Annotated in this window: 41 protein-coding genes (1 of these 41 only partly in view); 35 read left to right on the forward strand and 6 right to left on the reverse strand. The window is 68.4% G+C overall.

Annotated features, from left to right (window positions below):
- From M0G41_RS05545 to M0G41_RS05565, 5 genes are all read left to right on the forward strand, one after another.
- A protein-coding gene (locus M0G41_RS05545) for a hydroxymethylglutaryl-CoA lyase (protein WP_248206247.1) crosses the window boundary here: on the forward strand, positions 1–798 show its 3' portion. It extends 117 nt beyond the left edge of the window; only the last 798 of its 915 coding nucleotides appear in the window; its start codon lies beyond the left edge, outside the window; its stop codon occupies positions 796–798.
- A 55-nt stretch (positions 799–853) separates the two neighbouring features.
- Positions 854–3,370 carry a sensor domain-containing protein gene (locus M0G41_RS05550; RefSeq protein ID WP_248206250.1) on the forward strand — a complete coding sequence of 839 codons (2,517 nt, stop codon included), beginning with the start codon at positions 854–856 and terminating at the stop codon, positions 3,368–3,370.
- 64 nt (positions 3,371–3,434) lie between these two features.
- Positions 3,435–4,202, forward strand: coding sequence for an SDR family NAD(P)-dependent oxidoreductase (locus M0G41_RS05555; protein WP_248206252.1), 768 nt, complete (start codon positions 3,435–3,437; stop codon positions 4,200–4,202).
- Positions 4,203–4,348: 146 nt separating this feature from the next.
- Positions 4,349–4,912: an elongation factor P-like protein EfpL gene (gene efpL, locus M0G41_RS05560; RefSeq protein ID WP_248206254.1), complete on the forward strand. Its 564-nt coding sequence runs from the start codon at positions 4,349–4,351 to the stop codon at positions 4,910–4,912.
- Between the two features lie 124 nt (positions 4,913–5,036).
- Positions 5,037–5,495, forward strand: a complete 459-nt coding sequence (locus tag M0G41_RS05565) for a DUF456 domain-containing protein (protein WP_248206345.1) — start codon at positions 5,037–5,039, stop codon at positions 5,493–5,495.
- A gap of 526 nt (positions 5,496–6,021) precedes the next feature.
- Here M0G41_RS05565 and M0G41_RS05570 read toward each other — a convergent pair.
- Complete coding sequence (locus M0G41_RS05570) at positions 6,022–6,636, reverse strand: hypothetical protein (protein WP_248206255.1); 615 nt, start codon at positions 6,634–6,636, stop codon at positions 6,022–6,024.
- Between the two features lie 19 nt (positions 6,637–6,655).
- Positions 6,656–7,138 carry an FKBP-type peptidyl-prolyl cis-trans isomerase gene (locus M0G41_RS05575; RefSeq protein ID WP_248206259.1) on the reverse strand — a complete coding sequence of 161 codons (483 nt, stop codon included), beginning with the start codon at positions 7,136–7,138 and terminating at the stop codon, positions 6,656–6,658.
- Between the two features lie 171 nt (positions 7,139–7,309).
- On the opposite strand from M0G41_RS05575, the gene amaB reads away from it, so the two are divergent.
- The 5 genes from amaB (at position 7,310) to M0G41_RS05600 (ending at position 12,225) form a co-directional block, all read left to right on the forward strand.
- A complete protein-coding gene (gene amaB / locus M0G41_RS05580; RefSeq protein WP_248206261.1) occupies positions 7,310–8,845 on the forward strand; it encodes an L-piperidine-6-carboxylate dehydrogenase in 1,536 nt (511 codons plus the stop codon).
- Between the two features lie 8 nt (positions 8,846–8,853).
- Positions 8,854–9,135, forward strand: a complete 282-nt coding sequence (locus M0G41_RS05585; protein ID WP_248206264.1) for a DUF4190 domain-containing protein — start codon at positions 8,854–8,856, stop codon at positions 9,133–9,135.
- A 15-nt stretch (positions 9,136–9,150) separates the two neighbouring features.
- A complete protein-coding gene (locus M0G41_RS05590) occupies positions 9,151–10,191 on the forward strand; it encodes a quinone-dependent dihydroorotate dehydrogenase (protein ID WP_248206267.1) in 1,041 nt (346 codons plus the stop codon).
- 70 nt (positions 10,192–10,261) lie between these two features.
- A complete protein-coding gene (gene murB / locus M0G41_RS05595) occupies positions 10,262–11,314 on the forward strand; it encodes a UDP-N-acetylmuramate dehydrogenase (RefSeq protein ID WP_248206269.1) in 1,053 nt (350 codons plus the stop codon).
- Between the two features lie 47 nt (positions 11,315–11,361).
- A complete protein-coding gene (locus M0G41_RS05600) occupies positions 11,362–12,225 on the forward strand; it encodes a DMT family transporter (protein ID WP_248206348.1) in 864 nt (287 codons plus the stop codon).
- A gap of 420 nt (positions 12,226–12,645) precedes the next feature.
- On the opposite strand, the gene ispG is transcribed toward M0G41_RS05600, so the two are convergent.
- Positions 12,646–13,896 carry a flavodoxin-dependent (E)-4-hydroxy-3-methylbut-2-enyl-diphosphate synthase gene (gene ispG / locus M0G41_RS05605; RefSeq protein WP_248206271.1) on the reverse strand — a complete coding sequence of 417 codons (1,251 nt, stop codon included), beginning with the start codon at positions 13,894–13,896 and terminating at the stop codon, positions 12,646–12,648.
- Positions 13,893–15,566, reverse strand: coding sequence for a hypothetical protein (locus M0G41_RS05610; RefSeq protein WP_248206273.1), 1,674 nt, complete (start codon positions 15,564–15,566; stop codon positions 13,893–13,895). The genes ispG and M0G41_RS05610 overlap by 4 nt, the downstream gene beginning before the upstream one ends.
- A 144-nt stretch (positions 15,567–15,710) precedes the next feature.
- On the opposite strand from M0G41_RS05610, the gene M0G41_RS05615 reads away from it, so the two are divergent.
- The 10 genes from M0G41_RS05615 (at position 15,711) to M0G41_RS05660 (ending at position 33,880) form a co-directional block, all read left to right on the forward strand.
- Positions 15,711–18,113 carry a cyclic nucleotide-binding domain-containing protein gene (locus tag M0G41_RS05615; RefSeq protein WP_248206277.1) on the forward strand — a complete coding sequence of 801 codons (2,403 nt, stop codon included), beginning with the start codon at positions 15,711–15,713 and terminating at the stop codon, positions 18,111–18,113.
- Positions 18,114–18,175: 62 nt separating this feature from the next.
- Positions 18,176–19,081: a cytochrome b family protein gene (locus M0G41_RS05620; RefSeq protein ID WP_248206280.1), complete on the forward strand. Its 906-nt coding sequence runs from the start codon at positions 18,176–18,178 to the stop codon at positions 19,079–19,081.
- A gap of 8 nt (positions 19,082–19,089) precedes the next feature.
- Positions 19,090–20,766 carry a hypothetical protein gene (locus M0G41_RS05625; protein ID WP_248206282.1) on the forward strand — a complete coding sequence of 559 codons (1,677 nt, stop codon included), beginning with the start codon at positions 19,090–19,092 and terminating at the stop codon, positions 20,764–20,766.
- A gap of 92 nt (positions 20,767–20,858) precedes the next feature.
- Entirely contained in the window at positions 20,859–22,904 is a 2,046-nt protein-coding gene (locus tag M0G41_RS05630; protein WP_248206284.1) for a heme-binding protein, read from the forward strand.
- 1 nt (position 22,905) lies between these two features.
- Positions 22,906–24,750, forward strand: coding sequence for a hypothetical protein (locus tag M0G41_RS05635; RefSeq protein WP_248206286.1), 1,845 nt, complete (start codon positions 22,906–22,908; stop codon positions 24,748–24,750).
- A gap of 11 nt (positions 24,751–24,761) precedes the next feature.
- The gene (locus M0G41_RS05640) at positions 24,762–28,784 is read left to right on the forward strand and encodes a hypothetical protein (protein WP_248206288.1); all 4,023 of its coding nucleotides are present in this window, start codon (positions 24,762–24,764) and stop codon (positions 28,782–28,784) included.
- A gap of 52 nt (positions 28,785–28,836) precedes the next feature.
- Complete coding sequence (gene xseA / locus M0G41_RS05645) at positions 28,837–30,162, forward strand: exodeoxyribonuclease VII large subunit (RefSeq protein WP_248206290.1); 1,326 nt, start codon at positions 28,837–28,839, stop codon at positions 30,160–30,162.
- A 73-nt stretch (positions 30,163–30,235) separates the two neighbouring features.
- On the forward strand, positions 30,236–31,879 hold the full coding sequence (locus M0G41_RS05650) for an acetolactate synthase large subunit (protein WP_248206351.1): 1,644 nt from the start codon (positions 30,236–30,238) through the stop codon (positions 31,877–31,879).
- A 166-nt stretch (positions 31,880–32,045) separates the two neighbouring features.
- The gene (locus M0G41_RS05655; RefSeq protein ID WP_248206292.1) at positions 32,046–32,414 is read left to right on the forward strand and encodes a four helix bundle protein; all 369 of its coding nucleotides are present in this window, start codon (positions 32,046–32,048) and stop codon (positions 32,412–32,414) included.
- Between the two features lie 35 nt (positions 32,415–32,449).
- Positions 32,450–33,880 carry an aldehyde dehydrogenase family protein gene (locus M0G41_RS05660; protein WP_248206294.1) on the forward strand — a complete coding sequence of 477 codons (1,431 nt, stop codon included), beginning with the start codon at positions 32,450–32,452 and terminating at the stop codon, positions 33,878–33,880.
- Between the two features lie 24 nt (positions 33,881–33,904).
- On the opposite strand, the gene M0G41_RS05665 is transcribed toward M0G41_RS05660, so the two are convergent.
- A complete protein-coding gene (locus tag M0G41_RS05665) occupies positions 33,905–37,321 on the reverse strand; it encodes a sensor histidine kinase (protein ID WP_248206297.1) in 3,417 nt (1,138 codons plus the stop codon).
- A 286-nt stretch (positions 37,322–37,607) separates the two neighbouring features.
- Here M0G41_RS05665 and M0G41_RS05670 point away from each other — a divergent pair, with 286 nt between their 5' ends.
- The 7 genes from M0G41_RS05670 to M0G41_RS05700 all read left to right on the forward strand — a co-directional run bounded on the left by M0G41_RS05670 (position 37,608) and on the right by M0G41_RS05700 (position 45,886).
- Positions 37,608–38,168, forward strand: a complete 561-nt coding sequence (locus M0G41_RS05670) for an RNA polymerase sigma factor (RefSeq protein WP_343226464.1) — start codon at positions 37,608–37,610, stop codon at positions 38,166–38,168.
- Positions 38,165–38,938, forward strand: coding sequence for a hypothetical protein (locus tag M0G41_RS05675; RefSeq protein ID WP_248206300.1), 774 nt, complete (start codon positions 38,165–38,167; stop codon positions 38,936–38,938). Before M0G41_RS05670 ends, M0G41_RS05675 begins: the two co-directional genes overlap by 4 nt.
- Positions 38,935–39,522 carry an IMPACT family protein gene (locus tag M0G41_RS05680; protein WP_248206357.1) on the forward strand — a complete coding sequence of 196 codons (588 nt, stop codon included), beginning with the start codon at positions 38,935–38,937 and terminating at the stop codon, positions 39,520–39,522. The genes M0G41_RS05675 and M0G41_RS05680 overlap by 4 nt, the downstream gene beginning before the upstream one ends.
- Entirely contained in the window at positions 39,512–41,293 is a 1,782-nt protein-coding gene (locus M0G41_RS05685; protein WP_248206303.1) for an ABC transporter transmembrane domain-containing protein, read from the forward strand. Before M0G41_RS05680 ends, M0G41_RS05685 begins: the two co-directional genes overlap by 11 nt.
- A 104-nt stretch (positions 41,294–41,397) precedes the next feature.
- Positions 41,398–41,868: a type 2 periplasmic-binding domain-containing protein gene (locus tag M0G41_RS05690; RefSeq protein WP_248206304.1), complete on the forward strand. Its 471-nt coding sequence runs from the start codon at positions 41,398–41,400 to the stop codon at positions 41,866–41,868.
- Positions 41,865–43,046: a hypothetical protein gene (locus tag M0G41_RS05695; RefSeq protein WP_248206306.1), complete on the forward strand. Its 1,182-nt coding sequence runs from the start codon at positions 41,865–41,867 to the stop codon at positions 43,044–43,046. The genes M0G41_RS05690 and M0G41_RS05695 overlap by 4 nt, the downstream gene beginning before the upstream one ends.
- 20 nt (positions 43,047–43,066) lie before the next feature.
- Positions 43,067–45,886: a putative bifunctional diguanylate cyclase/phosphodiesterase gene (locus M0G41_RS05700; RefSeq protein WP_248206308.1), complete on the forward strand. Its 2,820-nt coding sequence runs from the start codon at positions 43,067–43,069 to the stop codon at positions 45,884–45,886.
- On the opposite strand, the gene M0G41_RS05705 is transcribed toward M0G41_RS05700, so the two are convergent.
- Positions 45,883–47,769, reverse strand: a complete 1,887-nt coding sequence (locus tag M0G41_RS05705; RefSeq protein WP_248206310.1) for a bifunctional serine/threonine-protein kinase/formylglycine-generating enzyme family protein — start codon at positions 47,767–47,769, stop codon at positions 45,883–45,885. The two genes, M0G41_RS05700 and M0G41_RS05705, sit on opposite strands and share 4 nt — an antisense overlap.
- Before the next feature lie 177 nt (positions 47,770–47,946).
- Between M0G41_RS05705 and ykgO the strand changes: the two genes are divergently transcribed.
- From ykgO to M0G41_RS05745, 8 genes are all read left to right on the forward strand, one after another.
- Positions 47,947–48,072, forward strand: coding sequence for a type B 50S ribosomal protein L36 (ykgO, locus tag M0G41_RS05710; protein WP_029213509.1), 126 nt, complete (start codon positions 47,947–47,949; stop codon positions 48,070–48,072).
- 222 nt (positions 48,073–48,294) lie between these two features.
- On the forward strand, positions 48,295–48,630 hold the full coding sequence (locus M0G41_RS05715) for a hypothetical protein (protein ID WP_248206312.1): 336 nt from the start codon (positions 48,295–48,297) through the stop codon (positions 48,628–48,630).
- Complete coding sequence (locus tag M0G41_RS05720; RefSeq protein WP_248206316.1) at positions 48,627–49,667, forward strand: agmatine deiminase family protein; 1,041 nt, start codon at positions 48,627–48,629, stop codon at positions 49,665–49,667. The genes M0G41_RS05715 and M0G41_RS05720 overlap by 4 nt, the downstream gene beginning before the upstream one ends.
- Before the next feature lie 11 nt (positions 49,668–49,678).
- Positions 49,679–50,566 (forward strand): carbon-nitrogen hydrolase, encoded by an 888-nt coding sequence (locus M0G41_RS05725; protein ID WP_248206318.1) that lies wholly within the window; start codon positions 49,679–49,681, stop codon positions 50,564–50,566.
- 102 nt (positions 50,567–50,668) lie between these two features.
- A complete protein-coding gene (locus M0G41_RS05730) occupies positions 50,669–51,907 on the forward strand; it encodes a TraB/GumN family protein (RefSeq protein ID WP_248206321.1) in 1,239 nt (412 codons plus the stop codon).
- A gap of 77 nt (positions 51,908–51,984) precedes the next feature.
- Positions 51,985–54,600, forward strand: coding sequence for a GGDEF/EAL domain-containing response regulator (locus M0G41_RS05735; RefSeq protein ID WP_248206322.1), 2,616 nt, complete (start codon positions 51,985–51,987; stop codon positions 54,598–54,600).
- Positions 54,601–54,706: 106 nt separating this feature from the next.
- Entirely contained in the window at positions 54,707–56,158 is a 1,452-nt protein-coding gene (gene sbcB / locus M0G41_RS05740; RefSeq protein WP_248206324.1) for an exodeoxyribonuclease I, read from the forward strand.
- A 578-nt stretch (positions 56,159–56,736) separates the two neighbouring features.
- Positions 56,737–57,234, forward strand: a complete 498-nt coding sequence (locus M0G41_RS05745) for an SMI1/KNR4 family protein (RefSeq protein WP_248206327.1) — start codon at positions 56,737–56,739, stop codon at positions 57,232–57,234.
- The last annotated feature ends 437 nt before the right edge of the window (positions 57,235–57,671 follow it).

The raw sequence follows: 57,671 nt of genomic DNA on the forward strand, positions 1-57,671 counted from the left end.
GGCCTGCCCTGCGTCGAAGCGACCAGCTTCGTCAGTCCCAAGTGGGTGCCGCAGCTGGCCGATGCCGAGGAGGTGTTCCGCGGCATCCGCCAGCGCGAGGGCGTGCGCTATCCGGTGCTGGTACCCAACGAGGCCGGCTATCGGCGCGCCCGGGAGTGCGGCGCTGAGGAGATCGCCATCTTCGCCGCCGCCTCCGAAGCCTTCAGCCGCAAGAACATCAATGCCGGTATCGCCGAGAGCCTGGAGCGCTTCCGTCCGGTGATGGAGCAGGCCCGCGCTGACGGCGTCGCCGTCCGTGGCTATGTCTCCACCGTGCTCGGCTGCCCCTACCAGGGCGAAGTACCGGTGGCCGAGGTGGTCCGCGTCGCCGCCGCCCTGCACGCCATGGGCTGCTATGAGATCTCGCTCGGCGACACCATCGGCGCCGGCACCCCGCGCCAGGCCCGGCAGATGCTTGAGGCGGTCGCCGCCGAGGTGCCGATGCAGGCGCTGGCCGCGCACTTCCACGATACCCGCGGCCAGGCCCTGGCCAATCTCTACGCCTGCCTCGAAGCCGGCGTGCGCGTAGTCGACGCCTCGGTCGGTGGACTCGGCGGTTGTCCTTACGCGCCCGGCGCCAGCGGCAATGTGGCCACAGAGGACGTGGTCTACATGCTGGAAGGCTGTGGCCTCGACAGCGGCGTAGACCTGTCCGCGCTGATCGAGACCGCCCGCTGGATCAGCGGCCGCCTTGATCGCGAGGTGGGCTCCCGGGTAGGCCGCGCCGGCTCCTTCGACGCCTCGCCCCGGGCTTGCTGAGCGCAGCACGTCGGGCCCTTGCAACGGGCGCCGTTTTAGCCGCTAGACTGGCCGCATGACCCGCCCCGCCCCGGACCTCGCCGGCAACACCGCGCCGTCTCCCGAGATGGATGCGGCCGCCGAGGTCGAACGCCTGCGTGACGCCCTGGTCGAGGCACGTTCCAGCCTTGCCACCCTGATCGACGCCGTGCCTGACGCGGTCAGCGTACTGGCCAGCGACGGTAGCATCCGCGAGGTCAACCTCGCCGCCTGCGAGGGCTTCGGGCGGAGCCGGGAGGAGCTGGTCGGCATGCGTATCTACGAGCTCAGCCCCGACATCCCACCCGATCGGATCCAGCAGGTCATCTTCGACCACGACGACGGCGAGCCGTTCGTCCATGTCACCGACAATGTCCGCGCCGACGGCAGCCGGTTCCCGGTCGAGGTGCATTCGCGGGTCTTCCTGCTCCACGGCGCGCCGCATGTGCTGGCGGTGGCGCGCGACATCACGCGGCGACGGGAGGAGGAGGCCCAGCGACGCGAGAGCGAGACCCGCTACCGCGACCTGCTGAGGGCGATGGACAAGGGTGTGGTGGTGCAGGATGCCGAGGGCCGCATCAACTCGGTCAATCCGGCGGCCTGCCGGATGTTGCGGCGGAGCGAGGAGGAATTGCTCCGCGGCGACCTGGCCGGCGGAACCTGGCGCTTCCTCTCCCAACAGGGAGAACCGCTGGCGCAGGAGGAGCTTCCTGCCTGGCGGGCTTTGCGCGAGGGACGCACCATCGAGAACACCGTGGTCGGCGTGTTCGACCCTGAGGCCCAGTGGCGCAGCTGGCTCAGCGTCACCTCCACGCCGATTGCCCGCGATCCGGGCGGCGAGCCGTTCCAGGTCATCTCAACCTTCGATGACATCACCGTCCTGGTCCGGGACAGCGAGCTGTTCCTGCGCACCCAGCAGCTGGCCCGGATCGGCAGCTGGGCGCTGGATCCGCGCAGCGGCGAGATGTTCTGGTCGCTTCCGCTTTACAAGATGCTGGGCGTGCACGAGTCGGAGCCGGTCGACCAGGACCGTCTGCTCGCCCATATCGCCGAGGCGGAGCGCGAGACGCTGGGCCTGGCGCTGGCCGAGGCGCGCCGCGACGGTGTCGCCTTCGACATCGAATGCCGAACGCTGTCGCGCCGCGGCAGCCACCGCTGGGCGCGGATCATCGGCGAAGCGCAGCTGCGCGACGGCAGCGTCTTCGAGGTCAGCGGGACGCTGCAGGACATCACCAAGGACAAGCTGCTCGAGGACACCCTGCGCCGCCAGGGGCTCAGCGACCCCCTGACCGGCCTTGCCAACCGCGAGGCCCTGGTCGAGCGTCTGGGCAACGCCCTGCACCAGGCCCGCATGGAAAACGGTCCCGCCATCCTGCATGTCGATCTGGACCGCTTCAAGGTCGTCAACGACCTGCTCGGCCACGAGAACGGCAATGCCCTGGTGCGCGCCGCGGGCGTGCGCCTAGCGAAGCTGGTCGACGAGTCGGTCACGGTCGGTCGGCTCGAGGGTGACGAGTTCATGCTGGTGCTGTCGACCGGTGGACTGCCTGCCGCGGAGGCCCTGGCCGGGCAGATCAATCAGGCCTTCCACGCCCCCTTCCTGCACGAAGGGGAGGAATTCTCGATCACCGCCTCGATCGGCATCGCCCGTTTTCCCGGGGATGGCGCCACCGTTCAGCAGCTGATGCAGAACGCCGACGCCGCGATGGCCGAGGCCAAGCGCCGCGGCCGCGACACCTGGCAGGCCTTCAACCCGGCGCTGGCCCAGCAGCTGTCCGATCGCCTGGTACTGGAAACCCAGCTGCGCCGCGCGCTGGAACAGGACGAATTCCACCTTGTGTACCAGCCGCAGGTAGATCTTGCGGACGGTTCGCTGTTGCAGGTCGAGGCGCTGCTACGCTGGAACAACCGGCTGCTGGGACCGATGCGTCCGGATCTGTTCATCCCGGTTGCAGAAACCACCGGCGACATCGTGCGCATCGGCGCCTGGGTGATCGACGAGGCCTGCCGTCAGCTGACCGCATGGCGCGCGCAGGGCCTCTCCCTGCGTCGGGTCGCGGTCAACGTCAGCTACCGGCAGTTCCTCAATGAGGACTTCGAGCAGCATGTGCTCGGCGCCCTGCGCCGCTACGGCCTTGACGGCGACAGCCTGGAGCTGGAGATCACCGAGCGGGTGCTGCTCGAGGACGACGGCGACGTGGTAGACACCCTGCAGCATCTGAAGTCGCAAGGCGTGGCGATCAGCATCGACGACTTCGGCGAGGGATACAGCTCGCTGGGCTATCTCAAGCGCCTGCCCATCGACGCCCTCAAGATCGGCCACCATTTCATGCGCGAGGTACCGGCCAGCGCGACCGATGCGGTGATCTGCCGCTCGATCATCCAGATCGCCCACAGCCTCGGGCTGACCGTGGTCGGCGAAGGCGTCGAGCACGATGCCCAGCGTCGCTTCCTGCTCGAGCACGGCGCCGACCTGGCCCAGGGCTATCTGTTCGCGCGGCCGCTGCCGGCCAGCGAGCTGGCCGCCTATCGCCCGCCCGGCGAGACGGCCTGATCGGCAGCGCGGAAGTCCACCAGCCTTGCGGTAGACTTCCGGGCTTTTCCAGGAGGACAGGGCCATGAAGCTCGATCAGGTCAAGGCGATCATCACCGGCGGCGCGTCCGGACTCGGGCACGCGGTCGCCCAGCATCTGGCCAAGGCGGGCGCCGCGATCAGCCTGTTCGACGTCAACCAGGAGAAGGGCGAGGCCGCAGCCCGTGCGCTCGGTGCCAAGGCGCGCTTCGCGCGCGTCGACGTCACCGACGAGGCCGCGGTCAGCGCAGCCGTCGCCGCGGCGGCAGAGGCCATGGGCGGCCTGAATGTCGCCATCAACTGCGCCGGCGTGCTCGGCGCCGGACGCGTGCTGGGCAAGGAAGGCCCGATGGCGCTGTCCCAGTTCGAGACCACCGTGCGCATCAACCTGGTCGGCAGCTTCAACGTGGCCAAGGCCGCCGCCGCGCAGATGCAGGGCAATGAGCCCGGCGAGGACGGCGAGCGCGGCGTGGTGATCCACACCGCCTCGATCGCTGCCTACGAAGGCCAGATCGGCCAGGCCGCCTACTCGGCCTCCAAGGGCGGCGTGGTCGGCATGACCCTGCCGATGGCCCGCGAGTTCGCCCGCATCGGCGTGCGCGTGATGACCGTTGCCCCCGGCGTGTTCCACACCCCGATGGTCGACGGCATGCCGCAGGCGGTCTACGACTCGCTCTGCGCCCAGGTCCCCTACCCCTCGCGCCTCGGCCGCGGCGAGGAATTCGCCGACACCGTCGCCTTCATCCTCGGCAACCGCTACCTCAACGGCAGCGTGATCCGCGTCGACGGCGCCGTGCGGCTGGCGCCGAAGTGAGACTGTGATTCGTGATTCGTGATTCGTGATTCGAAGAAGCACGTGATCGCCATCGTATCGTTTCACCTTGAGCTTCGCCCCGGCGAGAACGACTCGCTTCCTCCTCAACCAATCACCAATCACCAATCACCAATCACGGCTCTTACATGAAAGCCTCCGAAGTCAAACGCGGCAACGTCATCGAACACATCAACGGCATCTACCAGGTGCGCGATATCGAGCGCAGCGCGCCGACCGCGCGCGGTGGCAACGTGACCTTCCGCTTTACGCTGTACAGCATCCCCGGCGGGCAGAAGCTGGACCTCTCGCTGCGCGCCGATGACGACCTGAAGGAAGTCGACCTCGTCCGCCGCGCCTCGACCTTTTCCTACAAGGAAGGCGAGGCCTTCGTGTTCATGGACAGCGAGGACTACACGCCGTACCAGCTCGACGCCGATGTGGTCGGCGAGGCCGCGGGCTACATCACCGAGGGTCTGGAAGGCTGCTTCGTGGCGGTGATCGACGACCAGCCGGTCGCCCTGCAGCTGCCGCCGACGGTGACCCTCGAAGTGGTCGACACCGCGCCCGAGATGAAGGGCGCCACCGCGACCAAGCGGCCGAAGCCGGCCACCCTGAACACCGGCATCGAGATCCAGGTGCCCGAATACATCACGGTCGGCGAGAAGATCCTGGTCAGCACCCTCAGCGGCGAGTTCTCCGGCCGGGCCTGAACGCGCGCTGGCCCGGGCACGTCCGTCCGGGTCACTGCCAGCCGCTCGGGGCGTCACGATAGGCAGCTGTCGTGTTGCCCAAGGAGGATAGGTGGACATCGCGCTGTGGATCCTTGCCGGCTTGATGGTGCTGCTGGGCATCGCCGGCATCGTCCTGCCGGCCCTGCCCGGCGTCGCCCTGGTCTGGGCTGGCCTGCTGGTCGGTGCATGGGCCGATGGTTTCACCCACGTCGGCTGGGGCGTGCTCGCCGTATGCACCGCGCTGATGCTGTTCGCCCTGCTCGTCGACCTCGTCGCGGGGGTGCTGGGTGCAAAGCGCCTGGACGCCCACTGGCTGGCGCTGGTCGGCGCCGGGGTCGGCACCGTGCTCGGCCTGTTCACCGGCCTCATCGGACTGATCTTCATGCCCCTGCTCGGCGCGATCACCGGAGAGTGGATCGCCCGCCACCGCGAGCCGGGCATCGCCCGCCGCGCGGCCCGGGTCGGTGTCGCCACCTGGATCGGGATGCTGGTCGGCACTGCGGTGAAGATCGCCTGCGCCTTCATGATGCTCGGCCTGTTCGCGGCCGCGATGCTGATCTGATCGCCTGCGGGCGCGAACGAGTCCGACCGGACACCCTTCCAGCCCGGAGCTGGCGCCTTCGCGCAGCAACTACCACCCCGACCCACAGCGAGCGCTCCCTTCGGGCGCGATGCAGACCTTCCGCAAAACCCGAACGTAGGAGCCAGCTTGCTGGCGATCCTCCCGTCCGGGGGCGCCTATCGCCAGCAAGCTGGCTCCTACATTCAACGGCGATGCAAGGTCCGGTCTGCGCCGCCAAGTAGACCTTGCCGCAGTCAAATTGTGGGAGCGCCCTCGGGCGCGACCGCTGCGCTACGGATTCACCACAGACCGAGGCCACAGCGAATTTCCGCAGTCGCGCCCAAGGGCGCTCCCACAGTCGGGCTTCGTTGGGCGTCGGCGAAGCCCCATAGGGTGTGCCTTGGCGCACCGATACGGGCATTCGGACGGTATGCCCGGTGCGGCGAGCCGTACCCTATGAATGTCCGCTTCGCGCCCGTTGTTCGCGTCCGCCGAATGCCCCCAGGCCTGCACGGCCCGGGCCGGCTCAGAACCAGCCCCAGGCCAGGTCCTCGAATTGGGCCTCCCAGTCGGCGCCGGTTTCGGCGCCGCGCCCGAGGGCGATGACTACGCCGCTTCGGCCGGCGATCACCGGGTGTCCCGGATGGTCCCGCACGCTGGCTGACTGCCCGGGCAGCGGCTGACCACGGTCATCGGCCAACCAGAATCCGCACCAGCCATCGTCGCGGACGTGCAGGTGGACGCGGTAGTCGACCTCGTCCCGCAGTCCCTCGTCGAGCAGCCGCGCCTCGCGAAACAGGAAGTTTCCGCCGGGCCAGAAGCTCTCGATCTGGGCACCGCGGGCGCCGCCGAAGCGGTCCCCGGGGGCGCCGGGGAAGCTGGCCGGTCGCAGGGCCTGCGAGGTGTCGCCCCAGGTCAGGCCACGGCCCGAGATGGTCCGCGGTACGCCCTCGGCGTCGCGCCCCAGTTCGGCGCGCAGGACAACGGCGAAATGCGAGGCAGGCGAAGCGGCCTGCATGCCCTCGCTGCGGAAGCGGAAGCAGAGCCACTGGGTGGTCGCGCCATCCGGCCGTGCGACCTCCGGCACCTCGAAGAAGTGCCGGCTGGCCTCGTGGTCGCGGCGGAAGACGAATCGGGCCATTGCCGCCGCAGGAAAGGGATCAGTGCTGGTGGCCGCCCGGACCGTGGATATGGCCGTGAGCGATCTCCTCCTCGCTGGCCTCGCGCACCTCGACCACCTCGATGGCGAAGTTCAGGTTCTGGCCGGCCAGCGGATGGTTGCCATCGACGGTCACCTGGTCATCGCTGACCTCGGTCACGGTCACCGACATCACGCCCTGCGGGCCGCGGGCCTGGAACTGCATGCCGACCTCGATGCTGTCGACGCCCTGGAAGGCCGAGCGCGGCACGGCCTGGATCATGCCCTCGTGGCGCTCCCCATACCCCTCGGACGGCTCGACCTTGACCTCGAAGCGCTCGCCGGGCTTGCGACCAGCCATGGCGTTCTCGAGGCCGGGAACGATGGTGCCGGAACCATGCAGGTAGGCCAGCGGCTCGCGACCGCTGGAGGTGTCGATGACCTCGCCGGCGTCGTTGGTCAGCGTGTAGTGGAAGGAAACAGCGGTATTCTCGGCGATCTGCATGGGGTGCCCTCGATATCGAAACGGTTCCGCCCGCGGCGGATGACCGACCACCGTAGTGCATCCACGGGGCTCTGGCAAACAGCGGAATCGGACTGGATGCCCGGGCTCTGCTAGAATTCCGGGTCTTTTTTCCGGCCGGCGGCCCCGCCCCGGCCCAGCACGGGAGAGCCCATGGCGCACGCAGACCTGCTCAAGTCACTCGGACTTGGCGAGTTCAATTCCGGAACGTACCTCGGCAACGGCGAGTGGTCCAAGACCACCGACGCCGGCCTGATCGAGGCCAACAACCCCAGCTCCAACGAGGTCATCGCCAAGGTCCACGCCAGCAGCGAGGCCGACTACGAGCGGATGATGGAGCGCGCCCTGGCCGCGCAGGTCGCCTGGCGCAACCTGCCCGCGCCGCGCCGCGGCGAGGCCGTGCGCCTGTGTGGCGACGCCCTGCGCCGGCACAAGGATGCGCTCGGCACCCTGGTCAGCCTCGAGATGGGCAAGATCAAGCCCGAGGGCGACGGCGAGGTGCAGGAGATGATCGACATCGCCGACTTCGCGGTCGGCCAGTCGCGCATGCTCTACGGCCTGACCATGCATTCCGAACGCCCGGGCCACCGCATGTACGAGCAGTGGCACCCGATCGGCCTTGTGGGAATCATCAGCGCCTTCAATTTCCCGGTCGCGGTCTGGGCCTGGAACGCGTTCATCGCAGCGGTCTGTGGTGATGTCTCGATCTGGAAGCCCTCGCCGAAGACGCCGCTGACCGCCATCGCCTCGATGAAGATCTGCAACGAGGCCCTGCGCGAGGCCGGCTTCCCGGACATCTTCTTCCTGTTCAACGACGCCGGCACCGAGCTGGCCGCGCGCTTCGTCGACGACACCCGCATTCCGCTGATCAGCTTCACCGGCTCGACCCGGGTCGGCCGCCAGGTCGGTGTGCAGGTCGCCAAGCGCATGGGTCGCTCCCTGCTGGAGCTGGGCGGCAACAACGCGATCATCGTCGACCAGACCGCCGACCTGAAGCTGGCCATTCCGGCCATCGTCTTCGGCGCCGTCGGCACCGCGGGCCAGCGCTGCACCACCACGCGCCGCCTGTTCGTGCACAGCTCGATGCATGACGAGCTGGTGGAGAAGCTGGTGGCCGCCTACCAGCAGGTCGAGAAGCGCATCGGCGACCCGACCGACCCGGCCACCCTGATGGGACCGCTGACCGACCAGGCCTCGGTGCAGCGCTATCTGGCCGCGATCGAGAGCGCCAAGAAGGCCGGCGGTACCCTGCGCACCGGCGGCAAGGTGCTCGACCGCCCGGGCAACTTCGTCACCCCGGCGATCATTACCGGGGTCGGCAACGACTGTGAAGCCGTGCAGACGGAAACTTTCGCGCCGATTCTGTATGTTATGCCCTTCGAGGAACTGGACGAGGCCATTGCGATGCAGAACGCAGTCCCGCAGGGCCTGTCCTCGGCGATCTTCACCCTGAACGTTCGCCATGCCGAGCAGTTCCTATCGGCCTCCGGATCCGATTGCGGCATTGCCAACGTCAACATCGGCACCTCGGGCGCCGAGATCGGTGGCGCCTTCGGTGGTGAGAAGGAGACCGGCGGCGGCCGTGAGTCGGGCTCGGACGCCTGGAAGGCCTACATGCGCCGCCAGACCAACACCATCAACTACACCGACGCGCTGCCGCTGGCCCAGGGCATCAAGTTCGACTTCTAGGAATCGCCATGAACGCCACCCAGCGCACCAGCACCGCGGCCATCATCAGCCTTGTCTTCGGCATCGTGTCGTGGATCGCGCTGCCGCTGCTGGGCGCGCTGGTGGCCATCGTCGCGGGCCACATGGCCCGCGCCGAGATCCGCAGGGAACGGATCGACGGCGACAACCTGGCCCTGATCGGCCTGGTGCTGGGCTATCTCAACATCGGGCTGACCATCCTCCTCTTCCTTGCCGTGGTCTTCGGCGTGCTCAGCCTCGGGGTGCTGGCAGCGCTGGGCGGAGCCGGCTGAGATCACAGACACCCCGTGTATCCCCTCTTCCGACCCTTCCTCTTCTCGCTCGATCCCGAGCGTGCCCATGCGCTTGGCCTGAAGGCCATCGACACCGCCTGGCGCCTCGGCCTGCGGCCCCTGGTCGCCCTTCAGCCCAGGCCGCTCAAGACCAAGGCGTTCGGACTCGAGTTCCCGAACCCCGTCGGCCTCGCCGCGGGTATGGACAAGAACGGCGAGTACATCGACGCCCTGGCCGCGCTCGGCTTCGGCTTCATCGAGATCGGCACGACCACGCCGCGCCCGCAGGAGGGCAATCCGAAGCCGCGCATGTTCCGCCTGCCGCGCGCCCAGGGCGTGATCAACCGGCTCGGTTTCAACAACGCCGGCGTCGACGCGCTGGTGCGCAATGTGGAGGCAAGCCGCTTCACCGGCATCCTCGGCATCAACATCGGCAAGAACCGGGACACCAGCAACCAGAACGCAGTCAACGACTACCTCTACTGCCTGCAGAAGGTCTACCCGCTGGCGAGCTACGTCACCATCAACATCTCCAGCCCCAACACCCAGGGGCTGCGTGACCTCCAGGGCGAGGACGCGCTGCGACGGCTTCTCGGCCGCCTGCGCGACGCTCAGGAGACGCTCGGCTCGCGCACCGGCACGCGCAAGCCGATGCTGGTGAAGATCGCACCCGATCTCGACGACGGCGCCATCGACAACATCGCCAAGGTATTGACCGAGGCGAAGGTCGACGGGGTCATCGCCACCAACACCACGGTGAGCCGAACCGAGGTCGAAGGCCAGCCACACGCCAGCGAGGAAGGCGGGCTATCCGGCAAGCCGCTCTACGGCCACAGCACCTACGTGCTGCGTCGCCTGCGCGCGCACCTGCCGAAGTCGATGCCGGTGATAGGCGTCGGCGGCATCCTGAGCGGTGCCGACGCGGCCGGAAAGATTGCCGCGGGAGCAACCCTGGTGCAGATGTATACCGGCCTGATCTACCGCGGCCCGGACCTGGTCCGCGAGTCCGTCGATGCCATCCGCCGCCGCCGCGAGGCGCCCAGCAGCACCGGGTGACCCTCGTCGCCCTGGCCCGCCTCCGAAGCGCGGCGCCCTTGAACCTACAGATTCACTGATGCAGCCGCCGATGGATTCCCTGCCCGAGATGAGCGGCTACCTGCTCCGCGAGAATGCCCCGCTTCAGGCGCGCAACACCTTCGGCGTGCCGGCCACCGCCGACCTGCTCGCCGAGGTGCGCAGCCTGGAAGGCCTGCAGCAGCTGCTCGATGCGCCCTTCGTGCAGGGCCTGCCGATGCTGGTGCTCGGCGAGGGCAGCAACCTGCTGCTGGTCGGCCGGGTGCCGGGCCTGGTGCTGAGCCTTGGATTGCCCGGGCTGAAGGTGATCGACGAGGACGCCGGACGCGTTCGCGTGCTGGCCGAGGCCGGCGAGCGCTGGGACGACCTGGTCCGATGGAGCGTCGGCCGGGGCCTGCACGGCCTGGAGAACATGGCCCTGATCCCGGGTTCGGTGGGCGCCTGCCCGATCCAGAACATCGGTGCCTACGGGGCCGATGTCTCGCAGACACTGGCCTGGGTCGAGGCCTGGGACCTCGATACCCGGCGACTGCGCCGACTCGACCGGACCGAGTGCGCCTTCGGCTATCGCGACTCGCGGTTCAAGCGCGAATCCGGACGCTGGATCATCCTGCGCGTTGCCTTCGACCTGCAGCGCGAGGCGCCGCTGCGCCTCGACTATCCCGGCGTGCGGGAAGAGCTGGCGGTGATCGGCGTCGATCCGCCGCGACCGCTGCACGTGGCCGAGGCCATCTCGCGCATCCGCGCGCGCAAGCTGCCCCTGCCCGCCCTGCTCGGCAACGCCGGCAGCTTCTTCAAGAATCCCGAGATCCCCGGCGCGCGGATCGAGGCGATGCTGGAGCGGCATCCCGGCATGCCGAACTGGCCGGCCGCCGAGGGCCAGGTCAAGCTATCCGCTGGCTGGCTGATCGAGCAGGCCGGCTGGCGCGGATTCCGAGAGGGCGATGCCGGGGTCGCCGAGCAGCACGCCCTGGTCCTGGTCAACCACGGCCGCGCCGATGGCGCGCAGATCCTCGAGCTCGCCCGGCGCATCGCGGCCTCGGTGCGCGAGCGCTTCGGGGTCGATCTCGAGCCCGAGCCACGCCTGGTGGGCGCCAGCTGGTGAACCCGGCCGGGGAAGGCCAGCTACTGACCACCCGGGCCGCCCTGCTGATGGTCGGAGCCGCCCTGCTGTTCGGAGCCATGGTGATTACCATCCGCCTGGCCTCCCACCACATGCATCCGTTCGAGGTGGCCTTCATGCGCAACCTGTTCGGCCTGCTGTTCGCCCTGCCCCTGCTGGCCCGGGCCGGCCTCGGCCTGCTCCGCACCGACAAGCTCTCGCTGTACTTCCTGCGCTGCGGCATCGGCATCGTCTCGATGCTGTGCGGCTTCTGGGCGATTGCCCACCTGCCGCTGGCCCAGGCCGTGGCGATCTCCTACTCGACGCCGATCTTCATCACGATCGGCGCGGTGCTGGTGCTTGGCGAGGTGGTCCGGGCGCGGCGCTGGACCGCAGTGGCGCTCGGCTTCATCGGCGTGATGGTCATCGTGCGTCCCGGCGCCGAGGGATTCAGCTACGCCAGCCTCGTTGCGCTCACCGCGGCGATTGCCAGCGGCATGGTGGCGATCAGCATCAAGATCCTCTCGCGCACCGAACCGGCCGACGCCATCGTCCTGTTCACCACCCTGATCTGGGTGCCGCTGTCTTTCGTCCCGGCCCTGTTCGTGTGGGTCTGGCCTTCACCCGCAGGCTGGATGTGGGGGGCCCTGTCGGGTCTGTTCGGCACCGCCGCCCACTGGTTCTGGACCCGCGCGCTGCGCGCGGGCGACGCCTCCGCACTGACCCCGATCAGCTTTCTGCAGCTGCCGGTGGTGGCGGTGCTGGCCTGGTGGCTGTTCGCCGAAACGCCCGACGTGTTCACCCTGGCGGGGTCGGCGGTGATCTTCATCAGCACCGCCTATATCGCAAGGCGCGAGGCCGTTCTCGCCAAACGCGCCCTGCACGCCGCCCAGGCGCCGACGCCCCCGCGGTAGGCGCGGCGCGAGGTCTGCTTCGGGCGCGAACCGGACATTCATAGGGTGCGGCTTGCCGCACCGGGCGTACCGTCCGAACGCCCATATCTGTGCGCCAAGGCACCCCCTATAGGCCTTCGCCGACCCCCAACGGTGCCCGACTGTGGGAGTGCCCTTGGGCGCGACCGCGGCGCTACAGATTCACCTCAGACCGCGGCCAGAGCGGAACCCCGCGGTCGCGCCCAAGGGCACTCCCACAATTTGACTGCGGCAAGGCCTGCTTTGCGGCGCAAACCGGACCTTGCAGCACCGTTGCGTGTAGGAGCAAGCTTGCTGGCGATCGTCCCGTCCGGGGCGCCTATCGCCAGCAAGCTGGCTCCTACATTTGGGATCTGCGGAAGGTCTGCTTTGCGCCCTATCCGGCCTCCGCCACGCCTCTGCTCAGGCAGCGTCGGAGCGGCCGAAGCGGCGTTCGACGTAGTCGTCGATGATCTGCACGAACTCGCGGGCGATGTGCTCACCGCGCAGGGTCATGGCCTTGCTGCCGTCGATGAACACCGGGGCGGCCGGCGCTTCGCCGGTGCCGGGCAGGGAGATGCCGATGTTGGCGTGCTTGCTTTCACCCGGGCCATTGACCACGCAGCCCATCACGGCGAGCGTCAGGCTCTCGGCGCCGGGGTGCGAGATGCGCCAGGTCGGCATGCGCGCGCGAACGTGCTCCTGGACGGTCTGCGCCAGCTCCTGAAAGAAGCTGCTGGTGGTGCGGCCGCAGCCGGGACAGGCGGTGACCATCGGGGTGAAGGCGCGCAGGCCCATGGTCTGCAGCAGCTCCTGGGCGACGATGACCTCCTGGGTGCGCGATGCGCCGGGTTCCGGGGTCAGCGAGATGCGGATCGTGTCGCCGATCCCTTCCTGCAGCAGGACCGCCAGCGCCGCGGCCGAGGCCACCATGCCCTTGCTGCCCATTCCCGCCTCGGTCAGTCCAAGGTGCAGGGCGCAGTCGCTGCGCCGGGCCAGCTCGCGGTAGACCGCGATCAGCTCCTGCACGCCGCTGACCTTGGCCGAAAGCACGATGCGCTCGGCCGGCAGGCCGATGTCCATCGCCTTGGCCGCGGAATCGACGGCCGAGCGGACCAGAGCCTCGCGCATCACCGCGCCAGCGTCCCAGGGTTCGGCACGGGCGGCGTTCTCATCCATCAGGGCCTGGGCGAGGCTCTGGTCAAGGGAGCCCCAGTTGACGCCGATTCGCACCGGTTTGTCCCAGCGCAGCGCGGTCTCGATCATGCTGGCGAACTGCAGATCCTTCTTCTTTCCGAAGCCCACGTTTCCCGGGTTGATCCGGTACTTGGCCAGCGCTTCGGCGCAGCCGGGCTCGTCGGCCAGAAGCTGGTGGCCGTTGTAGTGGAAGTCACCGATCAGCGGCACCGAGACGCCCATCATGGCCAACCGGTCGCGGATCCGCGGCACGGCGGCGGCAGCCTCCCGCGTATTGACCGTGATCCGCACCAGCTCGGAACCGGCACGGGCCAGTTCGCTGATCTGCTTCGTGGTCGACTGCACATCGGCCGTGTCGGTATTGGTCATCGACTGGACCACGACCGGCGCACCGCCGCCCATGGTCACCCCGCCGATGCGGACCTGGCGCGTGCCGTGCCTGGGCTGGGTGCCGAGCGCAGAGGGTGTCGGGCTCACGCCGCACCTCCGCTGCGCTGGGCGGTCAGGAGCACATAGTCGCCCGCATTCTCGGCGACGGTGGGGGATTCGGCCATCTCTCGCATGCTCACCGGTTCGTCGAGGTCGCTCATGTCGGGCACGCGCAGCACCTCGATCTGCTGCGCACCGGCCTCAATCGTGCCGGCGGCCGAGAAGTGCAGCGCACCGTTGGCCTCGCCGTGCACCGGCTGGTACTCGATACCGCGAAGCGGCAGCCGCCCCTCGCCGTCGAGCAAGCGCAGGGCGACCGGACGCACGCGACGCGAAAGGAGCTGGACGCCGGCATCGACGCAGCCGTCGGCGTCGTAGCGCAGCCAGCGGATCACCCCGAGCAGCCACTGCCGCTCTTCGCCTTCTTCCGGCACCGAAAGGCCGATCAGCTCGCCCACCCGCGCCTTGACGCCCTCCTCGGCTTCCCAGTGCAGGTGGTAGCCACCCAGACTCTGGTCGGCGACCACCGCGGACTGCAGCGGGATCCGGCCAGCGTCGACCGCGGCATGCGCCCAGACGGCGCGCTGCGGCGCCTTGCTGTCGGGCGCTGATTCCTCGCTGTCGCCTGCCTGCCGCAGAAAGGTATCGAAATCGACCAGGCCCGCCAGGTGGAAGTGCAGACCCGACAGGCCGATCGCCGTGTCGAGCTGGTGCTGGGCGGCCAGTCGGGTGTTGCGCCGGGACTGGCTGCGCCCCCAGCCGCCACGCAGGCGCGACAGCAACTCAGCCGGCATGGACCTGGGCTTGCCATCGCTGCCCCGGATCTCCACCTGATCGCCTTGCGCCCCGGCGAGGGCGGCGTCGATCTGTTCGCGCAGCGTCGCGACGCTGATCCAGAGCCGGGCGGTGTCGTCATCCTCACGCTCGCTGGCGATGTAGCCCGGGCCGCGATCGCTGTCCAGCGGAACGGCCAGGTCATCCTCCTGCTCGCGCTTCTCGGTGATCGAAACATGACCCGCGAGCTGGGGACCGAGCTCGGCCAATTCGCCCTGCTCGCGCTGCGAGAAGCGATACGGATTGGACACTGCGATCAGGAGCGCATGAGCGTAGATCGATCTCGGGCTCAGCGCCTGTTTCGCGCCAGCGTCGTCGACCGCCTTGTCCTGCAGTCGCACCGACTGCGCGAACGCGTAGAGGCGATGCAGCTGCAGCCAGATTCCCGGTGGCGGCTGACGATAGACGAAGTACGCGTGGGCCAGGCAGCGCGCCGTGTGGAAGAGGGCACGTTCTAGGGCAAGCGCCACGTTTCCACCGCGCAGCAGCGGCACCTTGCCGGCCGGCGCGCAGTACTCGACCAGGGCAAGCCGGTATCCGAGGGCAGTCTCGTGTTCAATCAGCTGCAGCCGGTCGAACAGCCGCGCCTTCGGCGGCGGCAGCGGAATCGGGCTGCTCTGGCACTGTTTGAGCAGGGTCTGCATAACCTCGAGCAACATCGGCCGGAGGATTTCCATCACCGCCAGACGCTGGCCGCCATCGAGTCGCTGGCCGCGCAGGTTCACCAGCGCCTTCTCCAGCATGTCCCCGGTCACCGCCTGGTTGGCCCTCGGCAGCGCATTGACCCAGGCCGAGGCGCGTCGCGGATCGGCGGGGAAACTGTCCGCGCCGGGCGCCGAGCGCGGAGCAAGTCCGTCGAGGAGATCGCTGTATGGCTGGCTCATTGGGGGAAGTCCGGTAGCAACCCGCATAGCTTAAGCGTTGTGCGGTGAACAGCGTAATGCCGGCAGCCGCTTCGACCCCGCGGGTGAAATGCCCTTCGCTAGGCTGATATGATCGGGACGGGGCTCAGCGCTGGGGGGCGCAGCATGACGGAACGATTCCGCATTGCGGTCGTAGGATCGGGACCAGGAGGACTGTCCGCCGCAGCGCGGGCCGCGGAGCGCGGGATTCCCCACGTCCTGCTCGAGTCCGAAGCCCATCTTTCGAACACCATCTACCGCTACCAGAAGGGCAAGCACGTCATGGACGAGCCCGGCATCCTGCCGCTGCGCTCGCCCCTGCCCTTCACCGCGGGCAGCCGCGAAGTGATCCTCGGCGCCTGGGACGATGGCGTTGCCGCGCTGAAGGTCAACGTCCGGCACGGCGCCGAGGTGACCGCCATCAAGAAGCAGGAGGCCGGGCACTTCGTCATCACCACGCGGGCCGGCACGTACGAGGCCGACAACGTGATCCTCGGCATCGGCCTGCAGGGCAACATCCGCAAGCTCGGCGTGCCGGGCGAGGACCTGCCCTTCGTCCAGTACCAGCTGGATGACCCCGACGAATACGCCGGCGAGACCATCGTCGTCATCGGCGCCGGCGATGCCGCCATCGAGAACGCGGTCGCCCTGTCGAAACAGAACGAGGTGATCATCGTCAACCGGCGCGACGAGTTCGCCCGCGCCAAGCAGGGCAACCTGGACCTGATCCTCAAGCACATCGACGATGGCAGCATCACCTGCTACTACGGCGCCGCACCGGAGAAGGTCGAAGCGCTCAGCGTCGGCCGCAAGCCGGGACGCATCGTGCTTGCCACGCCCAAGGGCCGCGCGCAGATCCTCTGCGACCGGGTCATCGGCCGCCTGGGGGCCACCGCGCCGCGCGGCTTCGTCGAGTCGACGGGCGTGCAGTTCCCGAGCAAGGATCCGGCCTCCGTGCCGGCCATCAGCCCGCAGTACGAGAGCAACGTCAAGGGCCTCTACATCGTCGGCGCCCTGGGCGGCTATCCGCTGATCAAGCAGGCGATGAACCAGGGGTACGAGGTCGTCGAGTACATCCTCGGCGAGAAGGTCGAGCCGGCCGACGAGCCGCTGCTGCGCGACAAGTTCAAGAACATGCCCGGCTTCAGCACCGTCGAGGCGGCGCTGAAGCGGGTCCAGGACAACGTCCGTCTGCTGTCACACATCACGCCGCTGCAGCTGCGCGAGTTCATGCTCGACTCCGACGTGCGCACGCCCAAACAGGGCGATGCCGTGTTCCGCCGGAACGACTACACCAACAGCTTCTACTGCGTGGTCGACGGCACGGTGGAGGTCGAGGTCAACGCCGAAACCGGCCAGCGGATCAGTCTTGGCCGGGGAGAGTTCTTCGGCGAGATGAGCCTGATCTCGGGTCGCCGCCGTTCGGCCAGCGTGTTCGCCGGCCCCGGCTGCGTCCTGGTGGAGACGCCGCGTCGCTCGATGACCAAGCTGATCAACTCGGTCGCCGCGGTAAAGCGCGAGATCGATCTGGTCTTCATTACCCGCGCCATCCAGCAGCGCTTCGCCCCGAACACCGCCTCGGCCGACCTTGCCGACATCGTCGCCGACGCCGAGATCTGCAAGTACCAGGCCGACGAGGTGCTGTTCGGCGAGGGTGACCCCGGCGACTCACTGCACCTGGTCCGGGTTGGCTCGCTGACCATCTCGCGCAATATCGGCGGCCGGGAGATCGTCCTGTCCTACGTCCCGGCCGGCAACTACGTGGGCGAGATGGCCCTGCTCGGAGATTCCACGCGTTCGGCCACGGCCCGAGCCGCGGTGGCGACCGAAACCGTCCGGCTAGGGGCCGATGCCTTCAAGAAGCTCCTCGCCCGCGACCCCGGCCTGCGGCTCCAGCTGCAGGCCGAGTACCGCCAGCGCGCCGCTGCCAACCTTGCCATGCAGCAGGCCGGGCGCGGCGCCGACATCATCTCCTTCCTCATGCAGCAGGGCGTCGGTGAAGCCACCGACGTGCTGCTGATCGACGAGTCGCTCTGCGTGCGCTGCGACAACTGCGAGAAGGCCTGCGCGGAAACCCACAAGGGCACATCGAGGCTGGACCGTGAAGCCGGCCCCACCTTCGCCAACGTACACGTGCCGACATCCTGCCGCCACTGCGAGCATCCGCACTGCATGAAGGACTGCCCGCCGGACGCGATCCACCGCACCCCGGACGGCGAGGTGTTCATCGGCGACAACTGCATCGGCTGCGGCAACTGCGAGCGGAACTGCCCTTACGGCGTGATCCACATGTCCGGGCGCAAGGAGAAGAAGCCGGGGCTGCTCAGCTGGCTGATGTTCGGCAGCGGCAGCGGCCCGGGCGAGGCGCCCTACGCCAAGGACAGCAAGGCCTCCGAGAAGAAGGCCGTGAAGTGCGACATGTGCAAGGACATTTCCGGTGGGCCGGCGTGCGTGCGCTCCTGCCCGACCGGCGCTGCAATCCGTATTTCCCCGGAGGAACTGGTGGGCTATGCGCAATCCCGCAACTGAGCGCCTGTCCGACCTCTGATACCCCTCGCCACCCGCACGGCAGCAAGGAGTGACCGCAGGCCATGCATGCGTCCCTACTGACCCACGGAAGCTACCGTTACTTCTGGATCGCCCTGGTCCTCGCCCTGGCGAGCCTGGTGGCCTACCTGTGGCATACGCCCGAGGGGGCGCCGCCGAACGGCGGCACCTGGCTCGGCTATACGCTGGGGACGATCGGCGCCCTGCTGATTTTCTGGCTCACCTGGTTCGGCGTGCGCAAACGCCGCTACGGCTCGGGCAGTGGCACGGCCGTCGGCTGGCTCTCAGCGCACGTCTATCTTGGCACCAGCCTGATCCTGATCGCCTTCCTGCATTCCGGATTCCAGGTTGGCTGGAACGTCCACACCCTCGCCCTGGTGCTGATGCTGGGCGTCATCTTCTCGGGCTTCTTCGGGGTTTACGCCTATCTGCGCTACCCCACGATGATGACGCGCAATCGCGAGAACGCCACCCGCAATGCGATGCTCGACGAGATCGTCGAGCTTGACCAGAACGCCCTGACGCTCGCCGACGCCGTCGACCCGAAGATCCATTCAGTCGTGTTGCGCTCGATCGAACGCACCCGCCTCGGCGGCGGCGTATGGATGCAGCTGACCGCGCGCGACGACTCCGAGGCGGCCCTGTCCAGCCTTCGTGCCGCGGCCACCGCCCGCGACAAGGAGCTCAAGAAGAAGAACAGGGCGGAATCGAAGACGATGTTCGCGATGGTCGACTTCCTGTCTTCCGAGACATCGACGGACAAGCAGGCCGAGGCGCTACGGAAGCTCATCGACCTGCTGACCCGCAAGAAGGCCCTGGCCGGTCGCGTGGCCAAGGATATCCAGCTGCAGGCGCTCATGGAGATCTGGCTGTACGTGCATGTCCCGCTCAGCATCGGCCTGCTGGCGGCACTGGTCGCCCACATCGTGTCCGTCTTCTTCTACTGGTGAGGTGATCCATGCGCTGGTTAGTCCGCCGAGTTCACCGCAAGGGAAAAGGTCAGGTCAGCTACGAGGACGACATCCACTTCGGTGATGTCCTCACCGTTGGCCGCGGCGCCAGTCAGGCGGTCTTCCTCACCGACATGCGCGTCGCACTCGAGCACGCGAAGATCACCTCGCTGTCCAAGGGCAAGTACCGCGTCGAATCGCTGATCGAGGCGGGGGTGCGGATCAACGGCGGCATCGTCCACCAGGCGACCTGCGCGGCCGGTACCCAGATCGAGCTGGGCGGCTTTCGCCTCGAGCTGCTGGAACCGCCCGAGGACTACGACGCCGCGGTCGAGATCAGCCAGATCGACAAGAGCGAGCAGGCCGCGGAGATCCAGCGCAAGCGCCCACCGACGTCACTGGCCGAGACCAGGCTCTCCAAGCGCGGGCCGGCCTGGGCCCTGTTCATCGCCATCTTCCTGCTGTTCCTGGTGCTGCCGGCAGCGTCCCACTACTCATCCGGATTGTCCTCGCTGCTGCGCGGGTCTCCCCTGCCCTCCCGCGATGCGTGGATGGCCGGAGAGCTGGCCGGGGCCCACCATTTCTTCCAGAGCGAATGCAGCGCCTGCCACAGCGAGGCCTTCGCCTGGGTCAAGGATGGCGACTGCCTGACCTGCCACGCGCTGACTCCGGCGCACGCCGACCCCGAGGTCTTCAACCTGCCGGAACTGGGTGACGCCCGCTGTGCCCACTGCCACCGCGACCACAACGGCAAGACCGCGCTGATCCGCGGCGACCAGTCATTGTGCGCGGACTGCCACACCGACCTCGGCACCAGGACCGCCGGCGCCAGCACGCTCGGCGAGGCGACCGACTTCGGAGAGGTGCACCCCGAGTTCAAGGTGTCCTTGCCGCGCTGGGACGCCCAGGGGGTGTTCGCCCCCGAGCGGGTCACCCTGGCGGCTGACCTCAAGGAAGGTTCGGGCCTCAAGTTCCCCCACGATGTGCATCTCGACAAGGAGGGCATCAACGCGCCCTCGGGCCGACGGGTGCTGGAGTGCTCCAGCTGCCACGTGCCGGATGCCGGCGGTGCGATCATGAAGCCGGTCGACTTCGAGAGCATGTGCCAGGACTGCCACGCCCTGAGCTTCGACGTAACCGAGCCGGAGCGACAGGTGCCGCATGCGCGGATCACCGAGATCTTCTACATGCTTGACGAGTTCTATGCCCGGCGCGCCCTCGAGGGCGAGGTCAAGGACGAGTCGGCGCCGGTCTCGCTGCGCACCCGCCGCCTGCCCGGGCAGTCGGTCCAGCCCCAGCAGCGCCAGTTGGCCCTGACCTGGGCCCGCGACAAGGCCCGCCAGGTCGGCGAGAGCCTGTTCACCGGCCGCGCCTGCACGGTCTGCCACGAGGTCAGCCCCGGAAGAACCACCGAAGAGCCCTGGGCGGTCGCGCCCGTGCGGGTCTCCGGCATCTGGTTCCCGAAGTCCCGCTTCGACCACGCCAGCCACACCACCATGACCTGCGCGGGCTGCCATGCCGCGACCACATCCAGTTCCAGCGAGGATCTGCTGCTGCCCGACATCGCCAACTGCAGGCAATGCCACGCCGGCGACGAGGGCGGGCACGACAAGCTCGAATCCGGATGCATCACTTGCCACGGATACCACGAGTCCGATCACCTCCTCCAGGTTGACCTCCAATGACCCGCATTCCGTGCCAACGGTTTCCTCTTGGACCTGCGACGAGTACGCTGCAGGCCAGCGACGCCACTAGAACCTTGGGGAGGGTTCCAGCCATGGCCCACGTACGCCGCGCCAGCCTGGCGCTCTGCATCGCCGCCCTCGTGTCCGCCTGCAGCGGCGGCAGCAACACCGGTGAAACCACCGGTACAGCGCCGCCGCAGCCCGGCGAACCGCAGGGGTGTACGGGCAGCTGCGTCAACGCAAATTCCTTCCTGACCCCGGGCGATGTCCGCAAGATCGTCGGCCAGGCCGTGGCAGAGGCCTCGGCACGGAACGCAAGCGGCGTGATTGCCGTCGTCGACCGTGTCGGCAACGTGCTCGGCGTCTATCGCATGAACGGCACCCGGGTAACCGTGCGCGTCGGCACACAGCGCGGCGTGGTCGGTGGGCTGGAAGGCCTTGGCGTGCCTACCGAACTGGCCGCCATCGCCAAGGCGATCACCGGTGCCTACCTGTCGTCCGAGGGCAACGCATTCTCGACCCGCACCGCCAACCAGATCGTCCAGGAGCACTTCAATCCCGGCGAGTTCAATGCCCCGTCAGGACCGCTGTTCGGCGTGCAGTTCAGCCAGCTCAGCTGCTCGGACCTGATGCTGCGCTCGCCGCTGACCAGCACGGGCCCGGGCCCCCACCGCTCGCCACTCGGGCTGTCGGCCGACCCCGGCGGCTTCCCGCTGTACAAGGACGGCGTACCGGTCGGCGGCATCGGCGTCTCGGCAGACCCGGACTACGGGCTCGATCCGACGATCAGCGACCTCGACCAGGACCTCGACGAACTGATCGCCACCGCCGGCACCTTCGGCTTCGGTGCCCCGCTCGACCGCCGCGGCGACCGCATCACCGTCGACGGCAAGACCTTCCGCTTCAGCGACGCCCAGTTCTCCGACCTCAGCGCCGCGCCCGGCGCCACCGGCAACCTCGACACCGCAGGTAGTTTCACCGCGGTGCCGGCCTACACCGACGGCGTGGTCAAGGCCGGCACCGTGTTCGGCACGCCGGGCTCGGGCTACGTGCCTGCCGGATCGCTCTACCCGGGCCGCGACGCCTTCGTCCTGGTCGGCGCCGACGGCGCCAACCGCTTCCCGCCCCGCGCAGGCACCGACGGCGCGGGCGCGATCACCGCCGAGGAAGCCCGGGTGGTGGTGGACGAGGCGCTGGCCATCGCCAACGCCGCCCGCGCGCAGATCCGCCGTCCGTTCGGCACCCAGGCCCGGGTCAGCATCAACGTGGTCGACACCAATGGCGTGATCCTCGCCTTCGGCCGAACCCGCGACGCACCGATCTTCGGCACCGATGTCTCCCTGCAGAAGGCGCGCACCGCAGCCTTCTATTCCGGCGCGTTCGCCGCTGCCGATCTCAACAGCCGTCCCGAGGTCGCCTATTTCGCCGGCGCCCTGCTGCCCAGCGAGGCCGCACCGGATCGCTTCAACCTGACCGTGGTCGACCGGGTGCAGATCTCGGAGTACGTGACCCGGGTGCGCGAGTTCACCGGCAACGCCAGCGCGTTGGGTGACGGCGCCTTCGCCTTCAGCGACCGCGCCGGCGGCAACCTGTCCCGTCCGTACTACCCGGACGGGATCATCAGCCCGCAATCGGGACCGTTCTCCCGCCCCTTCGACCAGTGGAGCCCGTTCCACGACGGCATCCAGCTCGACCTGGTCTACAACCAGCTGGCCCTGCACGTCGCGCACTATGTCAACCAGCTCGGCCTGCCGATCTTCCTCGAGGGCCAGCTGCTGGTCGGCGCGCCGCGACCGGGCTTTCCGACGCCGCTGGCGGATCCGCCACCGGGCAGCTGCACCGGCCTGCAGCGGCTGGCGAACGGCATCCAGATCTTTCCCGGCAGCGTGCCGATCTACCGCGGAAACCAGCTGATCGGAGCAATCGGCGTTTCCGGCGACGGCATCGACCAGGACGACATGATCTCCTTCCTCGGCGTGCACAACGCCGGGCTGCGGCTCAACACCGGGCTCGGCAATGCGCCGCGCGAGATCCGCGCCGATCAACTCGTGGTCCGCGGTGCACGCCTGCGCTATGTGCAGTGCCCGCAGTCCCCGTTCATCGGATCCGACCAGCAGAACGTCTGCGAAGGGAAGTGAGATGAAGACCTCGATCCTCCACCGCGCCCTGCTCATCGCCTGCGCCGGCAGCTGCAGCCTGCCGGCCGCCGCCTCCGAGCCGCTGACCAGCGATGCCCTTGGCGCGATGCCCATCTGGATGAGCTGGACCCACCTCGTGCCAGGCGTCACCTACGATCCTGCCACGGCGGTCATCCCGCGCCGCCGCCCGGGCCATCCGCCGCCGACGCCCATCGTCGAACCGGATCCGCAGAATCCCGATGCGATCAATCCGGCGCCGGTGGACGCCGTCGGTGGCTTCGTGCCCCTGCCCGACCGCTGGCGCATCATGGAGGCGCTTGGCTTCAAGTTCCCCTGGTACGACCCCTACAACCAGAACATCTGGAAGGGGGACAAGCCGATGAAGATTCCGGGGCTGAAGGGCAAGGACTGGTTCTTCTCCCTGCTGGGCATCTCCGACACCATCATCGAGCCGCGCTCCATCCCGACGCCGGTTGGCCCGCAGGCGAGCCAGGACCCGGACTCGCTCGACATCTTCTCCGGCATCGACCAGACGATCTTCGCCCAGACCTTCCTCACCGGCATCATCCTGTTCAAGGGCGATACCGTGTTCAAGCCGCCGGCCCACGAGTTCCGGCTCACTCTGGCGACCCAGTACAACCGCGTGGAAACCCAGGACGTGCGCGCCCTGCTGATCGACCCGCGCGGCGGTCGGATCCGCGAGGACAGCTTCGTTGCCGTGCAGGAACTGTTCTACGACAAGCATCTGCGCGACGTCTCCGACCGCTACGATTTCGACTCGCTGCGCATCGGCATCCAGCCCTTCTCCACCGACTTCCGCGGCTTCCTCTTCCAGGACCTGCAGTTCGGCGTGCGCCTGTTCGGCAACCGCCTGAACAACCGCGCCCAGTACAACCTCGCCTGGTTCCGCCGGGTCGAGAAAGACACCAACAGCGGCCTCAACGACGTCTTCGAGGGCCTGCGCGACGACGACGTCTTCGTCGCCAACTTCTATTACCAGGACTGGCCGGTGCTGGGCTTCATCTCCCAGGGCACCATCGTCCACAACCGCAACCGCGAATCCGAGTTCACCTTCGACGAGAACGGATTCATCGCCCGTCCGGCCTCGCTCGGAATCGAGCGCCCGCGCGAGTACGACGTCACCTACCTCGGCTACAACGGCGACGGGCATTTCGGGCGACTGAACCTCACCGTCTCGGCCTATTACGCGATCGGCGACAACGATGCGGTGTTCACCCGCAACGAGAACGATGTCAGCGCCGGCTTCTTCGCCGCCGAGGCCGGCTACGACTTCGACTGGATCCGCACCCGCCTCTCGGTGGCCTGGGCCTCGGGCGACGACGACCCCTTCGACGACGAGTCGAACGGCTTCGACGCGATCTTCGAGAATCCGATCTTCGCCGGCGCCGACACCAGCTACTGGATCCGCCAGAACATGCCGCTGATCGGCGGCGGCGGCGTGGCGCTCACCGGCCGCAACTCGATGATTCCGACACTGCGCTCCTCCAAGGAGCTTGGCCAGAGCAACTTCGACGGCCCGGGACTGCGCCTGGTCGGCGTCGGCGCCGACTTCGACCTGACGCCGGAGTCGCGCGTCTCGGTCAACCTCAACCAGCTCTGGTTCGACGAGACCGCCTCGCTGGAGCTGGCGCGCAACCAGGCGACCATCGACCGCGAGATCGGTCAGGACCTGTCCATCGCCTGGATCTGGCGCCCGTTCATGACCCAGAACGCCGTGATCAGGCTGTCGGCCGCCGGTCTCAATCCCGGCGATGGCCTCAGCGACCTCTACGGCGACGACGACATCTACTACTCGGTTCTCGCGAACCTGGTGTTCACCTTCTAGGGACCCAGACCATGCAGGCGACCATCCAGCATCCTCGCACCCCCGAATCCGTTGCACGCGGCGCCCGCCGCTGGCTCGTCCTCGCCGCTTGCCTGCTGGCCTGCGTAGCGCAGGCCGCGGAGGAAAAGCCGGTCGAGCGCGAGTACACGACCCACGCCCCGGCGCCGGCCTACCAGACCCAGGCCGAGGCCGATGCCAAGTCGGCTGGCTGCGTCAGCTGCCACACGGCGACCGACCAGAAGACCATGCACCGGAACCCTGCGGTCATCCTGGGCTGCACCGACTGCCACGGCGGCAATGCCCAGGTGCAGTCGCCCTCGCCGGGCAAGGTCTACCACCGCCACGTGATCGGCTCGCAGAACCCGCTCGAGAAGGTCGAGTACCCCAAGCACAAGTACCCGCACGTCGACGTGCCATACAGCAGCGAGTACCTCGGAGCGATGGAGGCCGCCCACGTCCTGCCGCGCTACCCCGACCGCTGGTACTACCCCGCCTCGCGCAATCCCGAAGGAAGCTTCGCGCATCTGGCTGCCGAATCGCCGGAGTTCGTGCGCTTCATCAATCCGGGTGACCTGCGCATCGCCGACGAGGCCTGCGGCGCCTGCCATCTGCCGATCGTCAACGCGACACGGACCAGCATCATGGCCACCTCGGCCATGCTCTGGGGCGGGGCCAGCTACAACAACGGCATCCTGCCCTACAAGCGCTACATCCTCGGCGAGTACTACACGAAGGAAGGACGCTGGGGGGCCATCAACAATCCGGTCGAAGTCACCGAGGAAATGAAGAAACGCGGCATCCTGCCCTCGCTGACCGCGCTTCCGGCCTGGGAGGTGATTCCGCCGGCGGACGTCTTCCGCGTCTTCGAACGCGGCGGCCGGAACATCAACAGCACCTTCCCCGAGACCGGCCTGCCCAATTCGCTGGGCCAGATCCAGCGCCTCGAAGAGCCGGGCCGCCCGGACATCAAGCAGTCCAACCGCGGCCCCGGTACCGGTGCGCGGATCGCCGTGCCGGTGATCAACATCACCAAGACCCGCCTCAACGACCCGCACCTGTGGTTCCTCGGCACCAATGACAACCCGGGAGACTTCCGCTCTTCGGGCTGCACCGCCTGCCACGTCATCTACGCCAACGACCGCGACCCACGACACTCGCTGCAGTACGCCAAGTTCGGCAACGAAGGCTTCACCCAGCAGGCCGACCCGACCATCCCCCGAAATGAGCCCGGCCACCCGCTCAAGCACGAGTTCACCCGGCAGATCCCGACCAGCCAGTGCATGGTCTGCCACATGCACCAGCCGAACATGTTCCTCAACAGCATGCTCGGCTACACGATGTGGGACTACGAGCCGGATGCGCCCTCGATGTTCCCCACCGAGGAGTTCACCCCCACCGACTCGCAGATCCGCGCCATCAATGACCGCAACCCGGAAGAGGCGGCGATCCGCGGCAAGTGGGCCGATCCGGAGTTCCTGAAGACCGTTGCCGAACGCAATCCGGACATGACCGCGACCCAGTTCGCCGACTACCACGGCCACGGCTGGAACTTCCGCGCCATCTTCAAGCGCGACCGCAAGGGCAACCTGCTCGACAAGGAAGGCAACCTCATCTCGCGCGAGGATCCCAAGCGCTTCGAGAAGACCGTCCACATGTCCTCGATCCACGTCGACATGGGCATGCAGTGCGTCGACTGCCACTTCCAGCAGGACGGCCATTCCAATGGCCACATCGTCGGCGAGGTGATGGCCGGCGTGGAGATCATGTGCCAGGACTGCCATGGCACGGCAGACGAATACCCCACCCTGCGCACCAGCGGACCGATGGCCTCGAAGGCCGGCCGGAACCTGGCGCTGATCCGCAACCCCGATGGCAAGCGGCGCTTCGAGTGGGTCGGCGGCGAGCTGATCCAGCGCTCGGCGGTGGTCGAGGGCCTGGAGTGGAAGATGACCCTGATGAAGGACGTCTCTTCCGAGGGTCACGCCGCCTACAACGCCAAGGCCGACCGGGCCCACACCATGTCGCGCAACACCGATACCCTGGAGTACGGCGTCGGCGTGGCCAAGGAAGACCGCGCGCATGGTGAGGACACCATGCTCTGCTACACCTGCCACACCTCCTGGACGACCAGCTGCGGCGGCTGCCATCTTCCGATCCAGGCCAACTGGAAGACCGACCGCAAACACTACGAGGGCAAGGAAACGCGCAACTACGCGACCTACAACCCGCAGGTTGCGCGCGACGACATCTTCCAGCTCGGCATCCACGGCGAGATCAAGGACTACAAGATCGCCCCGGTGCGTTCCACGTCGGCACTGGTGCTGTCGTCGACCAACTCGAACCGCGAGCGGATCTACATCCAGCAGCCGCCGATCGCGGCCAGTGGCTTCTCCTCGCAGGCCTTCGCCCCGCACTACCCGCACACCGAGCGGCGCGGCGAGACCAAGCAGTGCACGGACTGCCACCTGTCCAAGAACAATGACAACAACGCGATCATGGCCCAGCTGCTGCTGCAGGGCACCAAGTTCGTCGACTTCCTCGGCTTCAATGCCTGGGTCGGCGGCGAGGGCGAGATCAGCGCCATCCCGGTCACCGAATGGGACGAGCCGCAGGCGGTCATCGGCTCCTACCTGCATCGCTACGCCTACCCGAAACGCTACGCCGACCACGTCGCCCGCGACCGCAAGCTGCCGGACGGCTACAACCACCGCACCGGCGACAGCGTGGGCTGCCTGCAGCACCGCGGCGAGTACCTGTTCGTCGCCGAGGGCCGCAAGGGCATGCAGGCCTATGACATCGCCAGCGTCGCCAACAAGGGCGTCTCGCTGCGCTTCATCACCGCGCCGTTCTCCGAGCTCGGCCACGACACCCAGGTCGAGTCGCGCAATGCGACCTGCGTCGCCCTGCCGACCACCCAGCCGATCGCGCCGGAGCGCAACCAGGGCGAGCTGATGCGCGAGATCAACCTCGAGCAGCCTTTCCACCCGATCTATCACTACGCCTTCATCTCGGACGCCGAGGAAGGCCTGATTGCGGTGAATGTGGACACGCTGGCCGATGGCGATCCGCGCAACAACCACCTTGACCGGGCAATGACCTGGAACGAGGGCGGCGTGCTGGATGGCGTCCGTCACCTGACCATCGCGGGGCGCTGGTTTTTCGCCTCCACCCCGCGCGGCGTCGTGGTGCTGGACATGAACGACCCGATGCAGCCGAAGTTCGTCGCAACGGTCGCCGTGGACGATCCACGCGCGGTCCAGGTCCAGTTCCGCTACGCCTTCGTCACCACGGCACGGGGCCTTGAGGTCATCGACATCACCCGGCCGACCGAACCGAAGCTGGTCGAAGGTGCCCTGGTGCCCCTGCGCAGCGCGCACAAGCTGCACGTGGCACGCACTTACGCCTATGTCGCCAACGGTGCCGAGGGCGTGGCCATCATCGACGTCACCCGCGCTGACCGTCCGACGCTCTACCAGATGTTCAACGCCGACGGTGCCATCGTCGATGCACGCGACGTCACTGTCGCCTCGACCAACGCCTCGCCCTTCATGTACGTGGCCGACGGCAGCGGTGGACTGAAGGTCGTCCAGCTGACCGCCCCCGATACCCAGCCCAACTTCTACGGCTACGCAGCGGAGCCGAGGCCCCAGCTGGTGGCCAGCTGGGCCACCAAGCGCCCTGCCCTGTCCCTCACCCGTGCGCTGGAGCGCGACCGCGCCGTGGACGAGAGCGGTGGCCAGATGGCGGTGCTGGGTCGCGTCGGCGCCCGGCCGTTCAATGCCGAGGAAATGAAGCGGCTGTACATGAACGACGATGGCAGCATCTGGACGGTCAGCGACGAGGTCGAAGGACCGACCGGCATCGAGTCCAAGCCGCTGCCGTTCCGACCCAACCGCGTCTGGGGGCTGCAGCCCGAGAATCACTCCGTGCTGGGCGATGCGACCCACGGTGAGCCGGAGCCGGCGCATCGCGGAGAAGCGCACGGAGAGGCCCACGGCAAGGACGGCCACGGCGCGCCGAAGCACCCGGAGTGATGGTTCGCGCGCGGCCGTCGCCAACCCGCTTCCCGACCCGGACGCGCTGACCGTGAGCCAGATCGAACGCCGCATCCTGACGCCGAGCCAGCTCAATGCGCTGGCCCGGTCCCTTCTGGAGGACAGTTTCGGTCTGGTGGAGGTGGAAGGCGAGCTGAGCAACCTCGCCCGCCCCGCTTCCGGCCATCTCTACTTCAGCCTCAAGGACCGCAACGCCCAGGTTCGCTGCGCCCTGTTCCGCCCGAAGAGCCAGTGGCTGCGCTTCAAGCCGGCCGATGGCGATCGCGTGCTGGCCCGCGGCAAGCTCTCGCTCTACGAGCCACGCGGCGACTACCAGTTGATTGTCGAGCACCTTGAGCCGGCCGGCGAGGGCGCCCTGCGCGCCGCCTTCGAGGCGCTTAAGGCGAAGCTGCAGGCCGAGGGGCTCTTCAGCACCGAGCGCAAGCGCCCGATTCCGGATCGGGTGGCTCGCCTTGGCGTCCTGACCTCGCCAAGCGGCGCCGCAGTGCACGATGTGCTCAGCGTGCTCAGGAGGCGTTTTCCCCTGGTCGAGGTCGAGCTTCTGCCGGTGCCCGTGCAGGGCACCGAGGCCCCGGGTCAGATTGCCCGGATGGTCGCCCGCGCAGACGCCAGCGGCCGCTACGACGTACTGCTGCTGACCCGCGGCGGCGGTTCGCTGGAGGACCTTGCGGCGTTCAACGACGAGGGACTCGCCCGGGCCATCGCCGCCTGCCGCACCCCCACCGTCAGTGCCGTGGGCCACGAGATCGACGTCAGCATCGCCGATTTCGTCGCCGACCTGCGCTGCCCCACCCCTTCGGCCGCCGCCGAGGCGCTGGTGCCCGATCGCAGCGTGCTGGCCCAGCGACTGCAGCGCGCCGAGCAGCGCCTGCAGGCCGCCGGCGCAAGACTGATGCGCGAAAGGGCCCAGCAACTCGACCGGCTGGCGCTGCGTCTTGAGGCCCAGCGCCCCCTGCGCCGCCTGCAGCGCCACGGCGAGCTGCTGGCACGCACCGGCGAGCGACTGCATTCGGTCATCGAGCTGCATCTTGGCCAGCGCCGGCAACGCCTGGCCCAGCTCGCCGGCCGGCTGCGCGGCAGCCATCCCGGGCGAGCTCTCGCCGCCAACCGACAACGTCTTGAGTCACTGCGCCGCGCCCTGCAGGGCAGCGTCGCCGCACAGGCCCGCACGCGCGCGCTGCAACTGGCCCAGCTCGGCCGCACGCTGGAAGCGGTCAGTCCGCTACAGACCCTTCAGCGCGGCTATTCGGTGCTGCGCAAGGATGGAAAGCCGGTCCGCGCCGCATCCCAGGTGCAGCCGGGCGACCGCCTGGAGGCGCAGCTGGCCGAGGGCAAGCTGGACCTGCGCTCGCTCTGAAGCAAGAGATCGAAGAAGAACCCACTACCGCCAAGGCGACGGAATGCCCTTCGCCCATCATCCCAGGGGAGAGATCATGAAAGCATCCGACTTGTTCATGCGCGCACTGGAGGCCGAGGGCGTCGAGTACATCTTCGGTATCCCGGGCGAGGAGAACCTCGACCTGCTGGAATCGCTGCGCACCTCCAGCGTCAAGCTGATCCTCACCCGCCACGAGCAGGGGGCCGGCTTCATGGCCGCCACATACGGCCGGCTGACCGGCAAGGCCGGCGTGTGCCTGGCCACCCTGGGACCGGGCGCGACCAACTTCGTCACCGCCGCGGCCTATGCCCAGCTTGGCGCCATGCCGATGATGATGATCACCGGACAGAAGCCCGTGAAGCTGAGCAAGCAGGGGCATTTCCAGATCGTCGACATCGTCGACATGATGAAGCCCCTGACCAAGTTCACCAAACAGATCGTTTCGGCGGACAACATCCCGGCACGGGTCCGCGAGGCGTTCCGTCGAGCCGAGGAGGAACGACCCGGCGCGGTCCACCTCGAGCTGCCGGAGGACATCGCCGATGAAGACTCCGACGCCATCCTGATCCCCAAGAGCCACTCGCGGCGCCCGGTGGCCGACGACAAGGCGATTGCCTTCGCCACCGAGGCCATCACCAATGCCAAGCGCCCGCTGCTGATGGTGGGGGCCGGCGCGAACCGCAAGACCACGGCCAAGATGCTGCGCGAGTTCGTCGACAAGCTTGGTATTCCCTTCTTCACCACGCAGATGGGCAAGGGCGTGGTCGACGAAACCCATCCGCTGTGGCTGGGCAATGCCTCGCTGTCCGACAACGACTTCGTGCACCGGGCAATCGACAAGGCCGACTGCATCATCAACGTCGGCCACGACGTGATCGAGAAGCCGCCCTTCTTCATGCGCAAGGGCCACCGCACGGTCATCCACGTCAACTACTTCGGCGCCGAGGTGGACACGGTCTACTTCCCGCAGGTCGAGGTCGTCGGCGACATCGCCAACTCGGTGTGGCGGATCAAGCAGCGCATGGAGCCTGCCTCGCACTGGGACTTCAGCTACTTCGACAAGGTACGCAAGGCGCTCAACGACCATCTCGCCGAAGGCGCCGAGGACGACCGCTTCCCGATCTACCCGCAGCGGATGGTCGCCGACATCCGCAAGGTGCTCGGACCGAAGGACATCCTCTGTCTCGACAACGGCATGTACAAGATCTGGTTCGCCCGTTACTACCGCTGCATGGAGCCGAACACCCTGCTCCTCGACAACGCCCTGGCGACGATGGGCGCCGGCCTGCCCTCGGGCATGGCGGCGAAGATGGTCTTCCCCGACCGCAAGGTGGTCGCGGTGGCCGGCGACGGCGGCTTCATGATGAACTCGCAGGAGATCGAGACCGCCGTACGGCTGAACCTCAACATGACCATGATCGTAGTCCGCGACAATGCCTACGGCATGATCAAGTGGAAGCAGGCCAACATGGAGTTCGCCAACTTCGGCATGGACATGGGCAACCCGGACTTCGTCAAGTACGCCGAAAGCTACGGCGCCCGCGGACACCGCCCCTCCTCCGCCGCCGAGTTCGCCCCCCTGCTGGAGAAGACCCTGCAGGAGCCCGGGTTCGACCTGATCGAGCTGCCCATCGACTATTCGGACAATGACCGCATCCTCAACCGGGAGATCAAGGAGCTGTCGGCGAAGCTTTGAGTTCTAGGGCTCAGGGCTTAGGGCTTAGGGCTTAGGGCTTAGGGTTCAAGGTTCAGGGTTCGGCCGCTGCGCGGCAACGGCGGCTTCGCCGCCTGCGCCTTCGCTCGGTCAGGGCTCAGGAAAGAGCAACAGGGCTGGTTCGGCTCGTCAACGATCATGATCAGAGATGGCTACCCACTTCGAGCAGCTGATTGCCTGGCAGAAGGCGATGGATCTCGCGGAGCAGACCTATGCGCTCACGGCCACCTGGCCGCCGCACGAGCGCTTCGGACTCTCCAGCCAGGCGCAGCGCGCCGCCGTGTCGGTGCCGGCGAATATCGCCGAAGGTCATGAGCGACGCAGCCGGAAGGAGTATCGTCGATTCCTCGCCATCTCCGCCGGATCGCTCGCCGAGTTGGAGACCCACCTACGACTGGGAGTCAGGATCGGCATTTCCGAAACCTCACGGACGGATGCGGTCCTCGACCTCTGCCGGGAGGTCGGACGCATCGTCCGCGGCATCGAGCGGGGCCTCGCCCGCTCTGCTGAGCCCTGAGCCCTAGCCCCTGAGCCCTCGCCAAGGAGATCACCATGCTGAAGGATACCTACCCCTACTACCTCGCCAACAAGGCCATCCACGCCAACCAGGATCTCGAGGTCACCGACAAGTACACGGGCAAGGTGGCCACGCGGGTGGCGCTGGCCAATTATCCGGTGATCGACCAGGCGATCGCTGCCGCCGCGGATGCGCAGGAGGCGATGCAGGCCTTTCCGCCGTACAAGCGCCAGGCGGTGCTGAACCATTGCGTCAAGCGCTTCCAGGAGCGCTTCGATGAAATCGCCATGGCGCTGTGCATCGAAGCGGGCAAACCGATCAAGGATGCGCGCGGCGAGGTGACCCGGCTCATCGATACCTTCCGGGTGGGCGCCGAGGAGGCTGTGCGGATCGGCGGCGAGGTGATGAATCTCGAAATCGCCGAGCGCGCCAAGGGCTATCGCGGCATGTGGAAGCGGGTGCCGATCGGTCCTTGCTCCCTCATCAGCCCGTTCAACTTCCCGCTCAATCTCGCGGCGCACAAGATCGCTCCGGCGATTGCGGCCGGCTGCACCTGGGTGATGAAGCCGGCCTCGCGCACCCCGATCGGCGCGCTGATCATTGGCGAGGTGCTGGCCGAGACCGACCTGCCGAAAGGTGCCTTCTCGATCCTGCCCTGCTCGCGCGACGGCGCTGACCTGTTCACCGAGGATGACCGCCTGAAGCTGCTCAGCTTCACCGGCTCGCCCGGAGTCGGCTGGGAGCTGAAGGCCAAGGCCGGGCGCAAGAAGGTGGTGCTGGAGCTGGGCGGCAATGCGGCCTGCCTCATCGACGCCGATCAGGCCGATCGACTCGATGCCGTGGTCGAGCGGGTCGTCTTCGGCGCCTACTACCAGAGCGGCCAGAGCTGCATCAGCGTGCAGCGCATCCTGGTCCACGACGCCGTCTACGATGCCTTCCGCGACAAGCTGGTTGCCGCGGTCAAGGCGCTGAAGATGGGCGACCCGAAGAACGACGACACCTTCATCGGACCGATGATCTCCGAGGGCGAGGCCAAGCGCCTGGAAGGCTGGGTCGAGCGCGCCACCCAGGGCGGGGCCAAGCTGCTCTGCGGCGGCAAGCGCGAGGGCGCGATGCTCGAGGCCAGCCTGCTCGAGGACGTGCCCTTCGACACCGAGATCAACTGCGAGGAAGCCTTCGGCCCGGTCGCCGCGCTGTACCGCTACAGCGACTTCGAATCGGCCCTGCAGCAGATCAACAACAGCAAGTTCGGCCTGCAGGCGGGGCTGTTCACCCACGACATACGCAAGGCCATGCGCGCCTGGGACGTACTGGACGTCGGCGGCGTGGTGATCAACGACGTGCCCAGCTGGCGCGTCGACAACATGCCCTATGGCGGGGTGAAGGACTCGGGCCTGGGCCGCGAGGGCGTCAAGTACGCCATCGAGGACATGACCGAGATCCGGCTGCTGGTGATCCGGGACTGAGCACGCCGCCCTGCGCGTCGGCGATCAGCCCGGCGCGGTGGGGGGCAATCTCAGGGTGATCTCGGTCCCCTGACCCGGCTGGCTCTCGACGCGGATCTGCCCCCCGAGCTTCTGGGTCACCAGGTTGTAGACGATGTGCAGACCGAGCCCGGTGCCGCCCTCGTTGCGCCGCGTGGTGAAGAACGGATCGAAGACCCGGCTGCGCACCGCCTCGGGCATGCCGACGCCGTCGTCACTGAGGCGGATCTCCACGCTGCGGTCATCCCTCGCCCGGCAGCGGATCTGCATGCGGCCCCTGCCATCGCGCCCGAAGGCATGCACCACGGCGTTCTGGGTGATGTTGGTAATCACCTGGCCGATGGCCCCGGGGAAGCTGTCGAGCACGATTCCGGGAGGACAGTCGACCTCCATGCTGATGTCACGCTGCTTCCACATGAGACGCAGGCTTTCCAGGACCTCCTCGAGGTAGGCGGCCAGATCGAACTCGCGACGGCCATCGGAGGTGCGGTCCACCGAGACCTGCTTGAAGTTGGCGATCAGCTGCGCGGCACGCTCCAGATTGCGCTCGATCATCGCAGTGGACTCCGACACCGTGCCGAGGAAACGGTCGAAGTCAGCCCTGCGCAGCTGGCCGGCTTCCACCTGGCCGCCCAGCCGCCCGCTGGCGTCGCGCAGCACGCTGCTGGCGGTGAGGGCGACACCCAGTGGCGTGTTCACCTCGTGGGCCACGCCGGCGACCAGCTGACCGAGCGCCGCCATCTTCTCCGAGCGGACCAGCTCCTGCTGGGTCTCCTCCAGCTGCTGCAACGCCTGCTCCGCGTGGTTCTTGGCCTCCTCGAGTGCCCGGGTGCGGCTGTCGAGTTCGCGCGTGCGCGCGGCCACCTGCACGGTCAGCCAATCGTTGCGCCGGGCCACGCTGGCCAGGCGCAGGCGATGCAGGAACCACAGCGCCACGATGGCCAGGCCCACCAGTGCGATGCGCGCCCACAGCGTCTGCCACCAGAATGGCGGCACCTGCAGGTGAAGGGAGCGCGGCTCGCTCCACTCGTTCCGGTTGCCGCTGGCCATGACAAGGAAGCGATAGCTGCCCGGCCGGAGTCCCGTGTAGGAGGCCAGCCGGCGGTCGGCGCCCACCTCGGTCCACTCGGTTTCCAGCGGATCCAGCCGGTAGCGGTAGTGCGTGCGCGCGGCGTCGACGTATTCCGGACTGGCGAACTGGATCTGCAGGCTGCGCACGCCGCCGCGGGGCAGCATCACCGACTCCCCTGGCCCCGAGTTGCCCAGCCCACGCCCCACGGACAGCTCCCGGCCATCGGCCTCGAGGTCGGAGATCAGCGGTACCGGGGGCAGCTCGGCGTGAGACCCGGAAATCCTGGACGGATCGAACAGGGTGAAGCCATCCATGCCGCCGAAGGCCAGGCGACCGTCAGCAAAACGGGCCGACGCGGCATTGATGTAGTCACGCCCCAGCGTGCCGTCGCCGCGATTGAAGTTGCTGAACTCGTCGCTTCGCGGATCGAAGGCCGTCAGCCCCGAAGCGCTGCTCAGCCAGAGCACTCCGTCGGGGGCGACCTCGATGGACTTCAATGCGCCGTCGGACAGCCCGTCGCGCGAGTCGAGCATGCGGAAGCGGGCGGAGGCGGGGTCGCCCTCCTCCATCCGCAACTCCGCCAGCCCGCTGCCATTGGTGGCGATCCAGGCACGACCATCGGCACCTCGCGCGAAGGCCATCGGGGCCAGTGGCAGCCGCGGCGACGGGCCGGGCGCCGAAGCCGGGCCAAGTGCGTGACGGTGCAGCAGCGCACCACTCTCGGCGTCGAACCAGTACAGGCCGTCGTAGGCGCCGAGCAGGACCATCCGCTCGTCGAAGCGCTCGATGAAGGTGATCACGCGGGCAATCGGATGCTGCGAGTAAACCTCGCGAAACTCGCGGTCGAGCACCGCGAGCCCGAAGGGATCCACTGCCGTCCAGACCCGGTCGCCAACGAGCAGCATGCGCCGCAGCCGGCCCTGAGCCAGAGAGCCGGGCAGGACCCGGTCCTCGAACGCGCCGGTGGCTGGATCAAGAATACGCAGGCCGGTGGCGCGTCCGAACCACAGTCGTCCGTCGACGGCGAGCGCGCAGTAGTAGATCTGTTGGTCCTGACCCGGGCTCACTTCCCACAGCCTGCGCTGCCCGGTGTCAAAGCCGTACAGGCCACTGCCGGTTCCGATCCACAGGTCATCACCGTCGGCCGCCAAGGCGATCGAGGAGGGATTGCGGAAGCCCACCGTCGCCGCAGTTTCTGCGGTGAAGCTGGCGAAACGGTTGTTCTCCGGGCTCAGCCAGGTGATCCCCTGGTTCCAGGACCCCACCCAGAGCGTGCCGTCGGCATCCTCGAGTATGGCCGCCACCACGCCCCCGCCGAGCCCGGTGCTGCTGAGCCGGCTGCTCCGGTAGCGAACAGACTCCACGATCTCGCCCTCCTCGATCCGCAGGCCGTCGAGACCATCCTCGCTGCCGACCCAGAGTCGGTCCTGCCGATCGACATATACCGAGCGGACCAGCGGCGAACCCAGGCTTCGGGAGCCGCTGGCCACCGGAAGCTCCCTCCACCCGCCGCCCTCGACATCGCCCATCACCACGCCGCGCTTGTCGAGGCCCACGAACAAGCGACCCTGGCGATCGAGCACGATCGAGGTCACCGGCGCGCCGGGATGCGGGAAACCATCGAGTGGAACAAGACGCGCTGTATCGACGTCATAGCGCGCCGGTCCGGCATTGGTGCCGACCCAGAGCACGGAGCCCGACCCGCTGGTGATGCTGGTGATGCGGGCATCCGGCAGGCCTGCCGCCGGGTCGCCACCCGGCGGCCAGTGTTCGAAGCGATCCGCCTCGGGATTCCAGCGGGCGAGACCCGCCTCGGTACCGGCCCAGAGCCGGCCCTCGCGGTCCCGGTGCAGGGCCAGGGTCAGGTTCGAGCGCAGTCCCTCCGGACGCGAGGGGTCGACGCGGAAGGTGACGAAGCTCTGGTCCTGCGGCTCCCAGCGGCTGATGCCCTCCAGGGTACCGACCCACATGCGCCCTTCCTCATCCGGCAGCAGGGAAGTGATGTAGTTGTCGGCGATCTCGCCACTGCCCTCCCCGCGCGGGCTGAACACACGGTTCCGATAGCCGTCGAACTGGTTGAGCCCGTTGAGCGTGCCGATCCAGATCCGGCGCTCACTGTCCTGGGCGAGCGCGAGCACGCTGCTCTGTGACAGGCCACGCTCCGCATCCAGCCGCTGGAAGCGCGCCGCCGCGGGGTCTACGAAGGTCTCGGCCATGGCCAGCGCGGGCAGCCAGAGAAGCGCGAGGAGCAGGAAGCCCGGCCAGCGCGGGCCGCGAGGCCGCCCCCATTCCCCCGACGCGGCACCGGGTGCAGTCATCGCGTATCGCTCGGACTGCGGGGCAGCACTCATCCGTTGAGCCTCCGGGATCGGGCGGTCACCGGCCTCGGCCAGTGCGGAGCCCCACGTCGCGGAGCCCCTGGAAGCTAGGGTGCACTTGCGCCGCGCGCGCAGGCAACCCCGGAATTCCCCTTGCGACGTTTCAGCGACCATGGATTCCTCTATTCTTCCCTCTCCGGGCGTGGGTGCTGCAGCCCTCAGCCGACCCGCTTTGCTAGGATTCGCCCTGGCAGCGGTGCCGGAGGCCACTCCCCGCTGCCGAACGAGCGATCCAGGCCCCGAGACTCGGCGAGCGGCAGTGAGCGAAGCGGACAGCGACGAAGACCTGATGCTCGCCTACGCAGCGGGCGATGCCGCGGCCTTCGACCGGCTCTACCAACGGTTCCGCAAGCCGCTGTTCGGCTTTCTGCACCGCGGCCTGCAGGATGCATCGATGGTCGAGGAGTGCTTCCAGGACGTGTGGACCCGGGTGATCAAGTCGCGGCGCAGCTACCAGCCCAGCGCGCGATTCTCGACCTGGCTGTTCCAGATTGCGCACAACCGCATGGTCGATGTCTGGCGCCGACAGCGCCCCAATGACTCGCTGGACGAGATGCTCGACGAGGGCCCGGGCCTGCCCGACACGGCCGATCCCTCGCCCGAAGCCAGCGCGGATGGGTTCCAGCAGCAGCGCCGCCTACGCGACGCGCTGGCCCGGCTGCCGCTGGAGCAGCGCGTCGCGATTCAGCTGCGGCTGGAGCGCGAGCTGTCGCTGGAAGAGATTGCCGAGGTCACCGGCAGCGGACGTGAGACGGTGAAATCGCGGCTGCGCTACGCGATGGACAAGCTGCGCCAGCATTTCGCGGGAGGCAGCCCATGAGCGGAGCCGATCGGCTCGACCAGGAAGAGGCCCGCTGGGCCGAGGCGCTGCGTGGACTGCCCCAGCCGGGGCCATCCGAGGCGCTGGACCGCAGGGTGCTGGCCGCGGCCCGCGAGGCGGTTGCGCCGCGCCGGCCGCGTGCGCGGCGCTGGCACTGGGGGGGCGCCGCCGCGGCCGCCCTCGTCCTGCTCGCAGTAGCGCCACAGCTCTGGCGCCCGGGCGGCCAGCTGGCCCCCAGCCTCGAGGAGGCCCCCTTCGCCCCGCAGGAGACCATGAGCGACGCGGCCGGCGCACGCGAAACCGCCGGCGAGGCTCTCGAATCCGAACCCCTGGGCCGAGCCCGCTCGGAGGCGCCGTCGATGCAGGCAGCGCCCCCGCCACCCGCTGCCCTAGCCCCTGCGGCTTCCCCGCCCGCCGCGCCGCCCGCCGCGCAGAAGATCGCTCCCGAGCGCCGTCAGCAGGCTCCCACCGAGCTCGCCGAGGACGTGGCCATCGACCGCGTCACCGTCACCGGCTCGCGACTGAAGTCGACCGAGGCCGATGAGCGTGCAGATGCCGCGGAGCCTGCCCGGGCGGCAAAGCCTGCACCGGCCGGTTCGGCACGCCTCGATCCGCAGACCGTCGAGCTTCGCCTCGATCGCATCCGTCGGCTGCGCGCCGACGGGGACGACGATGCCGCGGCGCGCGCGCTGCGCGAGCTGCTCAAGCTGCAGCCCGGCCTCGAGGTCCCGGAAGACCTGCGCGACCTGCTTCCGGAGACGCCTCCCTGATCACCCTCGCCTCGCCTCATTCGCTGGAACTGGAGGTCAAGAAGAGCCGTTTCCTCGCCACCGCCGTGCCGCTCGACGAGGGCCTGCCGGCCGAGGAGGCCCTGGCCTCCGCCTGCAGCGCAGATGCCCACCACAATTGCTGGGCGTGGCGCTTCGCGGATGCCTACCGCAGCTTCGACGACGGCGAGCCGGGCGGCACCGCGGGCCGGCCGATCCTGGCCGCCATCGACGGCGCCGGGCTGGACCAGGTTCTGGTCGTGGTGGCGCGCTGGTTCGGCGGCGTCAAGCTCGGCGCCGGCGGTCTGGTCCGAGCCTACGGCGGGGCCGCAGCCGAATGCCTGCGCCAGGCACCGAGGCGCGTGGTCGAGGCGCGAACCCGATTGCGCGTGGAGGCCGGCTTCGAGCAGGTCGGCATGCTCTATACGCTCGCGGCACGCTTCGCTGCCGAGGTGATGGACGAAGAGCATCACAGCGGCGGCGTGCGCTGGGAGCTGGACCTTCCGGCCGACCGGGCCGGCGATCTGGTCGCCGCACTGGCCGACGCCACGCGTGGGCAGGCACGGATCATCGATGATGGGCACTGAGTCCACCGCGGCCGACGCCACGCCACGCCCGCGTCCCTGGCAGACGCTGGCCGCGCTGTGGCCCCTGCTCAGCGAGCAGCGCCGTTTGCTGGCCCTGTGGCTGGGCTTCCTCGCCCTGTCCTCGGTGGCCACCCTCAGCCTGCCGGTGGCAGTGCGTTACATGATCGACCGCGGCTTCGCCGGGGACGATCCGTCCGCCATCGACCGCTGGTTCCTCGGCCTGTTCGGGGTTGCCGCCCTGCTGGCCGTGGCCACCGCGGGCCGCTTCTTCGCGGTCAGCCTGCTTGGCGAAAAGGTCGTCGCTGCGCTGCGCCGCCGCCTCTATGACCACCTGCTTGCGCTGGACATCGCCTTCTACGACCGCAGCCGAAGCGGGGAACTGGTGTCGCGGCTCTCCGCGGACAGCGAGCAGATCCGCTCGATGGTCGGCTCCAGCCTGTCGATCGCCCTGCGCAGCGTGGTCACCCTGCTCGGCAGCGCGGTGATGCTGGTCGCGACCAGCCCGCGCCTGGCCGCGATGGCCATGGTCGGCATCCCGCTCGTGGTCCTGCCCATCGTCCTGTTCGGCCGCCGCGTGCAGGCGGTCTCGCAGCAGAGCCAGGAGCGCATTGCCGAGGCCAATGCCCGGGCAGCGGAGACCCTGTCCGCCATGTCCACCGTGCGCGGATTCGCCCGCGAGCGTTTTGAATCACAACGCTTCGCCGAGGCCGTCGAGCGCGCCCTGCGTACCGCGCGCAAGCGCATCCGGACCCAGTCGCTGCTGACCGCCAGCGTCATCCTGCTCGTGTTCGGCGCGATCACCGCCGTGCTCTGGCTCGGCGCCAAGGACGTGGTCGCCGGGCGGCTCAGCGCCGGAGTGCTCAGCCAGTTCGTGCTGTATGCGGTGCTCGGCGCCGGCTCGGTCGGCGCGCTCAGCGAGGTCTGGGCCGAGGTCCAGCGCACCGCCGGCGGCCTTGCCCGCATCCGTCAGCTGCTGGACGAGGTGCCCGCGGTGGTGGCGCCGCCGCAGCCGCAGGCGCTGCCGGCGCGGCTGCGCGGCGCGGTGAGCTTCCGCGACGTCCGCTTCTGCTATCCCTCACGCCCCGATCAACCCGCTCTCGACGGCTTCTCGCTTGATATCGCCGAGGGCGAGACGGTGGCCCTGGTCGGCCCATCGGGCGCCGGCAAGAGCACGGTGCTGCAGCTGCTGCTGCGGCTCTACGATCCACAACAGGGCGAACTTCGCATCGACGGCCTGCCCCTGGTCGAGATTGATCCCTCGGCACTGCGCCAGCAGCTGGCGGTGGTGCCCCAGCACCCGGTGATCTTCGCCGCCAGCGCACGCGACAACATCCGCTATGGAGCCCTGGAGGCCGACGATGCCGCGGTCGAACAGGCCGCGCGCCTGGCCGAGGCGCATGGCTTCCTCTCGGCCCTGCCCGAGGGCTTCGACACCTGGCTCGGCGAGCGCGGCGCACGGCTTTCCGGGGGCCAGCAACAGCGCATCGCCATCGCCCGGGCTGTGCTCAAGGACGCCCCTGTGCTGCTGCTCGACGAGGCGACCAGCGCCCTCGACGCCGCCAGCGAGCAGAGCATCCAGCAGGCGCTGGAACGCCTGGTGCAAGGCCGCACCACGATCGTCGTCGCCCATCGCCTGGCCACCGTGCGCCGGGCCGACCGCATCGTCGTGATGGAGCACGGGCGGATCGTCGCCCAGGGCCGCCACGAGGCCCTGCTCGCGGCCGGCGGCCTGTATGCCGAGCTGGCACGGCTCCAGTTCGTCGACGGCTGAGGGCAGGCAAGGGTCTAACCCGCTTGCGCATGGCGCGCATTGCGCCTAGCGTTGCGGCTCCGCAGCCATTTCGGGGGACGGAGGGTGTCGGAGCGCTTCCTGCCATGATCCGTGCACTCCTCGTCACGGGCCTGCTTGCCGTAACCCTGGTCCACGCCACGCCCGCTGCCCGCGCGTCGGGGGAGACGCCGCATCCGGTTGTCATCCTGCATCCCGGCGTCGCCACCACACCCGGATCCACCGAACTGCGGGCCATATTCAGCATGCGGCTGCGGCGCTGGCCCGATGGCAGCCCGGTGCGCGTCTTCACCCTGCCCGACAGCCACCCGACGCATCGGAAGTTTGCCGAAGGCAGCCTGCGCATCCTGCCCCATCTGCTGCGCCGCAGCTGGGACCGTCTGGTGTTCTCCGGCACCGGCGAAGCGCCCATCGAGGTGCGCGACGAGGCCGAGATGCTCCGACTGGTGGCCAGCACGCCCGGGGCAATTGGTTATCTGAGCGAACAGCCGCCAACGGAAGAGGTCCGGTCGATCCCGCTTGGGCCGGCAGTGAATGCAGGAGGAAATGTCCAGTGACCCGGTTGCCAACTCTCGTCCTGCTGTTCGCCCTTGGCATCCTGGCCCCCGTGTCGGCCCTGGCCTCCGAACCGCTCAGGATCAGCGGCTTTCTTTCCCAGGGCTACCTTCACACCAGCCAGAATCCTTTCTTCCGCAAAGAGGAGGGAGGCAGTTTCGACTGGCAAGAGGCAGGTATCACCGCTTCCAAGCAGTTCTCGCCTCTGATCCGCGGCGCCGCCCAGCTGACCTACCGCCGCGCTGGAGATCTGCCTGGTGACCGGGTCTTCCTCGACTTCGCACTGATCGAGATCGACCTGTTGCAGAGCGAGCACACCCAGGCCGACCTGCAGCTGGGCCGGGTCAAGGTGCCTCTCGGGCTCTTCAACGAAACGCGCGATGTGCCGCAGACGCGGCTTGGGGTGCTGCCGCCGGCGTCCGTCTACTACGAAGCACTTCGCGAGCTCTCGGCCTCGACCGACGGGGCCAGGATCGATCTCGTGCAGGACGTCGGCGTTGCGCGCGTCCAGCTTGCCCTCGTAGGCGGCCGGCGCAGCAATGACACCACCGAAGTGGAGTTCCTTGCGCTCGGCGGCAACGTCCCCGGCGAACTCCCCGACGTGTCAATGAAAGCAGCCCATCTGGCGCTGGTCACGGCTGAGGAAAGGCTTCGCCTGGTGGCCAGCCACGTTCGCGCTGATCTCGACTACGAGCCCTCGGGGCCATCTGATCCGTTCGCCGCTGGCTCCCTTCGCGGCAGCTTCAGCGTCCTGTCCGCCGAGTGGCAGGCGGCCCGCTGGTATGTCCTCGGTGAGTACTCGCGGCAGCGCGCGAGGTTTCGCGACTTTGGCCCCCTGCTTCCGGACCGCACCGGCGATGGCGAGGGCTACTACACGCAGTTTGGCTGGCGCACGAGCCCCGCGCTGGAGCTGTTCGGCCGCCGTGAGCACTACTACGCCAGCAGGAGCGATCGCAGTGGCACCGAGCAGTTCCTGCCCGTGTTCGGCGTTGCCCACCTCGGCTACAGCAAGTCCTGGGTAGCCGGTCTGCGCTACGACATCACGCCGGCCTGGACACTTCGCGCCTCCCATCACTGGATCGACGGCACGGGCATCCTGCCGAGATCGCAGATCAGCGACTTCCAGGCGCTTTCCCGGAAATGGGAGTTGTTCGCGGCCAGCGTCAGCTTCCGGTTCTGAGGCCCGGACCAAGGCGCAAGATGGCCACCCGGCAGCGGAAGTTCAGCCTGCATGACAAGGCCAGCCTGCTGACCGCGGGAGTGTTGATCGTGCTGGTCAGCGCGGGTATCGGCGCTTTCTGGCAGCAAACCGAGGCTCGCCACGAAGAGCAGGTTGGCCAGGACCAGGAACGTATTGCCCTGCGGCTTCAGCGCATGCTTGGCCTCCAGCGAGAGCAGGCGTTTCTCGCCTTGCGTGCGGTCGCCGGGAATCTCCAGCCGCTCGCATCACTTGAGTCGGGGGCGGCAGCGGCCACACTCGAGCAGGCCCTGCTCGCCAGTGGCCTTGATCTGGAGTTCGAGCGCGTCGTGGTGTTCACGGACCGGGGCCGGATGCTCGCGGAGTTCCGGGCAAGTACGGGGGAGACAGTTGCCGAACCCGAAACACAGCAGCTCGCTGACCTCGCTGCCGAGGTCATCGCGAGGCGAAGTCCCGCCGCCCGGATCGCATGCGCCTACCAATGCCAACTGATTGCGGCCGAACCGGTCCTCGACCCCGAGGGTCTACCGGTCGTCATTGCGGGAAGCCGCTCCCTGGCCGACTGGGTCGTTTCCTTCGCCGCACTCGACGACGCCGAACTGCTGATCTGGGAGCGAACCAGCCACGCTACGCCCCAGCTCGTGGCGAACTCCGGAACACCGTCATTGGCCGCCACCATCGGACCCCGGCTCGGGTCTCTGCCCTCGGGTTCCAGAGGCTGGACGACGATCGAAGACCTTGCCACCGGACGCCGCTTCGCCGTGTCCGCGGTGTCCGCAGGGACCGGCGGGCAAGCTGGACCGACAGCGCCCCTGCAGCTTGCCCTCGCCCAGGACATCGAGGACCGTCTGCGGTTGCTGCGCCGCCAGCAGCGGGGCGCGCTCGGGCTGGGCCTGCTGGCATTGATCGCAGCCGTCTGGGGCGTGCGTCGCCTCCTGGGGGGCATCGGCGCTCGCCTGCAGCGGGTTTCCGAAGCCATGCCACTGATTGCCGAGGGCGAGTTCGAGGCTGCGGCCAGGCGCATTCGCCCGGCAAGACGGCGCCTGCTTCGCGATGAATCGGACATCCTTGAGGACACCGCCTCGGCATTGATCCAGCGCCTGACCGAGCTGGGAGGACAAGTCGAGCAACGGGATCGCAAGCTGCGCGAACAGATCGACGAACTGCGCCGCCAGGGCGAGTTCGTCGATCGGCTGTTCGAGCACGCCCAACTGGCGATCATCGTGCACGACGGAGGCCAGCGCGTCGTCCGCAGCAATGCTGGCGGCCGAACCCTGCTGGAATCGCTGGAGTCAGGCAGTCCGCTGTCGGCCATTCTGCTTGAAGACCGGGATCAAGAGCCGGCCGAGGGTTCCATTTTCCTGCCAGTGATGGGCTCTCATGATGCACAGCCGGTGCTCACGGAGTGCCGACTCGGGGAGGGTGAGGCGCAGCGCAATCTGCGCTGGATCCATTGCGGAGTCCGAGGCCCGGATGACGAGCCCCTCGTGCTTTCGATCGGACTCGACCTCACGCGCGAACGCCGTGCTCTGGCCGAAGCCAGCTGGATGGCCGACCACGATGCGTTGACGGGCTGCTACAACCGCTACAGGATCGAACGCGAGATCGACGACCTGATCGCCGCGGGCAAGCCGTTCGCCATCCTGTACATCGACCTGGATGGCTTCGGTCTGATCAACAAGACCGATGGACACGAGGCCGGCAACGATGTCCTGTCCAGCACCGCCCACTCGCTGGAGTCACACGTCACCCGGCGCGATGCGGTGGCCCGGATCGGCGGCGACGAGTTCCTGGTGGTGCTCCGGGACGTGCGTGCATCGGTAGTGCAGTCGGTTGCAGAGCGCATCATCCGGGTGGTCTGCTCACCCGTGACCACCCGCGAGGGACGCACCCATTCGGTGTCGTGCTGTATTGGCATCGCTTTGTTCCCCAGCCAATGCCGCAGCCGCCTGGAGCTGTTCAACCACGCCGACGCGGCGCTGAAGGAGGCCAAGCGCGCGGGACAGGGCGAATGGGTGCTCCATGCGGATGCACAGCGCGCCGCGCAGCATTCGAAACAGATGAGCCAATGGAAGCAGCGCTTGCAGCATGCACTGGGCTCGGAAGGCCTGACCTTGAGTTTCCAGCCGATCCTGGACCTGGCCACCGGGTTGGTGTCGCACTTCGAGGCGCTGGTCCGCATGCGCCTCCCCGACGGCAGCATCGCGAGCCCCGCTGAATTCATCGGCGTCGCCGAAGAGACGGGTCTGATCCACCGCGTCGACCGGTGGGTTCTCAACGAGTCGATTCGCATGCTGCGCGAGATGGCCGAACGTCGTCCGGACATCGGGGTCGCCGTCAACGTCTCGGGCCCCACCCTCATGCGAAATGACTTCGTGTCCACGTTGACCGAGATCATCAAGCACTCCAGGCTCAGCCGGCCCCGGTTGATCATCGAGATCACCGAAACCGCCGCGCTCCGGGACATCAAGGCGGCGGGCGCGGCGATGTCGGAGCTCTGCCAGCTCGGCTGCGAGTTCGCGCTCGATGACTTCGGCATCGGCTATTCGTCGTTCGCCTACCTGCGGGAACTCCCTTTCAGCTACGTGAAGCTGGATGGTAGCTACGTCCGCCAGGCGCTCAAGGACCAACGCAACCAGGCGTTCATCCGCGCCATGGTCCTGCTCGCCAACGGCTACCAGCTGAAGACCGTCGCCGAGTTCGTCGAGTCGCAGGCGCTGCAGGATTTCCTCGCCGAGGCCGGCGTCCACTACGGCCAGGGCTTCCACATCGCCAAGCCAGGCCCCCTGCCCGACTGGGTGCTCGGCGAAGGAACCGGCTAGTCGGAATCGGCGACCGGGGGTACCTCGCGCAGCAGCAGCACGGTTGTCGTCGGCGCCGATTGCTCATAGGCGCGCCATTGTCCGCTGCCGTCCAGGGACAGCGCCCAGTGGCCCACGCAGTGCGTCTGCGGCGGCGCCGGCCTGGCGCCGAAGATTGATTTCACCCGTCCCCAGGCGCGCTTGGCAGCGTTGTCCTTGGCCTGCTCGGCCAGCATGCGGCACTCGCTGCTCCAGGCATGCAGGGGCAGGTTGGCGAGCTGGCCCACTCCCGCCTTCAGCTCGCTGCGACTGGGCAGTCGATAGGGCTGTCCCGTGCGCTGGGCCAGCCAGCGGGCGAACGCGCCTGCCTCGGCATGGCTGAGGCAGCCAGGCCGGCCGGGCTCGGGCGAGGCGCAGCCCTTGGCTCCGCTCGACTCCGAAAAGGCCTGAAACAGCGCGTCGTTGACCGGCGCCTGCATCAGCGCGTAGCCCGCCCGACCGGACTGCGGTCGCTCGAGCAGAACCAGCGGCGGGCCGCCGGGATCGCTGAAAGGCTCGCCCTCGACGGGCAGCGCGCGCACCTGGCTGGCCAGCTCCAGCAGCGGCTTGCTGACCATTGCCGAGGCATCCAGCAGGCGCAGCGCCAGCGCTGCCTCGCGGCGATCGAACTCGCGCAGGGCGCGCTCCAGCTGCGGCTGCAGGAGGGACTCGACGCGGCGGTTGTGCTCGACCACCCGCAGGTCGGCGTGGGCATCGAGCGCGCCGACCGCCAGCTGCCAGCGCTCCCAGAGCGGCGGCAACTGGTCCAGCCTCGAGGCAGCAAGCAGCGGATCCTGCTCGGCCTGCAGCGCGGACAGCAGGCGATCCTGGGCAGCCTCGATCAGCAGCGGGTCGAGACCCTGCTGCCGCGCGTCCAGCAGCGCATCCAGGGCGTTGGGCGCCCGCGGCGGCAGCAGCTGGCCTGCGGCGATCAGGCCGGTGATCTCATCGGCGTCGACCGGCGGCTCGCGGGTCAGCCAGACCAGCAGGCCGAGCACCACCGCGACGGCGATCGCAAGGGCAAGACCCAGCTTGCGCGGATCAGGCAGGTCGCGAGCCGGCTCCGGTCCGGCCTCGATGTCGTCGAGCGCGGCCTGCATCTCCTCGGCGCTGGCAAAGCGCCACGCCGGCTCGTAGGCCAGGGCGCGGTCGAAGAACCCCTGCCAGTGGACCAGGGCCGGTGGCAGCTTGGGCACCGGGTTCTCCATCTGGGCCATGGCGATGGCCAGCGCGTCCGGGCCATCGAAGGGCAGCTTGGCGGTCAGCAGCTCGAAAGCCAGCACGCCAAGACTGTAGAGGTCGGAGCGGGCATCCACATCGATGCCGCGCGCCTGCTCCGGACTCATGTAGCCGGCGCTGCCGATGGCCAGGCCCTCGCTGGTGATGCGCGACTTCGAGCGGGTCAGCGCGGCGCCGAAATCGGCCAGCAGCGGGCGGTCGTTGCGATCGAACAGGATGTTCTCGGGCTTGATGTCGCGATGGACGATACCGGCCGCATGCGCGTGGGCCAGCGCATCGAGAAGCTGGTGCAGCAGGCCGGCCACCCTCTCCTCGTCAACCGGTGCGCCCCAGCGGCGCAGGTCGCCGCCGGGCAGCAGGGGCATGACGTAGTACATGCCGCCTTCCGCGGTGCGGCCGAAGTCGTACAGCTCGACGATATGCGGGTGCTGCAGGCCAGCAAGGGCGCGGGCCTCGTTTTCCAGCCGCTGCAGTTGCATGAGGTCGGCCTCGTTACGCGGCCGCACCAGCTTCACCGCCACCTCGCGCTCGAGCACCGTCTGCACGGCGACGAAGACCTGGGCCATGCCGCCCCGGCCCAGCTCGCTGCGGATCTGCAGTCCGGGGATGTCTGGAAACTCGCTCAAGCGCCACCTGCGACATCGAGGGGGACGGCGGCCCTGTGCTGCGCGGGGCGACCGGGATGAACGCTACCATAGCGCCGGCGCTGCCCGGCGCCCCTCGCGCAACAATGGCTTGCAAGCTTTGCGGGGCGCCCGCTATACTCGCGCGCTTTCCTGCCCTCGATTCAAGCGGACGCCATCATGAAAGTTCTGTCCTCCCTGAAGTCGGCCAAGAGCCGCCACCGTGACTGCAAGGTCGTCCGTCGCCGCGGCAAGGTCTTCGTGATCTGCAAGAGCAACCCGCGCTTCAAGGCCCGCCAGCGCTGATCCTCGCGTTGGTTGCAGTCGCGACAGGGGCCGCCTAGAGCGGCCCTTTTCGCGTCTGGCGATCGCTCAACCCGCACGCGCCGGGCTCCGGGCACCCGGGCAGCGCACCGTCCTGAACTCCGTCTGCCAGCCGCCGCGCGGCTCGGCGGAGCTTGGCGTTACACTGTCGCCCTGCCGCATCCGACCCGATCCGCCGCGATCCAGTTCGCCAGGAGTTTGCCCATGAGCCGCCTGTTGCTTGCCGCCGGTGCCCTGCTGATGTTCTCCGCCGCCCCCGATCTGCGCGCCGACGTGCTGCTGATCGAGCGGGTCGAGGCCCGTCCCGACGTCCAGCTGCCGCGTCGCGGCGCGCTGATGAACCAGGTCGAGGCGCAGTTCGGAGCGCCCGAACGCAAGCATGCACCGGTGGGCGGCGATCGCCCGCAGCATCCGCCGATCACCCGCTGGGACTACCCGCAGTTCTCGGTCTATTTCGAGCACAACCACGTGGTCAATGCGGTGGTCCACCGCGCGCTGCCGACCGAGAAGGGCCCGAAGCCCGTCAGCCAGGAACCGTGAGCGCGGCCGAGCGGCGTTTCCCCGCCGAATGGGAGCCCCAGGACGCGGTCCTTATCGCCTGGCCGCATGATGGCACCGACTGGGCCGAGCGCCTTGCCGAGGTCGAGTCCAGCTACGTCGCGCTCGGCACCGCAGTCACCCGGTTCCAGCCTCTGGTCATCTGCTGCCGCGACGGCCAGCTGGTCGAGCGTGCGCGGGGGCTGCTGACCACGGCCGGGGCCGATCCGCAGCGCCTGCGCTTTGTCGAGATCGACTACGACGACACCTGGCTGCGCGACTCCGGCCCGATCAGCCTGCTCTCGAAAGACGGCCCCGTGCTGCTCGACTTCCGTTTTACCGGCTGGGGCGGCAAGTTCGAGGCCGGCCGCGACGACGCCCTGATTGCCGGCCTGATCGAGCGCGGCGTGTTCGCCTCCAGCTGCCGCCACGAGCCGGTCGATTTCATCCTCGAGGGCGGCGGCATCGAGACCGACGGCCGCGGCACCCTGCTGAGCACCTGGGCCTGCCTTGCCCAGCGTCATCCCGACAAGTCTCGCGACGAGGTCGCCGGCGTCCTGCTGCAGAGGCTGGTCCAGGACCGCGTGCTGATCCTCGACCACGGCTATCTCGAGGGCGACGACACCGACGCCCATATCGACACCCTGGCCCGCTTCGCCTCGCCCACGCGCATCGTCTACCAGGGCTGCGACGACCCGGCCGACAGCCACTTCGACCCGCTGGGCCGAATGGCCGAGGAACTGGCCTCGCTGCGCCAGGCCAATGGCCAGTCCTTCGAGCTGTTCGCCCTGCCCTGGGCGCAGCCGGTGATCGACGAGGGCCGCCGGCTGGCCGCCAGCTATGCCAACTTCCTGATCATCAATGGTGCGGTGCTGATGCCGGCCTACGGCGATCCCGCCGACGCGCGCGCCGCCGCCGTGCTGGCGCGCGCCTTCCCCGACCGCCAGATCGTGCCGGTGCCCTGCCGCCCGCTGATCTGGCAGAACGGCAGCCTGCACTGCGTCACCATGCAGCTGCCGCAAGGCGTGCTCGCCGCCTGAAGGAGACACCCATGAAGTGCAATACCCTTCGCGTCGCCCTGGTCCAGGACCGGGATCGCGGCTCCGTCGAGGACAACCTGCAGCGCATCGAGGCCGCGGTCGCCGAAGCTGCCGGCCAGGGCGCGAAGCTGGTCCTGCTGCAGGAGTTGCACAACGGCCCCTACTTCTGCCAGCACGAGAACGTCGACGAGTTCGATCGCGCCGAGCCGATCCCCGGCCCGAGCAGCGAGCGCCTGGGCCGGCTGGCGGCGAAGCACGGCGTGGTCATCGTCGGCTCGCTGTTCGAGCGCCGCGCCCCGGGCCTGTACCACAACACCGCCGTGGTGCTGGAAAAGGACGGCACTCTGGTCGGACGCTACCGCAAGATGCACATCCCGGACGATCCGGGCTTCCTGGAAAAGTTCTACTTCACCCCGGGCGACCTCGGCTTCGAGCCGGTGGACACCTCGGTCGGCCGCCTCGGCGTGCTGGTCTGCTGGGACCAGTGGTATCCGGAAGCCGCGCGCCTGATGGCCCTGGCCGGTGCCGAGATGCTGTTCTACCCGACCGCCATCGGCTGGGACCCGAACGATGACAGCGCCGAGCAGGAGCGCCAGCGCATGGCCTGGATCCTCAGCCAGCGCGGCCACGCCGTGGCCAACGGCCTGCCGGTGCTGAGCTGCAACCGCACCGGCTTCGAGCCCTCGCCCACCGACGGCAGCGGCATCCAGTTCTGGGGCAGCAGTTTCGTCGCCGGCCCGCAGGGCGAGATCCTCGGCGAGGCCGGGCGCGACGAGGCCGAGGTGCTGGTGGTCGACGTCGACCTCGGCCGCAGCGAATCGGTGCGGCGCATCTGGCCGTTCCTGCGCGATCGGCGCATCGATGCTTACGCCGACCTGCAGCGCCGCTATCGAGACTGAGCGCAGCAACCCGGCGTAGCGCCGCCTCGTCCCGGCGACGCGCCGGGAACCGCCGCGCACCTTACGGTGTCCACCCCGCCCCCACCCCGCAAGGATGCACCGATGATGGACAGCGCCCCGGCGCCCACCGGAATCGAATCCACGGTCGACCCGCTGGCCGGCCAGCCGATCCTGCGCGTCGAGCGCGACGGCTGCCGCTTCACCCTGCTCGGCACGGCGCACGTCTCACAGGCCAGCGTCGACGCGGTCCGCGCCCTGGCCGAGCGCGAGCGCTTCGACGCCGTGGCCGTGGAGCTCTGCGAGCCGCGCTTCCGCAGCCTGCGCGAGCCCAACCAGCTGGCCAAGCTCGACCTGTTCCGGGTGGTCAAGGAAGGCAAGGTGGGCCTGGTCGCCGCCAACCTCGCCCTGTCCGCCTACCAGCGACGCCTGGCCAAGCAGCTCGGCATCGAGCCCGGCGCCGAGATGCGCGCCGCCATCGAGGCCGCCGAATCCGAAGGCAAGGCGCTGTGGCGCATCGACCGCGATGTCGGCACCACCCTGCGCCGCACCTACACCGCGGTCGGCTGGTGGCAGCGGATCAAGCTGATGAGCGGCCTGCTGGCCAGCCTCCTGGTCGACGAGCAGGTCGATGCCGACGAGATCGAGAAGCTCAAGCAGGGCGACATGCTGGAGAGCACCTTCGCCGAGTTCGCCAGCCGCAGCGAGCGCCTCTACGGCGCCCTGATCGACGAGCGCGACCGTTACATGGCCGCGCGCCTGCGCGAGGCCGCTGCCCGCGAAGGCTCCAGCGAAGTGCTGGCCGTGGTCGGCGCCGGTCATCTGGCCGGGTTGTCCGGTTACCTGCGCGACAGCGATGAGCCCCCCGAGACCACGGTCTCGCGGCTCGATGCCCTGCCCCCACCTGGCCGCTGGGGCACCTGGATCGCGATCGCCATCGCTGCCCTGGTGATCGGCGGCTTCGCCTGGGGCTTTGCCCGCGGCGTCGACGTCGGCACCGAGCTGCTCCTGGTCTGGGTGCTGGCCACCGGCGGCCTGGGCGCCATCGGCTGTGCGCTGGCCGGCGGCCATCCGCTCAGCGTCATCGCCGCCTTCCTTTCCTCGCCGCTGACCCCGCTGCATCCCCTGCTCTCCTCGGGCACGGTCAGCGCCCTGGTCGAGGTCACCCTGCGCCGGCCCACGGTGGCCGACTTCGACCGCCTGAAGGACGATGTCGGCACGGTCGGCGGCTGGTGGCGCAACCGGGTCAGCCGGGTCCTGCTCAACTTCTTTCTCACCAGCACCGGCACGGCCATCGGCGTTTACATTGCCGGATGGCGTATGCTGCAGGCTTTGTTCGACTAGACCGGGCCTGGGGAAAGGCGCCGGCGCGATCCGGCCGGCCCCTGCGCCGACCGCGTGTCGAGGGGGAGCGGCTTGGCGTGAAGACGGTTCTGCTTGCTGAAGCATCGAGCACCCGACGGCGTGCGCTGTCGGCCCTGCTCACCCAGCGTGGTTTCGGGGTCACCGCGCTCGGCAACCTGGATGATGCCTACGCGGTACTGATGCGCGCTGCCGGCAGCACCGCGCGCTTCGACGCTGTGGTGATCGGCTGGCCCGAGTACTCCGAGGGCCTTGCCGAAGATGTCTTCGGCCTGCTTCACGGCGCGCTGTTCGAACACCTTCCGGTGCTGGTGCTGAGCGACACCACCAGCTCGGCGGCGATCAACTGGCGGATGACCCGCCCGCGCACCGCCCTCCTGCCCTGGGCCGACTTCCAGGAAGCCGCCGCGGCACTCAGCCATCTTCTCGAGCCGATCGTGGTCGAGGATCGCCCGCAGGCCAGCGACGGCCCGCCGCTGCGCATCCTGCTGGTCGATGACTCGGCCACCGTGCGCGCGGCCTTCTCGCGCCTGCTCTCGCGCGACGGCTACATGGTCGAGACCGCCTCCAGCGTCGCCGAAGGCCTGTCCAAGCTGCGTACCCAGCCGGTCGACATCGCCGTGGTCGACTACTTCATGCCCGGCCGCAACGGCACCGAACTCATCCAGGAGCTGCGCGCCAACCCGGCCACCGCCAAGGTGGTGCCGGCGATCATCACCGGCGCCTATTCCGACGACGTGATCCGCGAGTCGCTGGCCAGCGGCGCCGTCGAGTGCCTGTTCAAGAGCGAGGCCAAGGAGCTCTTCGTCGCCCGCATCCACTCGCTGGCGCGCACCGTGCGCGACCGCAAGACGGTCGAATCCGAACGCCGCCGGCTGGAGGGCATCCTGTCCTCGGTGGGCGACGGCGTCTACGTGGTCGATCCGGTCGGGACCATCCAGCTGATCAATCCCGCCGCCTGCGAGCTGCTCGGCTACGAGGGCAGCGCCGAACTCATCGGCCGCAACGCCTTCGAGGTCATCCACTACGCGCACGAGGACGGCTCGCTGCTGGCCCGCGGCCAGTGCCCCCTGCTGCAGAGCTACGCCCGCGGCTCCGAGCTGTCCGGCTGGCAGACCGCCTTCTGGAATGCGCTGGGCAAGCCGATCCCGGTCGACTGCACGGTGTTCCCGATGCGCGTCGACGGCGAGCGCAGCGGCTCGGTGGTCGCCTTCCGCGACGTCTCCGCGCGGCGCCGGCTGGAAGAGGACCTGCGCTGGGCGGCCGAGCACGACGCCCTGACCAAGCTGCACAACCGCGCATGGTTCGAGCGCCAGCTGGAAGAGGAGATCAGCCGCCTGCGCCGCAGCGGGCAGACTTCCCTGCTGCTGTTCCTCGACATCGACCGCTTCAAGTACATCAACGACACCGCCGGCCACGGCGCCGGCGACCAGCTGCTGATCGAGGTCAGCCAGCGCCTGAAGTCGCGCCTGCGCGCCACCGACCACCTGGCCCGCATGGGCGGCGACGAGTTCGCCCTGATCCTGCGCAACGTCGCCCTGGGCGACCTGCAGGGCCTGGCCGACGGCTTCCGCCGCGCGCTCACCGCCGCGCCCTTCAGCTATGGCGGCAAGTCCTACCGCATCACCACCTCGATCGGCGCCTCGGCGATGGACGCGCGCACGCTCTCGCCCTCCGAGGCCATGGCCCAGGCCGACGTCGCCTGCCACCAGGCCAAGAACGGCGGACGCAACCTGACCCAGCTCTACCAGCCCGACTCCAACGAGCGCGCCGCCATGGACCGCGACCTCGGCTGGTCGGTGCGCCTGGAAGAGGCCCTGCGCCACGACCGCTTCGTGCTGGCCTTCCAGCCGATCGTCCCGCTCGACGGCATCCTCGACGACGACCTCGACCCGGGCGGCCCCGAGCTGTGGCGCCGACAGCTGGCACGCAACCCGAACAGCCCGGCGCTGTTCGAGGTGCTGATCCGCATGCGCGACTCGCAGGGCGAGCTGGTCATGCCGGGCGCCTTCATGCCGACCGCCGAGCGCTTCGGCCTGATGCGCGAGATCGACCGCTGGGTCATCGACCACTCGCTGCAGGCCCTGCGCGACCTGCGCGACTCCGAACGCCCGGTCTCCCTGACCATCAACCTGCACACCCAGTCGCTTGCCGATTCGGGGCTCGCCGGCTTCGTTACCGCGCGGGTGGTCGAGTACGACATCGACGCCACCCAGCTGATCTTCGAAATCACCGAGTCGCACGCCATCGAGGACGTCACCGGCGCCCAGCGCGTCCTGCACGACCTGCGTGCGCTCGGCGCGCGCATCGCGGTGGACGACTTCGGCACCGGCTTCTCGACCTTTGCCTACCTGAAGAACCTCGAGGCCGACATCCTCAAGATCGACGGCTCGCTGATCCAGGGCCTGCCCGACGATCCGCTCGACCGCACCGTGGTCGCCGCCCTGTCGAGCATCGCCGAGGCCGCCAACAAGCTGACCATCGCCGAGTGCGTCGAAGACCCGGCCGCCCTGCACACCCTGCTCGAATGCGGGGTCAACCTCGCCCAGGGCAATGCCGTCGGCCTGCCCCGCCTGCAGCTGCGCGCCGCCGCCCTGCGCGCGCTGGACGGCAAGCTGCTGGAGGACGTGCCGGTGCTCATCGAGGCCCCGCTCAAGGCCGCCGCCCAGCGCTGAGCGCCGCGCCGGCAGCGGCAAGGCGGGCCCCCACCACCCATCGTTCAATCGGGACGCCGCGCCGCCGCGCGCGGTAAGCTCGCGGCCTTGTCCGCAGCACACCGCCATGGCCGCCGAAGCAAGCTTTCTCTGGTACGACCTCGAGACCTGGGGCATCGACCCGCGCGGCGACCGCATCGCCCAGTTCGCCGGCGTGCGCACCGACGCCGCGCTTGAGCTGATCGAAGAGCCGGTCACCCTGTGGTTCAAGCCACCCCGCGACGCCCTGCCCTCGCCCGAAGCGGTCGCCGTCACCGGCCTTGATCCGCTCAAGCTCGACGCAACGGGACTGGTCGAGGCCGAGGCCATCGCCCAGGTCCAGGCCCTGATGGCCACCCCCGGCACCTGCAGCGTCGGCTGGAACAGCCTGCGCTTCGACGACGAGTTCATCCGCCACGGCCTGTACCGAAACTTCTTCGACCCTTACCAGCGCGAATGGGCCGGCGGCAACAGCCGTTGGGACCTGCTCGACTTCGCCCGGCTCTGCCACGCCCTGCGCCCCGAGGGCATCGAATGGCCGCTGCGCGAGGACGGCGCGCCCAGCTTCCGCCTTGAACACCTGGCTGCCGCGAACGGCATCAGCCACAGCCACGCCCACGACGCCATGAGCGACGTCGAGGCCACCCTCGGACTTGCCCGCCTGTTCCGTGCCAGACAGCCACGGCTCTGGGACTATCACCTCAGGTTCCGTAACAAGCGCGAGGTCGCCCCCCTGCTGCGCCCCGGCGGCGAGCTGCTGCTGCACGTCTCCTCGCGCTTCCCCGCCCAGCGCCACTGCGCCGGCATCATCCTGCCGCTGATGCCCCACCCGTCTGCCGGCAACCAGATGCTGGTCGCCGAGCTGAGCGGCCCGGTCGAGGACTGGATCGACCTGCCCGCCGACGAGCTGGCCCGCCGTCTGTTCAGCCCCGGCGAGGAGCTCGAAGCCGAAGGCCTGACCCGTCCGCCGATCAAGGGCGTGCACCTCAACCGCTGCCCCGCCCTGATCCAGCGCCAGCACGTCCGCCCCGAGGAATGGCAGCGCCTAGGCCTCGACCCCGCCGCCGCCGAGCAGCGCGCCCTCGCCCTCCGCGACGCCGGCAGCGCTCTCACCGACCGACTGGCACTCGCCTTCGACCGCCAGCACCCACCTGCCCAGGACGTCGACGTCGCCCTCTACGACCTCCTCCCCAGCCGCGAGGACGCCCCCCTACGCCAGCGCATCCAGCGCGCCGCCCCCAAGGACCTCGCCGACTTCACCGGCCGCTTCCGCGATCCCCGCGGCGATGAGCTCCTGTTCCGCTACCGCGCCCGAAATTGGCCGGAGACGCTAGACCCCGAAGAGCGCCGGCGCTGGCAGAACCACCTCCAGCAGCGCCTGAACCCCGAAGCCCTCGCCCGATTCGACGCCAGCCTCGCAGCCCAGGGCGAGCAGCTGAGCGAGGACCTAAGCGATTCGCTTCGGCAGTGGCGGGAACGCTTGATGAAAGAGGCAGGCGCTGAACCACTGCCAGAACCACCCACCCATTCGCTCCCTTAGGCGCCCAGGAACGCCTTCGCCCTACCCTGCGGCCTAACCCTCCTAGATGCCGGGATAGGCTGCGGTACTAGGCCGCAAGGACCAGCCCAACTCCATGATTCATGGCAGAATTCCCCATCCCTCCCCAAACTAGGCCTACATGCTACGCTGCAATTACCGCTGCACCCTGCAGCCGAATAGTAGTTGGGCCGCAAGGGAGTCGGGTTCCATCCAGGCCCCGCGCGGTCATGTTGTCCACGCTCCGGGCCACCGTGGCGTCGGGCGCTCGGGGTCGGCTTTCGCTGTTTCCCAGGTCGTTTCGCAGGCGGGCACCGCTTTCGCAGGTCAGGGTTGCTGAGTCGTGCAGCAAGTCGCCATCCCGGTGCCTGGTTCCGCTAGCATCTGGTCAGCGGCTCGACAGATTTCAGGTGGCGGGCGACAGGGGCTGGCTTTCCGTCCCAAGGCGCCTCGCTCCGGCACCCTCCCTTGCTGCCCAACTATGCGTTCAAGCGGACCGCCGGGAGGTGCCTCGATGTTTACTGATACGCTTTCGGCCGGCGGCCGCTTAACGCGGCGTTGGGCGGTCGTGGGAAAGGATGATGGAACCTGACGAGTTCGCAAAAGCCGTAGCAGCGTCGCAGAACAATGAGACTTGGCTACTGTTTCCTGTGCCGGTGCCGGAAGAAGCGATTTCTAAAGCTGAAGCCCTGCTAGGCGTACAGCTCCCTGCCGACTATAAGCACATCCTGCACGACTACGGTGCTGGCGACTTCCACTATGTTGAGCTTCTCACTCCTGCCGTAGGTTCCGGTGGTGGCCTGGTCGGTGAGAATGAGGAGCTGCGGGCTAGAGGCGTCGAAGGTTTTGTGGCGGTTTCACCAAATGGGTGCGGCGACTACTATGGGTTCAGGTCAATCGGTGGAAGGTGTACGCCCGAGGTCTACTTCTGGGATCACGAAGTAGAATCGATCTCGGACGATCCGGTTGCGGGGTCGATTCTGGATTTCTTGCGCGACAACGCGCTTGTATCGTCCACAGATATGCGTCTGGTTGCTACCGGGCGAGAGCATCTGGTCATAAAGTGGTGGTGGTGGTGAGCGTTCCGCTGTCGGCACGCCGCCCAACTGGGCGTTCAAGCGGACCGCCGGGAGATGCTTCGATTTTCTCTGACCCGCTTTCGGCCGGCGGCCGCTTAACGCGGCGTTAGGCATCGATCTTGAGCGATCCGGTTCACGTGCTGCGAGCCAATCTTCCTGGCTCTGAAAGCTGGCCAAGTTCCTTCTGGGGAAGGCTCGTCGAAGAAGGGCTCTGGTGCGAATCAGCATTCTGGGAGCTTCACGACGCGTTGGTCGCAATAGCTTTGAGGAACAAAGGGTCCGAAGCAGTCAATCGTCCAATAGCTGAGGCCGTCTCAAGAGTTCAAGCCCGGGTTCTTGGCTGCCTCGCGTCTCACTACGATTCGAGTGATGTCTTCACAATCTCCAATCTCGATGACGACAGGCTTCGCCAATTCGTTGAGCGTTTCGAGCATGCT

It is taken from the genome of Pseudomarimonas salicorniae, assembly GCF_023156535.1.
Taxonomy (GTDB): domain Bacteria; phylum Pseudomonadota; class Gammaproteobacteria; order Xanthomonadales; family Xanthomonadaceae; genus Pseudomarimonas; species Pseudomarimonas salicorniae.

What these genes read in the sequence shown, in the direction of transcription:
- M0G41_RS05550 (WP_248206250.1), top strand. Translation starts at nt 854, where the DNA reads ATGACCCGCCCCGCCCCGGACCTCGCCGGCAACACCGCGCCGTCTCCC.
- M0G41_RS05555 (WP_248206252.1), top strand. Translation starts at nt 3,435, where the DNA reads ATGAAGCTCGATCAGGTCAAGGCGATCATCACCGGCGGCGCGTCCGGA.
- efpL (WP_248206254.1), top strand. Translation starts at nt 4,349, where the DNA reads ATGAAAGCCTCCGAAGTCAAACGCGGCAACGTCATCGAACACATCAAC.
- M0G41_RS05565 (WP_248206345.1), top strand. Translation starts at nt 5,037, where the DNA reads ATGGTGCTGCTGGGCATCGCCGGCATCGTCCTGCCGGCCCTGCCCGGC.
- M0G41_RS05570 (WP_248206255.1), bottom strand. Translation starts at nt 6,636, where the DNA reads ATGGCCCGATTCGTCTTCCGCCGCGACCACGAGGCCAGCCGGCACTTC.
- M0G41_RS05575 (WP_248206259.1), bottom strand. Translation starts at nt 7,138, where the DNA reads ATGCAGATCGCCGAGAATACCGCTGTTTCCTTCCACTACACGCTGACC.
- amaB (WP_248206261.1), top strand. Translation starts at nt 7,310, where the DNA reads ATGGCGCACGCAGACCTGCTCAAGTCACTCGGACTTGGCGAGTTCAAT.
- M0G41_RS05585 (WP_248206264.1), top strand. Translation starts at nt 8,854, where the DNA reads ATGAACGCCACCCAGCGCACCAGCACCGCGGCCATCATCAGCCTTGTC.
- murB (WP_248206269.1), top strand. Translation starts at nt 10,262, where the DNA reads ATGGATTCCCTGCCCGAGATGAGCGGCTACCTGCTCCGCGAGAATGCC.
- M0G41_RS05600 (WP_248206348.1), top strand. Translation starts at nt 11,362, where the DNA reads ATGGTCGGAGCCGCCCTGCTGTTCGGAGCCATGGTGATTACCATCCGC.
- M0G41_RS05610 (WP_248206273.1), bottom strand. Translation starts at nt 15,566, where the DNA reads ATGAGCCAGCCATACAGCGATCTCCTCGACGGACTTGCTCCGCGCTCG.
- M0G41_RS05615 (WP_248206277.1), top strand. Translation starts at nt 15,711, where the DNA reads ATGACGGAACGATTCCGCATTGCGGTCGTAGGATCGGGACCAGGAGGA.
- M0G41_RS05620 (WP_248206280.1), top strand. Translation starts at nt 18,176, where the DNA reads ATGCATGCGTCCCTACTGACCCACGGAAGCTACCGTTACTTCTGGATC.
- M0G41_RS05625 (WP_248206282.1), top strand. Translation starts at nt 19,090, where the DNA reads ATGCGCTGGTTAGTCCGCCGAGTTCACCGCAAGGGAAAAGGTCAGGTC.
- M0G41_RS05630 (WP_248206284.1), top strand. Translation starts at nt 20,859, where the DNA reads ATGGCCCACGTACGCCGCGCCAGCCTGGCGCTCTGCATCGCCGCCCTC.
- M0G41_RS05635 (WP_248206286.1), top strand. Translation starts at nt 22,906, where the DNA reads ATGAAGACCTCGATCCTCCACCGCGCCCTGCTCATCGCCTGCGCCGGC.
- M0G41_RS05640 (WP_248206288.1), top strand. Translation starts at nt 24,762, where the DNA reads ATGCAGGCGACCATCCAGCATCCTCGCACCCCCGAATCCGTTGCACGC.
- M0G41_RS05655 (WP_248206292.1), top strand. Translation starts at nt 32,046, where the DNA reads ATGGCTACCCACTTCGAGCAGCTGATTGCCTGGCAGAAGGCGATGGAT.
- M0G41_RS05660 (WP_248206294.1), top strand. Translation starts at nt 32,450, where the DNA reads ATGCTGAAGGATACCTACCCCTACTACCTCGCCAACAAGGCCATCCAC.
- M0G41_RS05665 (WP_248206297.1), bottom strand. Translation starts at nt 37,321, where the DNA reads ATGAGTGCTGCCCCGCAGTCCGAGCGATACGCGATGACTGCACCCGGT.
- M0G41_RS05675 (WP_248206300.1), top strand. Translation starts at nt 38,165, where the DNA reads ATGAGCGGAGCCGATCGGCTCGACCAGGAAGAGGCCCGCTGGGCCGAG.
- M0G41_RS05685 (WP_248206303.1), top strand. Translation starts at nt 39,512, where the DNA reads ATGGGCACTGAGTCCACCGCGGCCGACGCCACGCCACGCCCGCGTCCC.
- M0G41_RS05690 (WP_248206304.1), top strand. Translation starts at nt 41,398, where the DNA reads ATGATCCGTGCACTCCTCGTCACGGGCCTGCTTGCCGTAACCCTGGTC.
- M0G41_RS05700 (WP_248206308.1), top strand. Translation starts at nt 43,067, where the DNA reads ATGGCCACCCGGCAGCGGAAGTTCAGCCTGCATGACAAGGCCAGCCTG.
- ykgO (WP_029213509.1), top strand. Translation starts at nt 47,947, where the DNA reads ATGAAAGTTCTGTCCTCCCTGAAGTCGGCCAAGAGCCGCCACCGTGAC.
- M0G41_RS05715 (WP_248206312.1), top strand. Translation starts at nt 48,295, where the DNA reads ATGAGCCGCCTGTTGCTTGCCGCCGGTGCCCTGCTGATGTTCTCCGCC.
- M0G41_RS05725 (WP_248206318.1), top strand. Translation starts at nt 49,679, where the DNA reads ATGAAGTGCAATACCCTTCGCGTCGCCCTGGTCCAGGACCGGGATCGC.
- M0G41_RS05730 (WP_248206321.1), top strand. Translation starts at nt 50,669, where the DNA reads ATGATGGACAGCGCCCCGGCGCCCACCGGAATCGAATCCACGGTCGAC.
- sbcB (WP_248206324.1), top strand. Translation starts at nt 54,707, where the DNA reads ATGGCCGCCGAAGCAAGCTTTCTCTGGTACGACCTCGAGACCTGGGGC.
- M0G41_RS05745 (WP_248206327.1), top strand. Translation starts at nt 56,737, where the DNA reads ATGGAACCTGACGAGTTCGCAAAAGCCGTAGCAGCGTCGCAGAACAAT.